We start from the raw sequence: 47,984 nt of genomic DNA on the forward strand, positions 1-47,984 counted from the left end.
CGGCGGAGTCGGGGGCGGGGTGGTCGTCCGGGTCGGCGAGGAGCACGTGGGCGTTGGTCCCGGTGAATCCGAAGCCCGAGACGCCCGCGACCCGCGTCCCGTCCCCGGCGGGCCAGGGTGCCGGGTCCGCCACGACCCGGACGTCCATGTCCGCCCAGGCGACCTGCGGGTTGGGTTCGGTGAAGTGGAGGTTCGCCGGGATCAGCCCGTGGCGCAGGGCGAGGACCGTTTTGATCACCGCCACGATCCCGGCCGCCGACTCGCAGTGCCCGACGTTGCTCTTGACCGACCCCACCAGCAGCGGCGAGCCGTCGCCACGGCCGGGGCCGAGGACCCGCCAGGCCGCGCCGAGCTCGATCGGGTCGCCCAGGGCGGTGCCGGTGCCGTGCGCCTCGAGATAGGAGACCGCCGAGCCGGGGAGCCCGGCCTCGGCCAGCGCGGCGCGGAGCATCTCCTCCTGGGCCCGTCCGCTGGGCGCGGTCAGCCCCGAGGAGGCTCCGTCCTGGTTGACCGCGCTGCCGCGGATGACGGCCAGCACGCGGTCGCCGTCCCGGCGGGCGTCGGCCAGCCGCTTGAGGACGACCACCCCGCAGCCCTCCGCGCGGACGAAGCCGTTGGCGTCGGCCGAGAACGTCCGGCAGCGCCCGTCGGGAGAGAGCATGTGCGCCCGGCTGACCGCCACCGACGAGGTCGGGTCGAGCAGCAGGTTGACTCCCCCGGCCACGGCGGCGGTGCTCTCGCCGGAGCGGAGCGAGCGGACGGCCAGGTGCAGCGCGACCAGGGAGGACGAGCACGCCGTGTCCACCGCGATCGCCGGCCCGTTCAGGCCGAGCGTGAAAGAGATGCGGCCCGCCGCGGCATTGAGGGCGGTGCCGGTGCCGTAGTAGGCGTCGACGTCCTCCAGTCCGCCCCGGGCCAGCACCCGGGCGTAGTCGGAGTAGCTGATCCCGACGAACACGCCGGTGCGCGAGCGCCGCAGGCTCCGGGGGTCGATGCCGGCGTCCTCCAGCGCATGCCACGCGGACTCCAGCAGCAGCCGCTGCTGCGGGTCCAGCGCGTCGGCCTCGCGCGCCGGGAGCCCGAAGAAGGCGGCGTCGAACCGGTCGACGTCCTGGAGGAAGCCGCCCTGGTCGGTGGTGAGGAGGGGCTCTCCCCCGGGCCCCGGCGGGCCGGGCGGCGGCCCGTCCCAGCGTCCGGGCGGCACGGGCCCGACGCCGTCGCGCCCGTCGCGCAGCAGCTCCCACAGCGCCTCCACGGAATCCGCCCCCGGGAAGCGCCCCGCCATCCCGACGATCGCGACGGGTTCGCCCGCCCCGCCGCCGCGCTCGGCGGCGGAGCCGGTCCCCGCCGTGGGGAGCGCCGCCGGACGCGCCGGACGCGCCGCGCGCGCCGGCGCGTCCGGGCGGGTCCGGGTGGGCCGCGCGCCGGAACCCGCGCCCCACCGTTCGAGGACGTGCGCGGCGAGTTCGGCGATCGTCGGGTGGTCGAAGACGTCGGCGGCGGCGAGGTCCGTGCCGAAGTCCTCCCCCAGGCCCGCCACCAGGTCCGCTGCCATGATCGAGTCGAGGCCCAGCTCGAAGAAGCCGGTGCCCTCGTCGACGGCCCGCGGGTCGTCGTGCCCGAGCTGGGCCGCCACCAGCCGCCGCAGGTGGGAGCGGGCGGCCGGTTCGCGGGCCCGTTCCGGGAGCGCGGCCAGTTCCGCGGCCACCGGTGTCGCGCGGCCGTCCCGGCCGGCCCGCCCGTCCGGCGCGGCGCCGTCCCCGAGCAGCGCGCGCGGCCGCAGGCCCGACATGACGCGGTCCAGCCGCGCCAGGTCGAGCGGGCAGCTCACGACATGCCCGGAGGCGCCCGGCGCCCGTTCGGCGAGCGCGGCGCACCCGCGCTCGGCGGTGAGGGCGCCGACGCCCACCCGCGCGTACCTCTCCAGGGCTTCCTCGTCGGCCATCCCGAGGCCGTCGAGCGTCCACGGCCCGTAGGCGATGCTCGTCGCCGGCAGCCCCCGGGACCTGCGGTGCGCGGCGAGCGCGTCCAGCCCGCCGTTCGCGGCCGAGTAGGCGGCGTACCCCTCGGTGCCCCACACCGCCGAGACGGACGAGACCAGGACGAAGAAGTCCAGCGGCCACCGCTCCGCCGCCCGGTGCAGCGACCACGCCGCGGCGTACTTGTTCCGGAGCGCGGCGGCGAACCCTTCGGCGCCGGTGTCCTCCGCCGGTGCTCGCTCCAGGCTCCCGGCCGCGTGGACGACGCCTCGCACGGCCGGCATGCCCGCAAGGGGCGCGCAGGCCGAGGCCAGCGCCGCCGGAGTGTCGCAGCCGCCGCCCCGGTAGGCCACCGAGACGTCCTGGCCGCGCAGCTCCGCGAGGAGTCCCGCCGCCTCGGCGCCGAGGGCGTCCTCGGGGCGGCGGCCGATCAGCAGCAGGTGGCGGGCGCCGCGCCGCACGAGGTCGGTGACCAGTTCCCGGCCCACCGCGCCGAGGGCTCCCGTCACGACGTAGGTTGCGTCGTCCCTGATCGGCAGGTGCGGCGCGTGCCCGGGGACGGCGCTCAGCCGGGCGCCCAGGATCCGTCCTCCGCGCACCGCCGCCAGGTCTTCGGCCGCGGCGCCGGGCCCTCGGGCGGCCTCGCCCGCGACGAAGCGCAGCAGGGCCCCGGCGTCGTCCGGCTCCGGGTCGGCGGGGAGGTCGGTGATCCCGCCCCACACCGTGCTGAACTCAAGGCCCATCACCGGGGCCAGGCCGTGCAGCAGCCCGTGCGACAGCGAGTCGACCTGGTCGTGGTCGTCGATCCGGCGGGCTCCCCGGGTGGTGACGAACGCCCGCGCCGGTCCCGGCCCGCTTGCGGCGCGCAGGCCGTGGACGGCCGCGGTGATGTCGGCGCACAGCCTGGCCGACGCTTCGACGCCGGCGTCCGCCGCGTCGTCGCCGGACAGGGACGGCGCCGCCTCCGGCACGAGGACCAGGGCGGTGCTCTCCGCCGCGCGGTGCCCGGCCCAGAAGCCCGACCAGCCGGCGGAGCCGGCGGGCAGGGGCAGGTGCTCCCAGCCGGCGTCGGCCGCCGCGGGCGCCAGCGCGTCCGGGCCGAGCACGGTGCCCGCCGCGCCGCGGTGCGCCGCGGCGCCGATCAGGAGCTTCATGAGCTCGACGTCGTCTCCGGCGAGGACCCAGGAAACTCCCGTGCCCTCCGCCAGCGGCTCGACGGGCTGCCAGACGAGCTGATGCGTCTCGGGCGGTGCCGTCTCGGGCAGGGCCGTCCCGGGCGGTGCCGTCTCGGGGGCGGCCGGTGCGGCGGGCTGCGCGGTGGCTTGCGGGGTGCCGGCCGATTCGGGTGCGTACCGGGTGCGCTGCCACGGGTAGAACGGCAGGTCGATCACCTGCCGCACGGTGGGCGCGCCCGCGCCGTCGTCCGCGGCACCGGCGGGGGCACCGCGGACGACGGTCACGCCGGCCGGTTCCGCGCCCGCCGCCAGGGCGCGGAGCCGCCGGGCCGCGGTGCCCGGATCGGCGGCCTCGATCCGGGCCCGGACGTCGAGCCTGGTCCGCCCGAAGGTGGCGGTGTGGGCGAACGCGGCGTAGTCGGCGGGGTCGAGCCCGTCCAGCGCGGCGGCGTACCGGTCCGCGAGCGCGCGCAGGGCCGCGCCGGTCTTCGCGGAGATCTCGAAGCCCCCGGCCGGCGCGCCGTCCGGCTCCGGCGCGGGGTCCTCGACGAGACCCGGTTCCCGCGGGTCGGCGAGGATGATGTGGGCGTTGGTCCCGCTCATGCCGAACGAGCTGACCGCCGCGTGGCCGCCGGCCGCCGGGTCCCAGTCGGTGAGGTCCGACGGGACGGTGATGCCGGTGCCCGCCAGGTCGATCCTCGGGTTCAGGGTGCGGAAGTGCACCAGCGGCGGGAAGCGCCGCTCGCGCAGGCTGAGCACGGCCTTCAGCAGCCCGGCCACGCCGGCCGCCGACTCCAGGTGCCCGACGTTGGTCTTGAGCGCGCCGACCGCGAGCGGCCGGCCGCCGTTCCGGCGGCCGAGCGCCGTGGCCAGCGCCTCCATCTCGATGGGGTCGCCGAGCGAGGTCCCGGTGCCGTGCGTCTCGACGTACCCGATGTCGGCCGGCTGGAGGCCCGCCTCGGCCAGCGCCGTCTCGATCAGGGAGACCTGCGACAGGACGTTCGGCGCGGTGAAGCCGCCGGCGCGTCCGTCCTGGTTGACGGCGGAGCCGCGGATCACGGCGTGCACCCGGTCGCCGTCCCGCAGCGCGCGGTCCAGCCGTTTCAGGACGACGACACCGCACCCCTCGCCGCGGGTGAACCCGTTGGCGCGGGCGTCGAAGGTCTTGCAGCGGCCGTCGGGCGCCAGCGAGCGGGTCTCCGCCACCAGGCGCATGGAACGCGGCGAGAGGATCAGGTTGGTCCCGCCGGCGAGCGCCACCTCGCACTCGCCGCGCCGCAGCGCCTGCACGGCGAGGTGGACGGCCACCAGGGACGACGAGCAGGCCGTGTCGACCGCGAGCGTGGGGCCGGTGAGCCCCAGCGCGTGGGCGATGCGCCCGGCCGCGAAGTTGTGGCCGTTCCCCGTCGTCCAGTACGCGTCCGGTTCCCCGGCGAGCCAGTCGCGGTAGTCCTGCCACATGATGCCGAGGTAGAACCCGGTCCGCGTCCCGGCGGCCGCGTCGACGGGCAGCGCGGCGTCCTCCAGGGCCTCCCACGCGACCTCCAGGAGGAGGCGGTGCTGGGGGTCCAGGTGCCGCGCCTCGCGGGGGCTGATGCCGAAGAAGCCCGCGTCGAAGTCCAGCACGTCGTCGAGGAAGCCGCCGCGTTGCGGGAGACCTCGCCAGTCCTCCGCGAACGGTTCCCTGCGCTCCGCCGGCATCGGGCCCACCAGGTCGCGGCCCCCGGCCAGCATCCGCCAGTAGCCGTCGAGGTCGCCGGTGCCGCCGGGCAGCCGCAGGCCGGCCCCGACGATGGCGACGGGACCGCCGCCCTCCCGCTCCTCCAGGCGCCGGCGCAACTCTCGGATCGTCGCGAGCGCCCGGGTGAGCGGAGTCCGCTTTCCGGCCGCGGTGCCGTTGTCTTCCATGGCCTCCGTTCCTTGCGGTCAGGTCCGCGCGTGCTGCGCGGAGGCGGTGGCGGCCGGGTCTGCGGGGCCGGCAAGCCGCTCGCAGAGCGCGCCGGCCAGGGCGGCGGGGTTGCCGTAGGTCCACAGCAGCGTCGGTGAGAGCTGCAGACCGAAGGCCGCTTCGAGGCGGTTGCGCAGTTCGAGGCTCATCAGCGAGTCGAGCCCCAGCGACTTGAACGGGGTCTCCGCGCCGATCCGCTCGGGGGCCGCGCCGAGGACGCGTCCGGACAGCTCGCGCACCTTCTCCTCCACCAGCCCGGCGCGGCTCTCCGGCGGCGCCTCCAGCAGGCTGGCGAGGAAGGCTCCGCCGGCGGGTCCGGACGCCCCGCCCCGCGCCGCGGCCGAGTAGAGCCGCTCCCAGCTCTTCAGCGAGGCGATCTCCGGATAGGAGTCGAACCATCGGCGCAGGTCGACGGGGACGTAGCCGATCACCGGCTCGTCGCCGTCGAGGAGCCGCGGCAGGGCCTGCCAGGCTTCGTGCGGGGCGATACCGCTCATCCCGCGCTCCTCCAGGCGGTCGCCCCGCCGCTGGTCCCGCGCGGCGAGCCCGGCCTCGGTGAACGGGCCCCACTGCACGCTCAGCGCGGGGAGCCCCCGGCGACGCCTGCGCACCGCGAAGGCGTCGAGGTAGGCGTTGGCCGCGGCATAGGCGGCCTGGCCGGGGTTGCCGATCAGGCCGGCCGCGGAGGAGAACAGCACGAAGAAGTCGAGCGGCTCGTCGGCGGTGACCGCCTCCACGTTCCGGGCGCCGTCGGCCTTGGGCACGAGGGTGCGGCGCAGGAGGTCCGGTGTGAGGTTGGCGATCGTGGCGTCCGCCAGCACTCCGGCCGCGTGCACGACTCCGCGCAGCCGCGGGAGCCCGTCCCGCACCGAGTCCAGGCCCCGGCGGAGGGCGCCTGCGTCGCCGACATCGCACTGCAGGGTCTCCACCCGCGTTCCGCCGGCCCGGAGGGCGGCGAGCCGCGCCTCGGCCTCGGCGCCGGGCGCCGACCGCCCGATCAGGAGGAGCGCGCCGGCCCGGTGGGAGGCCAGGTGCTCGGCGAGCGACAGGCCGAGCCCGCCGAGGCCGCCGGTGATCAGATAGGTGCCGTCCGGGCGGAACGCTCCGCCCGGCATCGGCACCGCGTCCACCCGTTCGACGGTCCCGGGGCCGGACACCACGGTCTGGGCGGCCCACCGGGCCGCCGCGCCGCCGTCCCCCGTGAACTCGGCGAAGGTGCGCCGGCGGGTGGCCGGAGGCTTGAGGGTCCCCTTCTCGACCAGCTCCCAGACCTCCCCCAGCAGCTTGGCGACGCGCGCCGGGCGGCGCCGGGCCAGGCCCGCGATGTCGGCGACCGCGAAGACCGCCCCGGTGCTCAGGGACTCCAGCGCGATGGAGCCGGGGTCGCCCTGCGGCCGGACGAAGTCCACGAAGCGGCCGCCGTCCGCGAGCACCTCCAGCCCGAGGCGCAGGACCGGACCGCCCACGTGGTTGACCAGGACGTCCACGCCGCCACCGCCGGTGAGGGCCCGCGCGCGGTCCGCCCAGGAACGGTCGGCGCGGTCCAGGACGTCGGCGACGCCGAGCCGCACGACCTGGTCGCGCTGGTCCAGGCTCTCGACCGTCGCGAGGACCCGGCCGCCGAGGGCGAGGGCCACCTGGACGAGGGCGAGCCCGGCGCCGCCGTCCTGGACGTGGACCAGCACGGTCTCGCCCGGGTCGAGCCTGGCGAGGTCGGCCAGCGCGTGCCACGCGGCGGTCATCGCGGCGGGAAGCGCCGCGGCCTCCTCGTCCGCCAGGTCGTCGGGGACGCCCCGGAGGTGCTCGGCCCGCACGGTGACGTGGGTGGCGGGCGGTCCCGCCGCGCACGCCGCGACCCGGTCGCCGGGTTCGAGGCCGGCGACGTCCGGGCCGACCGCGGCGATCCGGCCCGCGAACCCGGTGAGGCCCGCCGGCGCGGCGGCCCCGGACGCGGCGGGCGCGCAGGCGGCGATCTCGATCTCCACCTCGCCCGGCCCCGGCGGGACCCGTTCGAGCGGGACGCACCGGGGCTTGGCGGGCGCGCGGGAGAGCTCGACGCGGAACGGCTGCGGGCGGGTGCCCGGGACGGGCCAACGCTCCGCCCCCTCATCGGCCGGGCCCCGTGCCAGCCGGGCCACCGCGCGGCGCGCGGCGCGCAGGACGACCTGGTCGTCGCCGTCGTGGCGGGCCAGCTCGGCCGCGCAGGCCGCCGCCCAGCCCGGATCGTCCGGGTCGACGTCGATCACCCGGGCCGCCAGCTCGCCGTGCTCGCGCCGCAGCACGCGCGTGTAGCCCCAGTAGAGCGCCGAGCCCGGGTCGGTCTCGCCCGCGGACCCGCCCTCCTGCGCGAGCGCGGTGACGACGGCGAGGGCGGGGGTGAGGTCGTGGCCCGCGCATGCCCGGACGACCGAGGTGAGGCGGTCGAGTCCGGACTGCTGCGTCTCGATTCCGGCCGCTCGCGGCGGAGCCATGAAGACCACCGCGTCCACCGGCCCCGGGCCGTCGGCCGCCGCCGCGGGAGCCAGGACCGCGTCGATGTCGTCCGCCGTTGCGTGGACGACCTCGACGCCCAGCGCCGCCACGGCCCCGGACAGCTCGACGGCTGCGCCGGCCGGCTCGCCGAGGATCACCCAGCGCCGCCCGGCCGGGTCGCCGGCGGGCGGTACGTCCTCGTCCGATGCGGTCTCAACCCACTGCACCCGGTGCAGCCGGTCGTCGTCATGGCCGTCTCCAACGGCCGGCAGCGGCTGCAGGGCCAGTCCTTGGACGGTCATCAGCGGCTCGCGGTCTTCGCCGAAGACGCCGATGTCCATGCGGCCGTCCGCGCGGCGCTTGGCGTGGGACCACGCGGTGGTCACCTTGGCGCCGTCGCCTCCGCCCGCCCCGTCGAAGAGGACGATCCGTTCCACGGACGTCGGCAGCACGGCCGCGTCCTCCTCGGAGAGAGTCAGCGAGACCTGGAGCGCACCGTCCCACAGCGCCGGGTGCAGGACATGGGTCCTGGCGGACGCGTGCAGGCCGTCCGGCAACACCAGTTCGGCCAACGCCTCCCGCGCCTCCGCGTGCACATGCAGCTTCCGGAGGGTCTGGAAGGACGGGCCGTAACCGAGCTGACGGCGCTCGCACCGCTCGTAGAAGTCGCCGGTGGGAGTGGGTTCGACGTCCTCGTGCCACTCCGGGAAGCGGGGGGCGGCATGGTCGTCCGCCCGGCCACCGGTCCGTCCCGTGGCGTTCACCGCCCATGACGCCGCACCGTCCGGAAGCGACAGGAGCCTGCAGCGCCCGGCCTCGCCGAGATCGTCGCGCCATTCCACGGTGAGCGGGAGCGGATCCCCGGCCAGTGCCACCTCCTCCTGGAAGACGACATCCTCCAGGACGCCCGGCGGCGAACCCCGCCGGGCGCGGGCGGCGTTCACCATGAGGCTCAGCATCGCCGCCCCCGGGAGCACGGCCGTCCCGTACACCCGGTGATCGCCGAGCCACGGGAGATCCGCCAGCGACAGCTCCATGGCGGCGTGCCACGCGCCGGGGTCGCCGGGAGCCGGCACCAGCGGCGCCTCGAACCCGCGGTTCGCTCCGGAGCCGCGGGGCCGCTCGTCGGTCCAGTGGCGGTCGCCGCGCAGCGGGTAGCCGGGCACGGCCGGCAGGCCCGGTCCGGGGGCGCCGGACCCGCCGAAGGGTTCGAGCCCGGCCGCGTAGGACCCGGCCAGCGCCATGCCGAAGTCCGCGGCCGTGCCGCGGTCGCGGCGGAGCGTGGGCAGCACCGCGACCCGGCCGGGGCGGCCCTCGGCCAGCTGCTCGACGGCCGGCACCAGCACGGGATGGGGACTGATCTCCACCACGTGGGTGACGCCCTCGTCCAGGAGGACGCCCATGGCGTCGGCGAACAGCACCGGCCGGCGCAGGTTCTCCGCCCAGTACTCCGCGTCCATCTCCGGCCCGTCCAGGCGCCGGCACGAGACCGTGGACATCAGCTCGATGGAGCCGCGGCGCGGCACCGCGGGCGCGAGCTCGGAGAGCAGCTCCGCGCGCAGCGGGTCCATCTGCGGGCTGTGCGAGGCGTAGTCGACGTTCACCAGCCGGCAGTAGACGCCGTCCGCTTCGAGCACTTCCTTGAGGACCAGCACGGCCTCCTCGTCCCCCGACAGCACGCACGAGCTCGGGCCGTTGTGGACGGCGAGGGACACGCTGTCCTCGAACCCCTCCAGCGCGGCCTGCGCCGCCGTCCGGTCGAGGTCGACGGCGAGCATCCGGCCCCGGCCGGACGTCCGGCGCGCGATCGCGCTCCGGCGCGCCATCACCAGCGCGGCGTCCTCGTACGACAGGACGCCCGCCAGCGTCGCGGCGGTGATCTCGCCCTGGCTGTGGCCCAGCACGACGTCGGGTTCCACGCCGGCGCCCCGCCACAGCTCGGCGAGGCCGAGCGCCATCGTCCACAGCGTCGGCTGGAGCATGTCGATCCTGGTCATCCACTCCTCGCCCGACTCGCCGGTGAACACGGCGAGCGGGTCCCAGGCGACGTGCGGCCGGAGCGCCTCGGCGCATCTCTCGACGGTCGCGGCGAACAGCGGGCTCTCGGCGCAGAGGGCCCGGCCCATCCCGCTCCATTGCGAGCCCTGGCCGGGGAAGACGAACGCCGTCCGGCCGCGGGGGACCGCCCGGCCCGTCGCCACGGCCGGGTGCTCGCCGGCCGCGTCCGGCCCGGCGGCCAGCGCGGCCAGCGCGCTCTCAAGGCCGTCGCCGCCGGCGGCGACGATCCCCGCGCGCTCCGGGAAGTGATCCCGGCGCGGGCCGAGGACCGCCTGCAACTCGTCCGTCCCGACCGGGGCGGCGGCGACGAAGTCGCCGAGTTCGCGGGCCCGTTCGGCGAGCACCGGGCGATCCTTGGCCGACAGCGGGACGATCGCCGGGAGGCCCGTCGGCGTCCGGGCGGAGTCGGCCGCCGGGGTCTCGCATGCCTGCGGAGCGCTGCGCACGACCACATGGGCGTTGGTGCCGCCCCAGCCGAACGAGTTGACCCCCATGTAGAGGGGACCGCCGTCCGGCAGTTCGAGCGGCTCCCGGACCACCCGCACGTTGATGTCCTCGAACGGGATCCGGGGGTTCAGCTCGGCCGAATGCAGGCTCGGCGGCACCACCCGGTGCCGGAGCGCCAGCAGGACCTTGAACAGGCCCGCCAGCCCCGCGCACGCCTCCAGATGCCCGATATTGGTCTTGATCGAGCCGATCGGCAGCGGCCCGCCGTCCCGCCCGGTCCCGAGCACCCGCCCGATGGCGCCGGCCTCGATCGGGTCGCCGCGGCCCGTGCCGGTGCCGTGCGCCTCGAGGTATGCCAGCGCCTGGTAGGGCACGCCGCCGGCGAGATAGGCGCGGGTCAGCAGGTCCTCCTGGCCCTCCCGGCTCGGCGTCACCAGGCTGTCGCCGCCGCCGTCGTTGTTGACCACGGTGCGGACGATGACGCCGTGGATCCGGTCGCCGTCGTCGAGCGCGCGCTTCAGCGTCTTCACGTACAGCGCCGCGACGCCCTCACCGCGGACGAAGCCGTTGGCGGACGCGGAGAAGGCGGCGCATCGCCCGTCCGGTGACAGGCCCCCGAAATGGGTCAGCCCCACGGTCACATGGGGATCGAGCATGAGGTTGGCGCCGCCGACCACCGCGGCCTCGATCTCCCCCTCGCGCAGCGCCTGGCCGGCGAGGTGCAGCGCGACGAGCGAGGAGGAGCAGCCCGTCTCGACCGTCAGGCTCGGGCCGCGCAGCCCGAAGAAGTAGGAGAGGCGGGCCGCGATCACGTCGAGCGCGTTGCCCACCAGGCTGTGCGGCGTGGGCCGCACCCCCCGGGCGATGCGCATCAGCTCGTAGTCGTGCCAGGAGCAGCCGATGTAGACGCCCGTCCTGGTCCCGCCGAGCGCGGCGGCGGGCCGGCCCGCGTCCTCCAGCGCCCGCCAGGTCAGCTCCATCAGCAGGCGCTGCTGCGGATCGAGGACCTGGGCCTCGCGCGGCGAGACGCCGAAGAACCCGGCATCGAAGCGGTCGACGCCGTCGATGAATCCGCCGACCGCCTGGATCTCCCGCTCGGGGTCCAGCGGCGCGGTGGCGTCCCACCGCTCGGGCGGGACCGGGCCGATCGCGTCGCGCCCGTCCATCAGCAGGCTCCAGAGCCCGTCGACGTCCGCGGCACCGGGGAACCTGCCCGCCATGCCGACGACGGCGATCAGCTTCTCCGGATCGTGTGCTGCGTTGTGGTCCATGCGCTGCCTTCTCGTGCGGTTGCGGGGGCCGGGGGCGTGCGGTGCTACTCGCGGAAGCGCATGCGGACGAGGCCCTTGCTGGCGCGGATCATCCGCGGGCCGATCTCGGGAGGGGCCTCCCTGCGGCACCAGATGGCGTTCTTCGCCATCTTCAGCGGTGTCATGTTGAAGCAGCGGGTGTCGCGCTCACCCAGCCGGAACGCCGGCGCGATGTAGTCGGCGTCCTTGATGCGCCCGAGGATCCGCGCGGCGGCGGCGTCCGCGGTCACCGTGCCCTCCCGCACCGATTCGCACAGTTCGCGGGTGGCGATCCCCAGCTCGTTGAACCCCTCGCTGACCGGCAGCGGCGAGCCGGGGTGCTTGCTGTTCTCCAGATCCAGGAAGACCTTCTCGTCACCCGTCTTGGCGAACCGGTAGTAGGCGTCCTCCAGCATGACGTTGCCGAGCATCGTGCCGAGCATCCAGGTGCGGCACGTCGCGTTCCACAGCTCGTAGTCGCCGAAGCCGACGAAGGAGCTGAAGACGAGGTCGTCGTGGAAGTCGAAGAGTCCCTGCTGCAGCGCCTCCAGGTACCCGAACCGCTCCAGCGACCAGTTCCCGTCCCTGGAGGCCGCGATCAGCCGCCAGCCGAGGGCGTTGACGAGTTCGAGGGTGTTGGTGAGGCCGCGGGAGTACAGGGCGTCGATGAACCCCGCCGCGTGGGAGGTGAGGCAGTACCGCTCCCCCACCACCTGCTTGGCCGAGTACTGCAGCCGCCCCGTGGAGACCCAGGGCCGGACGGCCTTGGCCTCCTTGAACTGGTGCGCGATCTGCGGGAACCGTTCCAGGAAGGCGTTGAACTCCTGTTCCGGGGAGACGCCGTCCTCCTTGGGATGGACCCTCGGGTCGAAGGTCAGCCCGACGCTGCAGAGCTTGTTGATCGCCCCCGGATGATTGTCGAACGGGATGACCCAGAGCCATCCGCCGTCGAAGACATGGTGCAGGGTGCCGTTGTGCCACGGGTTCGGCTGGTCATGGCGCTTGGCGGCGGGCGCGTCGTCGAACGGCGTCACCCCGATCATGTGCGTGAAGATCGTGCGGGTGTGGGTGCGCGCCCTGGTGGGGGTCTCCCGCAGTTCGAACTTCTCCGCCAGCGGCGACCGGAAGCCGCTGCCGTCGACCACGTACGAGGCGCGGAACTCCTCGCCGCGGGCACCGCGGAGCACCGCCCCGGAGTCCGGGTCGATCTCGATGTCCTCGATCCTGGTGTTCAGCCGCGGGGTCGCGCCGTACTTGACCGCCACGTGGAACAGGTAGGCGTCGATGTCCTGCCTGAACAGGTGGGTCTCGGTCCGCAGCGCCGCCGGGACGACCAGCTGGTTGACCTCTTCGCGGTTCTGCGGCCGCCCTTCGCGGTGGTAGACGAACCCGAAGTTCTGCTTCCGGCCGCAGTTGGCCGAGACGTGCCGCCTGATGCCCTTGAAGCTCGACAGCGGCATGATCTCCGGCACCCGGTAGCGGTCGGCGATGAGCCGGGTCATTCCGGAGGTGTACGGGATGGTCGACTCGCCCACGGCGAACCGCGGGTGCACGCCCGCGTCCAGCAGCAGCACGCTCACGCCGTTGCGGGCGAGGATGGCGCCGAGCATGCCGCCCGCCATGCCGCTGCCCAGGATCGCCACGTCGAAATGTTCGGCGCGCCGGGGCGCGCTGGTGTTCGACTGCACTTGTCTCACCCTTCGCTTCGCGGGCCGCGACGGCCCTTCCGTTCTCTGTGGCGGCGGCGCGCCCGCTTCAGGGCGGCACCGCGGTCCGTCCCGTCGGCTCGCGGGCGCCCCCGGCGGCCGCCGGCTCGTCCGCGTGCCCGCGGAGGGTCAGCGACAGCAGGGGCCCGGTCATCAGCGTCGTCAGCAGCGTCATGACGACCATCAGCGAGTAGAGCGGGTCGTCGAGCAGGCCGAACTGCAGGCCGACGCCGAGGACGACGGGGCCGGTCAGCCCCCGCGTGTTCATCAGCGCGGCGATCGCGGCCGAGGGCCGCGCCGGCATCCCCTGGGTGCGCAGCCCCAGGTAGGTTCCGCCGACCTTGCCCGCCACGGCCACGGCCATGATCAGGCACAGCAGCCACAGGTCGGAGACGTCCAGCGAGGCCAGGTCGATGCGCAGGCCGGCCACCACGAAGTAGACCGGCAGCAGCACGGCGGTGAGCTGGCCGAGGCGGTCCTCCAGCTCGGCCCGCAGGGCCGGGCCGCCGCCGCCCCGCGGCATGATCAGCCCGAACAGGAACGCGCCCATGATCAGGTGCATGCCCATCGCCTGGGTCGCCACGGCCGACAGGAGCGTCCCGCTGAGGAGCACCGCGAAGGTCCACGGCGTCAGCGGCCCGCCGGCCCCGCCGGCCGACAGGAACCCGCGCAGCAGCGGCCTGACGACGAGGAACAGGAGGGCCGCGTAGCAGACGAACAGGCCCGCCCGCCACAGCGCCGCCTCGCCGCCCACCATGGCCTGGACGGCCGCGAGCGCGACCCACGCCGCGACGTCGACGATCGCGGCCACCGCCAGCGCCAGACCTCCCAGCGGCGTGGCGAACAGCCCCCGGTCCTCCAGGATCCTGGCGAGCACCGGGAAGGCCGTCACCGAGACGGCCAGCCCGATGAACACCACGAACGCGGCCGCCGGGCTCCCCTCCACCGGGTGCGCGCGCAGCAGGTGGAACCCCAGGCCGAGCCCGAGGCCGAAGGGGACAAGGGTGGCCCCGACGATCGCGCCGACGGCCGGCCGCCCCCTGCCCCGCAGCGCGCCGGTGTCGACCTCCAGCCCGACGGCGAACATGAACACCGCCAGGCCGAGGTCCGCGATCCCGGCGAGGACCGACTGGACCTCCGCGGGGAACAGCGCTTCGGAGATCCCGTCGCTCAGCAGCGTGGGGCCGAGCAGGATGCCCGCGACGATCTCACCGACCACCGCGGGCTGCCCCACGCGCGTCGCCAGCGCCCCGAGCCCGCGCGCGAGCACGAGGATCAACGCGAGATCCGCGAACAACAACTGCACCTGATGGCTGGTCACTGGCGGGCGGCTCCACTCACTTCTGATCGAACGGGCAGGCGCTCACGGCGGACCGGCTGGGCGGCCGATCAGGTCGTGGCCTCCACCGCACCTTCGGCGAGCAGATCGTCCAGCTGGATATGGAACAGCTCGTGCTTTCCGCTCAGGCCGGAGATCAGCTGCACGAAGTCCTTGGACGGCTCGTTCTTCTTCTCCGGATCGACGAGTTCCTGCGCCAGGCTGTAATAGAACTCCTCGTACTTGGTGCGGTCGTAGAACCGCTCGACGAAGGTCCTGATCTCGTCGAAGAAGGCGCGGTAGGCGCCGGCGTACCGGTCCAGCGCGGCCTTCTCGATCTCGGGATGGTCCAGGACCGTCCCGAGGATCTTCGCCAGGGTGCTGGCGGCCAGCGTCGCCAGCGCGACGCCGGTCGAGAACAGCGGGTCGACGAACGCCGCCGAGTCGCCCACCAGGACCCAGCCGTCGCCGTGGAAGGTGTGGGAGGTGTACGACCAGTCGCGGGCGCTGCGGAAGCCGCCGGACTGGCGGGCGTCACGCAGCAGGTACTTGAGCTTGGTGGTGCGCTCCCGCTGCTCGGCGAACAGCTCCTGCAGCGACTGGTCGGTCTTGCCGGCGTTCTCGGCGCGGGTCACGTAGCCGACGCTCTGCCGGTCCTTGTCGATGGGGATGGCCCAGAACCAGCCCTCGTCCAGGCCCTCGATGAGGATGTTCGTCCACTCGTCGCCGGGCAGCCGGTCGCAGCCGTCGAAGTACGTCCAGACGGCGACGTTGCGGAGCTCGTCGTGCCAGGTGATCTCGGAGAAGCGCCGGCTGAGGACGCGGGCCTGCCCCGAGGCGTCCACGACCATGGTGGCGCGCGCCTCGTGGACCTGCTTCTCGCCCTGGACCGAGTAGCGCACGCCGGTGACCCGGCCCGAGTCGTCCAGGATCGGCTCCTTGACCGTCGCCTCCTCCAGGACGTGGGCGCCCAGTTCGCGGGCCCGGTCGAGGATCAGCGTGTCGAAGTCCGCGCGGCGGGTGTGGTACGCGTACGCGTAGGGGCCGCCCTTGATGAACGAGAAGTTCCACGGGACCTGGTCGTTGCCCCACACGAGCGTCCCGCCGTACTTGCGTTCGAAGCCGCGGGCGTCCATGCGCTCGGTGAGCCCGAGCTCCTCCATGGGCCGCATGACCGCGGGGATGAGGGACTCCCCGATGTGATAGCGCGGGAAGCGCTCCCGGTCGAGGACGAGGACCCGGCGCCCGTTCTTGGCGAGCAGGCCGGCGGTGGTGGCGCCGGCGGGGCCGCCACCGATCACCACGACGTCGAATTGGTCAGGAATCCCGAAGAGATTGGGCGACATGCCGACCTTCCACTAATCCGGATACGGCTTGACCGAACCATCCGCGAACCCGATTCCGAGAACCGGACCGATCGATACCCCGCCATTCTGCCCAGCCGGTGCTAGAGAAAGTCTGCACGCCTGCTGGACGATGTCGAAACACAAATAGCCGCAATTTGGGAGATGACATGAAGGCGGCGGGGCAGAACAGTGGAAAGCGTCACGGAATCCGGACACGCCGCGCCCGCCATGCGCCGAAACCCGGCGATGGCGGCGAATGGGAACGGCCGGCGGACCGCTAGAGGCGGGCCGCCGGATGATCGATATGCGGAATGTTCTCCGTGCCGCTGAAGAAGCCGTTCCTGGCCCGCTGGTACCGCAGCACCCTGCGCAGCGCCTCGTGGCGGCGGCGCTCCGGTTCCTGCCGCGAGCACTCGGCGGCGTACGTGCCGATCAGCGTGTGGAACCGGTAGTTGTCGCGGCCTTCGGCGTCCAGCAGGTGGTTGTCGGCGAGGTTCTCCAGCAGCCCCCGGGCCGAACCCCACGGCAGCCCGGCCAGCGCGGCGGCCTCGGAGACGCAGAACACGGGCGAGCCGTACGCGCCCAGCAGCCGGAACATGCGGGCGGGCTCGGGGTCCAGCGCCCGGTACGAGGCCCCGAACACCGACCGCAGCGTCGCCTCGGGGTCGTTCTCCACCGCGAGCCGGTCGAGCCGGCTGTTCTTCGGGGTGTAGCGCTCGACCAGCTCGGCGAACCGCATCCGGGGATGGGCGGTGAGCTGCTCGGCGGCGAGCCGCAGGGCGAGCGGGAGGTGGCCGCACATCTCGGCGATGCGGACCGTGTCCTCGCGCTGCCCGTCCACCCGTTCCGCACCGATCAGGTAGGTGAGCAGGCTGATCGACTCGTCGAGCTCCAGCGGGGCCACCTCGACGCGGTGCGCCCCGTCCCGCGCCACGAAGCCGCTCTGCCGCCGCCTGCTGGTGATCAGGACGCAGGCGGGGCCGCCGGGGACCAGGGGCCGCAGCTGCTCGGGGTCGAGCGCGTCGTCGAGGACGATCAGCACCCGCCGGTCGTGCAGGAGGCTCCGGTACAGGGCCGTCCGCCCCTCCGGTTCGGCGGGCACGTGGCTGCGGCTCACCCCGAGGCTGAGCAGCAGCGAGGTGAGCGCCTCCGCGGCGTCCAGCGGCCGGCGCCCGGGGCTGAAGCCGCCGAGGTCGATGAACAGCTGGCCGTCGGGGAACCGGTCGATGAACTCGTGCCCGACCGTGAGGGCCAGCGCGGTCTTCCCGCTGCCCGCGACCCCGTCGATCACGACCAGCGGGGGCTTGCTCCCGGGCTGGGCCAGCCCCTCGTCGATGATCGCCCGCAGCGCGCCGAGCTCCGCCGACCGGCCGACGAACCCGCGCGCCTTCGGGGGGAGCTGCGCCGGGCGCAGCGCCACGAACTCCCCGGGGCCCCGCTCCCGTGGCCCCGGGCGGCCGAGCGGGGGCGGCCCGTCCGGTACCGGCGCCAGCAGCTCCGGGCTCCCCGCGAGGATCTGCGCATGCAGCTTGCGCAGGTCGGGGCCTGGCTCGATGCCCAGCTCCTGGATCAGCAGCTCCCGCGTCTCGCGGTACACCTCCAGCGCCCGCGCCTGCCTGCCGCACCGGTACAGCGCCAGCATGAGCAGCCAGCGCAGGCGCTCGCGGAGCGGATGCCGGGCGACGGAGGCGGTCAGGACCGCGGCGAGCTCGGAGTGCCGCCCCACCTCCAGCATCAGGGCGGCCCATTCCTCGGTCGCCGTCATCCGCAGCTCGAACAGGTGGGCGCGTTCGGTCTCGGCGAAGGGGCCCGGCACGCTCGCGTAGGCCTCCCCCCGCCACAGGCCGAGCGCCGCGTCGAACTCGCGGAGCGCCGCCGGTGCGAGGCCCTCCGCCAGCGACCGGCGGGCGCGCGCCAGCAGCTCCATGAACCGCTCGGCGTCGATGTTCTCCGGCGGGACGCACAGGCTGTAGCCGCCGCCCGTCGAGACCAGCACCTCGCCGGTGTCCCGCCGCCCGCGCCGGGGCTCCAGCACCTTGCGCAGGCCGGCGACGTAGGTGTGGACGCTGTTGCTGGCGGTGGCCGGGACCGTGTCGCCCCAGACGGCATCGATGATCTCGTCGATCTCCACGACCTCGTTCACCCGGCTGGCCAGCAGGCCCAGGACGGCGCGCTGCTTGGGCGGGCCTGGCGTCACCTCGGTCTCGTCCCGCCAGACCCGCATCCGACCGAGCAGCTCCAGCCGCACTGACCGTTCCGCCTCTGGCATGGTCCGATCACCTCCGAAGTCGGGATTGAGCACGGGATGAGCACGCCGGCGCCGCCGGGAACGCGCGCATGGACCCACCGCTGCGGACCCAGCCAGCCTCCGCGCCCGCACGCCCGCTGTCACCGCCCAGATTGCGCTGGGTCAAGGCCCGTGCCAAGAACGGCAGGTCGGGCGGCATGGACGGGGCCTTCCGGCCCGCATCCACGGGGGACGTCCGCCACCGCGCGGAGCAATCTAAGCGGTGACACGGTGCCCGCGGGATCCGAGCATGGGGCTTGGCGGCGCCGCCCGAGAGGCGACGACCGGAGAGACGAGACGCCGCCGAGCCGTGCCGGCTCGCAGGCACGATCGGGAGACCAGGAAGAGGTTCGGCCGTGGCCCTTGCCGTGAGAGCCTCGGGTACCGGCCAGGCGGCCTGGAGCGTCTGCCGCCGCTGCCGGACCCTCAGCCATGCCAGGCAGGTCGCGCGCCGCCTCGGCGTGTGCCCCGAGTGCGGATGGCACGCCCCGCTGAGCGCCGCGGACCGCGTCGAGCAGCTGCTCGACCCGGGAAGCGCCGTGCCTTTCGGGCCCCCGGTCGGCACCGCCGATCCCCTGGTCTTCCACGACACCAGGCCCTATCCGGACCGGCTCCGCGAGGCCCGCGCGGCCACCGGGCTGGACGAGGCCGCCATCTGCGTCCGCGGGACGATCGAGGGGCACCCGGTGGTCACCGCCGTCATGGACTTCCGGTTCATGGGCGGGAGCCTCGGCGCGGGGGTGGGAGACCGGATCTGCCTCGCCGCCGAGACGGCGTGCGCCGACGCGGTGCCGCTGCTCCTCGTCACCGCCTCCGGTGGGGCGCGCATGCAGGAGGGGGCGATCTCCCTCATGCAGCTTGCCCGGACCAGCGCGTCGCTGGCCATGCTCGACGAGGCGGGCATCCTCACCGTCTCGCTGATCACCGACCCGACGTACGGCGGCGTGGCAGCGTCCTACGCCACGCTCACCGACGTCATCATCGCCGAGCCCGGCGCCCGGCTGGGCTTCGCCGGTCCCCGGGTCATCGCGCAGACGATCAGGCAGACCCTGCCGCCGGGTTTCCAGACCGCCGAGCACCTGCTCGACCACGGCGGCATCGACATCGTCGCGCCGCGGGCCGAGTTGCGCGGGACGCTGTCGCGGGTGCTGGCCGCCGGACGGCCCGGCCACCTCCGGACGGGCGGTTCCGGCGCCCCGGCCGAGCGCCCGGCGCCCACCGCGCCGCCCGGGGAGCCCGCCCTCCTCGGCGACTGCGACCAGGTCCCCGAGCGCGACCCCTGGGAGACCGTCCGCCGCGCCCGCTCGCTGAAGCGCCCCACGCTGCGCGACCTGCTGCCGTACCTGGTGGCCGACTTCGAGGAGCTGCACGGGGACCGGCTCTCCGACGACTGCTCCGCGATCGTCGGCGGCGTGGGGGTGTTCGAGGGCCGGGCGGTGCTGGTCATCGGCAACCAGAAGGGGCACACGCCTCAGGAGCTCGCCCGGAACGACTACGGCATGTCCTCGCCCGCGGGCTACCGCAAGGCGGCACGGTTGATGCGGCTCGCCGGCAAGCTCGGGCTCCCGGTGCTCACGTTCGTCGACACCCCCGGCGCCCATCCGGGCGTCGAGGCCGAGGAGCGGCACCAGGCGGCGGCGATAGCGGCGAACCTGCGGCTGATGGCCCGGCTCCCGGTGCCGATCGTCACCGTGGTCACCGGCGAGGGCGGCAGCGGCGGCGCCCTCGCGCTCGCCGTGGCCGACCGGGTGCTCATGCTGGCCGACGCCGTCTACTCCGTCATCAGCCCGGAGGGCTGCGCCGCGATCCTCTGGCAGGACCCCGCCGCCGCGCCCGCGGCGGCGGAGGCGCTGCGGCTCGACGCCCGCGAACTCCTGCGGCTCGGCGTGGTGGACGCGGTCGTCCCCGAGCCCGCGGGCGGTGTCGAGGGCGCGCCCCGGGCCACCGCCGCACGCATCGCGGCCGCACTGCGCGTGACGCTGCCCGAGCTGGCGGACCGGCCGGCGGACCACCTGCTCGCCGACCGGCTCGCGCGCTACCGGCGGTTCGCGATGCCGCCGCCCGCCGCTCCCGCCGCCGGCCGCGACGAGCCCGCCGCGCCGGCCCGTCCCGAAGAGAGGCACTGATGACGCTGACCGCGGATGCCGTCGCCCAGCACGAACGAGACCGCAGCGCGCAGAACGTGACCGACCTGATCGAGTTGATCGAGGCCGTCCGGGACAACGCCGCGCGGCTGCTGTCGGGAGTCCCCCATCCGCCCGCGTCGCTGCGCCTGCGCGCCGGCGCGGTGGCGGTGGAGCTGGAGTGGCCGCCGGCCGGAGCGGACCGTCCCGCCCCGCCGTCGGCGCTCAACGGTGCGGCCGAGAACGCGGCCGGCGAGCGAGCGTCTTCCCCGCCGCCGGTACGGGAGGAGGACGGGCTGTTCCCGGTCCCCTCCCCCTCGGTCGGCGTGTTCTACCGGGCTCCCGAGCCGGACGCCGCGCCCTTCGTGAGCGTGGGCGACACCGTCGCTCGCGGGCAGCAGGTCGGGATCGTCGAGGTGATGAAGCTGATGCTCCCCGTGGAGGCGGACCGCGCGGGCCGGGTGGCCGAGATCGTGGCCCGCGACGGCGCCGAGGTCGAGTACGGCGAGCCGCTCCTGCTCCTCGCCGACCCGGCCGGGCGCTAGCCTCCATGTTCTCCACCGTGCTCATCGCGAACCGGGGCGAGATCGCGCTGCGGGTGGCGCGGACCTGCCGCGAGCTCGGCCTGCGGGTGGTCGCCGTGCACTCCACCGAGGACCGCGACTCGGCCGTCGTCCGGCTGGCCGACGAGAGCGTGCAGATCGGCCCGGCCCCCGCCCGGCGCAGCTACCTGAACATCCCCGCGATCATCGAGGCGGCGCGGCGCACCGGTGCCGACGCGCTCCACCCCGGCTACGGGTTCCTCTCCGAGGACGCCGACCTGGCCGCGGTGTGCGCGGAGAACGGCATCGCCTTCATCGGCTCGCCCGCGCCGGTGCTGGAGGTCTTCGGGGACAAGATCGCCGCACGCGCCCTCATGGCCGAGGCGGGCCTGCCGCTGCTGCCCGGCTCGATGGCGCCGCCGGGCAGCGCGCGGGAGGCGCGGGAGGCGGCGGACGAGATCGGCTACCCGGTGATCGTCAAGGCCGCGGCCGGCGGCGGCGGGAACGCGATGGCGGTCGTGCACGAGGCGGCGGACCTGGCGTCCGCCTGGCGGCGGGTGCGGACCGACGCGCAGGCCCTGTTCGGCGACGACCGCGTCTACGTCGAGCGCCACCTCGGCTCGGCCCGCCACGTCGAGGTCCAGCTGCTCTGCGACGCCCACGGCAACGTCCTGCCCCTCGGGACCCGCGACTGCTCGGTCCAGCGCCGCCGGCAGAAGCTCATCGAGGAGGCGCCCGCACCGCGGCTGCCCGGCGACCTGGCCGAGCGCATGTCCGAGGCGGCGGTGGCCGGTGCGCGGGCGGCGGGCTGCGTCGGCGCGGCGACGTTCGAGTTCCTGGTCTCGCCCGGCGGCTCGTTCGCCTACCTGGAGACCAACTGCCGGATCCAGGTCGAGCATCCGGTGACCGAGATGGTGACCGGTGTGGACCTCGTCGCGGAGCAGATCCGGATCGCCGCCGGCCGGGAGCTCGCGCTCCGCCGGGAGGACGTGCGGCCCCGCGGCACCGCCATCGAATGCCGGATCAACGCCGAGGACCCGGACCAGGGCTTCGTCCCCGCGCCGGGCCTGCTCACCGAGTTCCGGCTCCCCGGCGGCCCCTTCGTCCGCGTCGACACGCACGGCTTCCCCGGGTACCGGGTCCCGGCCGCCTACGACTCGCTGCTGGCCAAGCTCGTCGTCTGGGCGCCCGACCGCGACCGCGCGCTGCGCCGGATGGCCGCGGTGCTCGGCGAATGCCGGATCTCCGGTCCCGGGGTGCGCACCACCGCCGGCTTCCTGGAGCGGCTGATCGCCGATCCGCGCTTCCAGGACGCCGAACACGACACCGCCCTCGCGCTCCCCTCTCCCCCGGATCCGCGCCCGGTTCACTAGAGTGGTCGACCGGACACATGGCGTGATCGGTTGAGAGGGCGGTGCCGGTTGTTCTTTCTCGAGGTGTTCGTTCCCCGGGGGTCCGTCACCGCGGAGCGGCGCGAGCGGCTGGCCCGGCGCCTCACCTCGCTGGACGGCCTCACCGGGGGCGAGGCGATGCATCCCGGTACGGCCGCCGCCGTCCGCGAGGTGATGCACGTGGTCTTCCACGAGCCGGAGACATGGTGGACCGCGGACGGGCCCGTCGACGCCCGGAACCCGCGCTACCTCGTCCGCGTGCACGTGCCCAACGCCTGGCGCAAGGACCTGAGCGAGCCGTTCGTCCGGTTCGTCACCGATGCCCTGGCGGAGACCGACGAGGAGCGGCGGCGCGTCCGGGAGGAGCCGGTGGCCGAGGTCCACGTCATCGGCGTTCCCGAGCGGGGCTACGGGCTCCGCGGCCGGGTGCTGGGGGCCTCCGACCTGGTCACGATGCTCGGCGACCCGTTCCGCCGGTCCCAGGAGAGCGGGGAGGACGGACCGCTCCTCCCGGAGGGCTCGGTGTACGACCCCATGTGCGGGGCGATCGTCAAGCTCGGCCCGGACGCGGTCACCCTGGAGCGGGACGGGCGGACCTACGGCTTCTGCTGCGAGCACTGCCGCCGGCTCTTCGTCGCCGAGCGGCGCGAAGGCCGGCCCTGCTGACCCGGCGGAGTCCCTCGGCCGTTCCGGGCGCGGGCCCGGCGGGCGATGGCCGTCCGCCCGCCGGGCCCCGGCCGGGTCAGCCGGCGGCGTGCATGGCCTGCAGGCAGCACAGCAGGTTCCGTGACTGCTGGTTGAGGTAGTGGCTGTGCCGGTTCAGCTCGGCGAGCTGGGCGATCGTCACCCACCGGAAGTCGCCGTAGCCGTCGCCCGAGCCCTCCAGCTCCAGATCGGTCTCCAGGATGACGTAGCGGCTGCTGGCGGCCTGGAAGATGTCCGCCTGGTCGGTCAGCTTCGTCTCGAAGTGGATCTGCGCCGGGTCCGCCTCCTTCAGCTCCTTGAGGAAGCGCGGATAGGCGTCGGGCGGCAGCTCGTCGTAGAACGACGGGATGCACTGCAGGCTCGGGCCGAGCTCGGCGACGTCCACGTAGCCGCCCTCGAAGACCGAGTTGACCAGGACGTGCAGGACGCCGCCGATGTTCCGCACCAGGAAGACCACCAGGCCGTCCGCCGCGGTGCGGATCATCGGCTGGGTCCAGTGGTCGCCGCCGAGATCGATGTCCGCGCCGACGATGTCGAAGAACTGGAACTGCCGGTGGGTCAGGCGGCCCTCCGACAGATGCCACATGCCGGCGTCCTTGAGGTGGATGCGCTCCACGTTCATGTCGCCGTAGGTGCGCGCCCGGCTGAGCCAGCTGAGGATCTCGGTCGTGCCGTGCCGTGCCGGGGCGCCCGGCTCGCAGGAGCGGAGCAGCGCCGGCCGGAGGCCCGCGCCGCCGTCACCGGCCCCCTCCTCCGGCGCGCCCAGCAGGGAGAACGGCAGGCACGACAGCACCGAGCACGCGCTGGTGTTGACGGTGTCGCTCTCGGCGAGCAGGGCGTAGACCTGCCCGAGCGGCAGCCAGCGGTAGCCGTCGAGGACCTCGACGTCCTCCTCGACCTGGACGATCACGTTCCGGTTGCGCTTGCGGAAGAACCACGACCCCTGCTCGGACTGCCGCACGTCCGCGATGATCCGGCGGTCGCCGGGGTCGGTGAAGTACGACAGGTACGGGACCTCCCGGTCCCGGTTGCTCCACGTCGCCTGGACCGTCGGGCCGAGCTGCGCCCCGCCCTCGTTGCCCGGTTCGACCTTCGCCTGCATCAGCAGGTGCGGGACCCCGGCGAAGTCCTTCAGCAGGATGCCCAGGGTGCCCATGTCGGGCTGGATGATGATCGGGTAGTTGGTGTGCGAGATGGAGCCGTGCACGGTGGCGTGCTTCTCCATGGCCTCGATGGTGAAGAACCCGCCGTCGCGATGGGAGATGGCTCCCGTCGCGGGATCGGCCTGCCAGCCGTCGAGCGCGTCGAGGGGGACCTCCTTCACCTGCGCCGGGGTCCGCTCGGCGGCCGCCACCAGCCACGCGCGCACTTCCTCGTCGGTCACCTGGGCTCCGGGCGCTGGCGCTGTGCTTCCCACTGCGAATTCCTTTCCAGGACTCTTTCCGACGGCTCGGCCGGTCGTCGTCGCCCGGCGTGTCTTCAGCCTAGAAAGGCCCCTTCTCCGGGGCATCTCCCAAATTGCCGCGCGGTGATTTCCCGGAATGGCGCGGGCCGCCCGTCCCGGCGCGCCGCCGTACCGGGACGGGGGTCGCTCACTCGACCGGGACTTCCGCGCCGCGCGGCGGGGCGGACTTCAGCGCCGGCGAGCGCCGGGCCGCCCGCAGCGACCGGACCACCGTCGTCGGACGCATGACCGCGCTGGGCCTGGCCAGCAGGTGCTGCATCTCCAGCATCACCCGGTGCGCGGGCACGGACACGTGGCTGGCCAGCATGACGCGACGCACGTAGCGGTTGACCAGCGCGGTCCCGAACGGCCGGGGACCGGCCGTCTCCGGAAACATGAAATCGCTCGACGTCGACATCTGCCACGGCGTGTCGATCGTTTTTCCGCAGGCCCGGTAATAGCGCCGCGCCATCTCCGCGGTCGGCGCGCCGAACCGGTCCAGGCACCGCCCCAATATCTGCGCCTCCAGGGTCGCCACGGTCATTCCCTGGCCGTACAGCGGATTGAAACTGCAGATCGCGTCGCCGAGCGCGACGTAGCCGGCGGGCAGCCGCCGCAGCCGCTCGAAGTAGCGCCGGCGCGCGGCGGGGTAGGTGAACCGGTGCGCGTCCCCGTCGTCGACCGGTTCGCATCTGGCCAGCAGGTCGGTCATGTGCGGGTCGGGCAGGCCCGCCGCGAACGCGGCGAACCCCTCCGGGTCGACGGGCGCGTGCGCGCGGTGCCAGCCGCCGAGGGTGACCATCCACCGGTCGCCCTCGATGGCGAACGCCGCGGCGGCGCGCTTGTCGTCCGGCGGGACGCACGACATCAGGTACAGGAGACCGCCGTCCTCGCCGAGGGTGTCCTCCGGGGCGCGCCGCAGCAGGCGCGTGGTGTACCCCACGTCGATCTTGATCGTCGTGACCTCGGGAGCGGGGCAGTCCAGGTCCGCGAGCCACCGCTCGCTCCGCGTCGCGCTCCGCCCGGTCGCGTCGACGACGAGGTCCGCCGGGATCCTGTCCCCGTCGTCGAGGGCGACGCCCAGCACCCGGCCCGCGACGCCGAACAGCCCGCCGACCGCGGTGCGGTCCCGGATCTCGACGTTGGGCAGGGCCGCCACCCGTCGGCGCACGGCCAGTTCCAGGTAGGCCCGGCTGAGGCTGATCCCGAGCATCCCGCTGCGGAACCGCGTCCGGAGCGCGCCCATCTGGTAAAAGATCAGGTCGTGGCCCGGGTCGAACGGGACGGCGCCGCCCTCGATCAGCTCCTCGGTCAGGCCGGGGAACAGCTCCTCCAGCTGCATCCGCCCGCTGATGAGCAGCGCGTGCGCGTGCCCGCCCTGGGGTACCCCGCGCCGCGTCCGGGGCGCGGCCGGCAGCGTGTCGCGGTCGATGACCGTGACCCGCTCGAACCTGCCGGACAGGACGCGGGCCGCCACCAGGCCGCCGATCGAGCCGCCGACGACTACCGCGTGTTCACCGACTGGCCGCACGGCTCCTCCTTGCCCTGGTCCAGCTCATGTGCTGGTCCGGCTCGTCGTCGTCCAGGGCGCCGCGGGGGTCCCCGGACGTCCTGGTGATGCGGTCCGCCGCACCCATGAGGATTCTTGAGCGCGAAGGAGCGGGTGTCTTCTCCCCGGTTGCGCGACTGCGGAGCCGCTCCCGCCGCCCCGTCACGAGGGCTGCCCGGCCGCGGCGGCCTTCGCGGCGGGGCCGCGGCAGGCGTGCCCGTGCACTTCCATCGAGCGGGAGAAGTCGCTCCTGGCCCGCGGTCCCTTCCGGACGCGGTCGGGCAGGGGCCCCGCGCAGTGGGGGATGGTCCCCTCCAGCAGCCTCTCGAGGTCGAGCTCGACCGGCACGGCGGCGCCGGGGACGACGTAGACCGGGCCGAGGATGGCCGCCAGCACCGGCGTGCCGCCGCTCTCGTCGTGCGTCCTGACCGTGATCATCCACCGGCCCGGGGTGACGTGGGCGATGTGCGACGAGCCGTCCGGGTCCTCGACCACGCACGGCTCCACCGGCCCGCCGAGGACGAGCGAGGTCGGCACGGCCCGCACGACGAAGTCCCGGGCCGGGGAGAGCGCCGCGGAGCGGAGCGACACCAGGATCGACCCCTGGGTGCAGGGCAGGTCGTCGTGGTCGCCGGCGAAGCCGTCGGCGCCGTTGCCGAGCCGGGCGGCGCGCCGGTACCGTCCCGGCGAGATCCCCACCGTCCGGGTGAAACGCGATGTGAATGTGCCGAGACTCGCACATCCGACCTGCATCGCGATATCGGCGACGCTCTCCTCCGTGCAGAGCAGTTTCTGCCGCGCGACTTCCAGTCTCACCCCGCCGAGGAAACGCGTGGGCGGGTAACCGGTCTCCCGGCAGAACAGTCGCGATAGATATCCCGGGGTGAGATTGACCGCGGCGGCCAGCTCCTCCAGCGTAAGGTCTTCGTGATATCGGCCCCGCATCAGCTCGACGACATCGTCGATCTCCTGCCGCACCATGCCCCCTTGGTGTCACAACCTGAAGATCCCCAGTGAAAGCCCGGCTTGTGGAACGGTCAAGTGCCGCCGCCCCGGCATCGAGACGCCCTGTAGACACGCGGAAGAGCGGGCCCACCCGGCCGGCCGACCCAGCGTGACCGAAAAGACCGTGAATCAATGATCCCAGTTTCGGATGGCCCTATCCCGAGATTCGTTCTTCACCGAAACGAGATAGGGAAATCTGCCTTCTGGTGATCATCGACAACACTCGGCGCGCCGCAGAAGCAGCCGCCGCGGCGTATCGCATTCCGGCCGGTCCGGAGCGCTCGGGGCGCGCCCGCAGAACGGCAGCAATTTTGGAGATGTCCGGCGGACCGATTGGCCACACAATGGTTCGCAGAGGGTCCACCAGTGGGCCGTTGAGATGGTCCACGAGCACCGTCACAACGTCGCACTGACGCAGATCCAACGGGAAATACGCAGGCACGAGCAGACCCGATTGGAGCGGAACTCCGATGGACGGTACGGATCGGCTCACCTCCCCTGGCGAGACCGTCGAGGCAGTGCTCATCGGCGGGCCGGCCGATATCCCCCAGGTCGCGCGGACCGTGCGGACCCCGGTGGCGGAGACGAAGATCAAGATTCTGCACCACAACGGCTACGAGCACTTCGAGATCGTGCGCGAGCCGAGGATCGATCCCTCCCGTCCGGTGGCCTTCCACTGGACCATGCGAACAAAGATCGCCGAGTGACGGCGACGCACCGGCCGGCGCCGCTCCCGCCCGCGGCGGCGCGCTGCATGCGCAGCCCGACCCCGGCCGCCGGGAGCCCGCGATGAAGGGCATCATCCTCGCCGGCGGCACCGGCTCGCGGCTGCACCCCGCCAGCCTCGCGGTCTCCAAGCAGCTCTTTCCCGTCTGCGGCAAGCCGATGATCTACTACCCGCTGTCGGTGCTCATGCTCGCCGGGGTGCGGGACATCCTCATCATCTCCACGCCCCTCGACCTGCCGCTGTTCCGGCGCCTGCTCGGTGACGGCTCGCGGCTCGGGCTCCGCATCCGCTACGCCGCGCAGGACGAACCGCGGGGGCTCGCGGACGCCTTCATCATCGGCGCCGACCACATCGGCGACGGGCCCGTGGCGCTCGTCCTCGGAGACAACATCTTCCACGGCAACTCGTTCGTGGAGCTGCTGACCGGCAGCATCCAGAACGTCGACGGCTGCGTGCTGTTCGGCCATCCGGTGCACGACCCCGAGCGCTACGGCGTCGTGGAGACCGACGAGCGCGGCCGGCTGGTCTCGATCGAGGAGAAGCCGGAGCACCCCCGGTCCAACCGGGTCGTCACCGGCCTGTACTGCTACGACGGCGGAGTCGTCGACATCGCCCGCGAGCTGAAGCCGTCTCCGCGCGGCGAGCTCGAGATCACCGACGTCAACCGGGTCTACCTGGAGCGCGGGCAGGCGCGGCTCGTCAACCTCGGCCGCGGTTTCGTCTGGTTCGACACCGGGACGCCGGAGGCGCTCTTCCAGGCCAGCCAGTACCTGTGGGCGATCGAGGAGCGGCAGGGCGTCAAGGTCGCCTGCATCGAGGAGATCGCGCTGAGGAAGGGCTTCATCAGCGCCGACGAGTGCCACCAGCTCGGCGCCGAGATCTCCGGTTCGAGTTACGGCCGGTACGTCATGGCCATGGCCAAGGAGGGCGTGCGGGTCTGCCCCTGACGAGCCGCGGGCCAGTCGGCGGCTAGCGGCCGCGCCGGGATCCGTTGGCCAGCGCCGGGGAGCGGCCGAAGTCGGGCAGCGCGAAGTCCTCGGTCCAGAGACCGGAGGAGGCCCCGGGCGCGGGCGCGAGCATCTCCTGGTGGATGCGCTGCAGCTCGGGGGACGGGTCGAGCCCCAGCTCCCTGTCCAGCAGCGCTCGCAGCTCAGCGTAGGCCGCCAGCGCCTCGGCCCTGCGCCCGGCGCGGGCGAGCGCACCGATGAGCTGGCCGTGGAACCACTCGTGCAGCGGATACCGGGCCACCAGCGAGCGCAGCTCGCCGATCAGGTCGCGGTCCCGGCCGAGGTGGACGTCGGTCTGGATCCTCAACTCCAGTGCCCGCATCCGCAGCTCCCGCAGATGAAGGGCGTGGGTGCTCAGCAGGTTCCCCTGGACGACGTCCGCCAGCGGGGGACCCGTCCAGAGGTCCAGTGCCTGCCGCAGCCGCTGGGAGGCGCGCTCGGGCTGCCCGGCGTCCAGCATCCGGCGCCCCTCGGCCACCTCCGCCTCGAACACGCAGATGTCGAGCTGTTCCGGTTCGATCTGGAGCTGGTAGCCGAACGGCTGGGTGAACAGCAGTTCGCGGCCCGCCGGCGCGAGCCCCTCCTGGTCGATGATCTTCCGGAGCTGGTACACGTAGGTCTGCACGGTGTTCGCGGCGCGGCGGGGCGAAGCCTCCGCCCAGAGTTCCTCGATCACCGAGTCCACCTGGACGAGCTTGCCGGTCCGCACCAGCAGCAGTGCGAGAACCTGGCGCACCTTCGGCGGAGTGATCGCGCACGTGCGTCCGCTGTTGCTTATCTCCAGACTGCCGAGAAGCTTGAAGCGCACCATCTGCGTCCCCTTCATGGGCGGCGCGGCTGTGACATCTTGGAACACGATCACCCCGCTGCGCCAAGCGTGCCCCGCAGTTCAGCGCGCTGTCACCGCTCAGATTGCGCTGCCTTCGCGCGGGCCGAAGCCCCACGTCGAGGCACCGTCGGAGCGGGTGCGGTGCCCGCCGGCGCGTCCTCCGCCGCGCCCCGGCGGCGCGCCCGGCGCGTGCGCAACCCAGGAGTTGAGGGCCCCGATCAGCGGGTGTCACCCTGGTCGTGGCCGCCTGCCGCGTCCCTCCGCGGAGCGAAGTCGGCCACCGCCGCCGTTCCGGCCGCACACCTCCTGGTTCTGCGCGTTCGCGCCCGACTGCCGCATGCCGGCTGATCTGAGGGACTCCAGATGACGCAGACCTCCGCGGACGGACACCGGTGGCCCCCTCCGGCTCACGTCGTGCCCGAACAGCCGATCGGGCTGCCGGGGGCGGCGCCCACCAGGAAAGGCGGTCAGAGATGAGTGAGGCGACGCCGGCGGTCCGGCGGACGAGGGTCCCGGAGCCGAGCGAGGTCGGTCGCTTCTACGACCGCTTCGCGCGGCTCGCGGTGATGGTCGGCCCCGAGGCCAACGCCACCATGCACTTCGGGTACTGGGACTCGCCGGAGGACGGCGCCACCCTGCGCGAGGCGGCCGCGCGGATGACCGAGGTCATGATCGGCAAGGTGCGGGTCGGCGCGGGCGAGCACCTGCTGGACGTCGGGTGCGGGCTCGGCGGTCCCGGCGTGCGCCTCGCCCAGGCCACCGGCGCCCGCGTCACCGGCGTGACGATCAGCCGGGAGCAGGCCAAGCTGGCCAACCGGCTGGCCGCGGAAGAGGGGCTCGCCGAGCGGGTGCGGTTCGAACACGCGGACGCCGTGCGCCTGCCCTACGCGGCGGACTCCTTCGACGCCGCGTGGGCGCTGGAGTCCATCATCCACGTGCCGGACCGCGGCCGGGTCCTGAGCGAGATGGCGCGCGTGGTCCGGCCGGGCGGCCGGGTGCTGGTGACCGACATCTTCGAGCGGGTTCCGATTCCAGCGCACAAGCGGGCGCCCGTGGACGCCTACTACCGCGAGACGCTGCTCGGTCCCGCCGTCACGATCGACGACTACCCCGGGCTGATCCGGAACGCGGGCCTGCTGGTCGACGAGATCGTCGACATCAGCGGGAACGTGATGAGGAAGACGATGACGGAGGCGGCACGGCTCAAGGGGCAGGCCCCGGCGGAGATCGAGGAGCTGCACGCGGACGATCCGGCGTTCCAGCTGGACATGGGCGCCCTCGCCGAGGTCTGGGAGCTCGGCTACCTGCTGGTGGTGGCGCACCGCCCCGAGGGGTGAGGAACCCGGCCGGGCGGGCCGTGGGGTGGTGGGGGTGCCCGTCAGTGGTTACTGACGAGTAGCATCGATGGTTACCAGCGAGTAGCATCGCTGTCGCGGGCACTCGTGCCGCGTCCGGCAGGGGCCGGCACGAGGCTCGACGACCGCCCTTCACACCGCCCACCGCAGGGAGGACGACACCGTGCCTCGCACCGCACGCGACGTCGTGTTCGTCGACGGCGTACGCACGCCGTTCGGCAAGGCCGGCCCCAAGGGCCTGTACGCGGAGACCCGCGCCGACGACCTGGTCGTCCGCGCCATCCGCGAGCTGCTGCGCCGCAACCCGTCCCTCCCGCCCGAGCGGGTCGACGAGGTCGCCATCGCCGCCACCACCCAGACCGGCGACCAGGGCCTGACCATCGGGCGGTCCGCCGCCGTGCTGGCCGGGCTGCCGAAGAGCGTCCCCGGCTACGCCATCGACCGCATGTGCGCGGGCGCGATGACCGCCGTGACCACGTCCGGTGCCGGGATCTCGTTCGGCTCCTACGACGTCGTCATCGCGGGCGGCGTCGAGCACATGGGACGGCACCCGATGGGCGAGGGCGTCGACCCGAACCCGCGGTTCCTCGCCGACCGGCTCGTCGACCCGTCCGCCCTGGTCATGGGATCGACCGCCGAGAACCTGCACGACCGGTTCCCGGGCATCACCAAGCACCGCGCGGACGCCTACGCCGTCCGCAGCCAGCGGAAGGTCGCCGCCGCCTACGCCGCCGGGAAGATCCAGCCGGACCTCGCGGCGACCGCGATCCGCTCGGCCGGCAAGGGATGGGGGCTCGCGACCGAGGACGAGCCGCCGCGCCCGGGTACGACGCTGGAGAGCCTGGCCGCGCTGAAGACCCCGTTCCGCGTCCACGGCAACGTGACCGCGGGCAACGCCGCCGGCCTCAACGACGGCGCGACCGCCTGCCTGCTGGCCGCCGAGGACGTGGCCCGCGAGATCGGCCTCACCCCGAGGATGCGGCTCGTCGACTTCGCGTTCGCCGGGGTCGAGCCGGAGGTCATGGGCGTCGGGCCCGTCCCCGCCACCGAGAAGCTCCTCGCCCGCAACGCGCTGACCATGGACGACATCGGCCTCATCGAGATCAACGAGGCGTTCGCCGTGCAGGTGCTGGCGTTCCTGGAGCACTTCAAGATCGACGATGACGACGCGCGGGTGAACCCGTGGGGCGGCGCCATCGCCCTCGGCCACCCGCTCGCCTCGTCCGGCGTCCGGCTGATGAACCAGCTTTCGCGCCTGTTCGAGGAGCGTACGGACGTCCGGTACGGACTGACCACGATGTGCGTGGGCATGGGCATGGGCGGAACCGTCCTCTGGGAGAACGCCAACTGGGAGGGCCGGAAGTAATGAGCAACCTCGCGGAACTCTTCGGCGACGAGGTCGTCACGCGCGCCTACGTCCGGGACGTGACCCTCCCGGACGGCGCGGGCACCCTCGCCCTGATCACGCTCGACAACGGCCACGACCACACCAAGCCCAACACGTTCGGCCCCAACGGGCTCGCGGACCTGAACGCGGCCATCGACTCGATCGCCACCCGCGACGACATCGCGGCCGTCGGCGTCACCGGCAAGCCGTTCATCTTCGCCGTCGGCGCCGACCTCAACGGCGTCCCGCTCATCCGGACGCGGGAGGACGCGCACGCGATCGCCAGGCTGGGCCACGACGTGTTCCGGCGGCTCGGCGAGCTGGACGTCCCGTCGTTCGCCTACTACAACGGCGCGGCGATGGGCGGCGGCGTCGAGATCGGCCTGCACTGCACCTACCGGACGGTCTCGTCCGGCGTCCCCGCGTTCGCGCTGCCCGAGACCTTCCTCGGGCTCGTGCCCGGCTGGGGCGGAACGTACCTGCTGCCGAACCTGATCGGCGCGGAGAAGGCGATCCGGGTCGTCATCGACAACCCGCTCGCGCAGAACCGCACGCTGAAGGGCGCGCAGGCGTACGAGCTGGGCATCGCCGACGCGGTCTTCGACTCGGCCGACTTCCTGGAGGAGTCGCTGGCGTGGACGGCCCGCGTCCTGAACGGCGACATCGTCATCCGGCGGCCCGAGGTCGACAAGGGCAAGGCGTGGGACGACGCGGTCGCGGCGGCCCGCTGGAACGTGGACGGCAAGCTCCACGGCGCGGCCCCGTCCTACACCCGCGCGCTGGACCTGATCGCCGCGGCGAAGGACCGCGACCGCGACGAGGGCTTCGCCGCGGAGGACGAGGCGCTGGCCGACCTCATCATGGGCGACGAGCTGCGCGCCGGCCTGTACGCGTTCGACCTCACCCAGAAGCGCGCCAAGAAGCCCGCCGGGGCGCCGGACAAGGCCCTGGCCCGCCCGGTCACCAAGGTCGGCGTCGTCGGCGCCGGCCTGATGGCCTCGCAGCTCGCCCTGCTGTTCGCACGGCGCCTGGAGGTTCCGGTCGTGCTGACCGACCTCGACCAGGAGCGCCTCGACAAGGGCGTCGGCCACGCGCACGGCGAGATCGACAAGCTGCTCGGCAAGGGGCGCGTCTCCCCCGACAAGGCCAACCGGCTCAAGTCGCTCATCACCGGCTCGCTCGGCAAGGAGGCGTTCGCCGACGCCGACTTCGTCATCGAGGCCGTCTTCGAGGAGATGTCGGTCAAGAAGAAGGTGTTCGCCGAGGTCGAGGAGCACGTCTCCGCCGAGTGCGTCCTCGCGACCAACACCTCGTCGCTGTCGGTGAGCGAGATGGCGTCCGGGCTGCGGCACCCGGAGCGCGTGGTCGGCTTCCACTTCTTCAACCCGGTCGCGGTGCTGCCGCTGCTGGAGATCGTCCGGGGTGAGCGGACCGACGACGCGACGCTGGCGACCGCGTTCGCGACCGGCGCGAAGCTCAAGAAGTCGTGCGTGCTGGTCAAGGACGCGCCGGCGTTCGTCGTCAACCGCGTGCTGCTGCGGCTGCTCGCCGAGATCGTCCGGACGGTGGACGAGGGCACCCCGATCGAGGTGGCCGAGCGCTCCGCCGCGCCGCTGGGCCTGCCGATGCCGCCGTTCGTGCTGATGGGCCTCGTCGGCCCCGCGATCGCGCTGCACGTGAACGAGACCCTGCACGAGGCGTTCCCGGACCGGTTCCCGCTGTCGGACAACCTGGCGAAGCTGGTCGCGTCCGGCAAGACCGGCGTGTACCTGCCCGACTTCTCCCTCGACCCCGAGGTCGCGGAGCTCTTCGGCGGCGGCACGAGCCCGTCCACCGAGGAGCAGGTCCTCGGCCGGGCGCTCGACGCGCTCGCCGACGAGATCCGCGTCATGCTGGACGAGGGCGTCGTCGCCGCCCCGCAGGACATCGACCTGTGCATGATCCTCGGCGCCGGCTGGCCGTTCCACCTCGGCGGCATCACGCCCTACCTCGACAGGTCGGGCGTCGCCGAGCGGGTCACCGGCCGCCGGTTCCTTGAGCCGGGTGTGGCGTCCCTGCCCGCCTGACCCGGCCGCCCGCCTGACCGCGGGCCCGCCCGGCCCGCCGCTTTCGCGAAAGGGCGCCCCGAACACCATTCGGGGCGCCCTTTTCCGGCATTCCCGAACTTCACGGGCACGCCAATGTTTCGTCTGCATGAGTCGCGCACATATGGGCATACGCGAAACGGTCGTGACGATCACCTGGGAGGCGCCGAGGATGCACCTGCTGCGCACGAAGTCGGTCGAGCAGTCGATCCGCGATACCGAGGAACCCGCGCACCGGCTGCGGCGCGCGCTGAGCGCCCTGGACCTGACGGTGTTCGGGATCGGCGTGATCGTCGGGACGGGCATCTTCGTGCTGACCGGGCAGGTCGCCCGCGACAACGCGGGCCCCGCGGTCGCGCTGTCCTTCATCCTCGCCGCCGTGGTGTGCGGGCTGGCGGCGCTGTGCTACGCCGAGTTCGCCTCCACCGTCCCGGTCGCCGGATCGGCCTACACCTTCTCCTACGCCACCCTCGGCGAGTTCCCCGCGTGGATCATCGGCTGGGACCTCATCCTGGAGATGGCGCTCGGCGCGGCGGTCGTCGCGGTCGGCTGGTCCGGGTACTTCGCCTCGCTGCTGGACGACATCGGCATCACACTGCCGGCCGCCATCGCGTCCCCGCCGGGCGAGGGCGGGACGGTCAACGTCCCGGCGATCGGGCTCGTGCTGCTGGTGACCGCGCTGCTCGTGCTCGGCATCAAGATCTCCTCGCGGGTCAACGCCGTGGTCGTGACGATCAAGGTCGGGGTGGTCCTGCTGGTGATCGTCGCGGGGCTGTTCTTCATCAAGGGCGCCAACTACGACCCGTTCATCCCGCCCTCGGAGTCGACACCGGAGGTCGGCGGGCTGGACGCGCCGCTGATGCAGGTGCTGTTCGGCATCACGCCGGTCGCCTACGGCTGGCTCGGCATCTTCTCCGCCCTCGCGATCGTGTTCTTCGCCTACATCGGCTTCGACATCGTCGCCACCGCCGCCGAGGAGGCCCGGCGTCCGCAGCGGGACCTGCCGATCGGCCTCATCGGCTCCCTGGTCATCACGGCCATCCTGTACGCGGCCGTGTCGACCGTCGTCGTCGGCATGCAGAAGTACACGGAGCTGAGCACCGCCGCGCCCCTCGCGGACGCGTTCAAGGCCGTCGGGCATCCCGTGTTCGCCACCATCATCGACGTCGGCGCCGTCGTCGGCCTCATCACCGTCGTGATGATCCTGCTGCTCGGGATGAGCCGGATCTTCTTCGCACTGAGCCGGGACGGCCTGATGCCCCCGTGGCTCTCGGTCGTCCACCCCCGTTTCGGCACCCCCTACCGCTCGACCGTCATCATGGGCCTGATCGTCGCGGTGCTCGCCGGCTTCATCCCGCTGGCCGAGCTCGCCACCCTGGTCAACATCGGCACGCTGTTCGCGTTCGTCGTCGTCTCGGTCGCCGTGGTGATCCTGCGCCGCACCCGCCCGGACCTGCCGCGCGCGTTCCGCACGCCGCTCATGCCGGTCGTCCCCGCCCTGTCCGTGCTGGCCTGCCTGTTCGTGATGATCAACCTTCCGGTGGAGACCTGGCTGCGGTTCCTGGTCTGGATGGTGATCGGGGTCGTCGTCTACGCCGGGTACGGCTACCGGAAGAGCCGGCTCCGGGGCACCGGGGAACTTCCCGCGAAGTCCTGACCAGGGACCGGCCGTACGGGGGGCCCTGTGTCATTCCGCGCGGCGGGTGGGCAGAATGGCCCGCATGGCTTCTCCAGTTCGCGTCGCGGTGATCGGCTCGGGGCCGGCGGGCATCTACGCCGCCGAGGCCCTCGTCAAGCAGACGGACGGCGACGTCCGCGTCGACGTGTTCGACCGGCTGCCGACCCCCTACGGGCTGGTCCGCTACGGCGTCGCCCCCGACCACAAGTCCATCAAGTCGATCGCCCGGTACCTGCAGAAGGTGCTGGAGAACCCCGCCGTGCGGTTCTTCGGCTGCGTCGAGCTCGGCCGCGACATCAGCCGCGCCGACCTGCTGGAGTGCTACGACGCCGTCGTCTACTCCACCGGCGCGATGGTCGACCGGCACATGCGCGTCCCCGGTGAGGACCTGCCCGGCAGCATCGCCGCGACCGACTTCGTCAACTGGTACTGCGGGCATCCCGACGCCGCCGACCACGCCTTCGACCTCTCGGTCGAGGAGGTCGCGGTGATCGGCGTCGGGAACGTCGCCGTGGACGTCGTCCGGATCCTCGCCAAGACGGCCGGGGAGCTGCGCGAGACCGACGTCCCCGAGCAGGTCATCGAGGCGCTGTCGCGGAGCCGGGTGAAGCGCGTCCACATGATCGGGCGGCGCGGCCCGGCGCAGGCGAAGTTCACCACCAAGGAGGCCCGCGAGCTGGGCGAGCTGCCCAACGCGAGCATCCACGTCAGCGCCGAGGACATGGAGCTCGACCCCGCGAGCGCCGAGCTGGCGGAGAAGGACCGCAAGGTCGGCGGCAACATCAAGGTCCTCAGGTCCTGGACGGAGGACCCGGGCGCCGGGCGCCCCCGGCACATCGACGTGCGGTTCTGGCGCGCCCCCGCCGAGATCCTCGGCACCGACCGCGTCGAGGGGCTCCGGCTGGAGAAGACCCGCCTGGACGAGACGGGCCGCGTCACCGGCACCGGCGAGTTCGAGACGCTCCCCGTCGGCATGGTGCTGCGCTCGGTCGGCTACCAGAGCGTCCCGCTGGAGGGAGTCCCGTTCGACGAGCGCTCCTACACCGTGCCGAACGAGGGCGGCCGCATCATCGGCCCGGACGGCTCCCCCGTCCCCCGCGAGTACGTCGCCGGCTGGATCAAGCGCGGCCCGTCCGGCGTCGTCGGCACCAACAAGTCCGACGCGGCGGAGACCGTCCGCAACCTCCTGGAGGACCTCGGCGGGGCGGAGACCGGGCCGAAGCGCAACATCGAGGAGCTGCTGGAGGCGCGCGGGCTGCCCGTCGTCACCTACGACGACTGGCTGAAGCTCGACGCCGCCGAGATCGCCCTCGCGCAGTCCCTGGACCGCGGGGAGCGCGTCAAGCTCGCCCGCTGGGAGGCGATGACGTCCGCGTGCCGCGGCGGAGAGTGACCCGCCGTGTGAAGATCTCCCTTCCGGGGTAGTGACGGAGGTATGGCCAGGACGCTACGGTGCGGCCTGTGACCGGCGGTCCAGAACTGTACGGGTTCCCCCCACCCGAGACCGTCCCCGACCTCAGGTGGCTGGGTCCCGATTACGTGTCCGTACTCGTGTACGACCTGACGCAGGGGCTTCTGCGCCAGGACCCGCGCACGTCCGTCATGGGCGTGCGTTGCGAGGGCGAGCCCAGCCTCGCCCCCACGGTCGACCCCGCCGGCGTCATCCGCGCCCACGACGCCTGCTTCCCGCTCCAGGTCTACGTCCAGGACGGTTCCGGACGCCCCTGGCGCCTGCGCGGGCGATGGACGTACTCGGGCCGCGACCTCGGCACGGCCGCCGCGTCCATCACGCACTTCTGGCAGCTCCTGTCGGCCGAGGGCGTCTGACCGGACAGGACGGGCGCGGGGCCGGGCCGGGGCTAGCGATCGGTGGCGTTGTCCGCCGAAGGAAGGCGCTCTGCGCCTGACGCCAAGGACAACGCGGTAGCGAACGCCGTGATGTCCCGGGCGAGGGCCTGGGGCGTGAGGCCGATGTCGGTGAGGATCTCGGCGCGTGCGGCGTGGTCGAGGAACTCCTGCGGGATGCCGAACGTGCGGACCGGCACGTCGACCTCGGCGTCGCGCAGGAGGCGGGCGACGGCGTCGCCGACGGCTCCGGTGCGGCCGTTGTCCTCGGCGACGGCGACGAGGGCGTGCTCCCGGGCGAGGTCGAGCAGCGCCGGGTCGAGCGGCTTCACCCACCGGGGGTCGACGACCGTGACGCCGATGCCCTGCGCGGCGACCAGTTCGGCGGCCTCCACCGCGGGCGACGCCATCGACCCCGCCGCGACCAGCAGGACGCGGGTGCCGTTGGAGCCGTCGTGGCGGGCCAGGACGTCCATCTCCCCCGCCTTGCCGACGGCCTCGATGTCGGCGGCGGCCGGCCCCTTCGGGTAGCGGATCGCGGTCGGGCCGTCGGAGACGGCGACGCACTCGCGCAGCAGCTCGCGCAGCCGGGCGCCGTCGCGCGGCACGGCGACGCGCATCCCGGGGACGAGCTGGAGGATCGACATGTCCCACATGCCGTTGTGGCTGGCGCCGTCGTCCCCGGTCACGCCGGAGCGGTCCAGCGCGAAGGTGACGGGCTGCCGGTGCAGGGCCGTGTCCATCAGGACCTGGTCGAACGCGCGGTTGAGGAACGTCGCGTACACGGCCACGACGGGGTGCAGGCCGCCCATCGCGAGCCCGGTCGCGGACGTGACCGCGTGCTGCTCGGCGATGCCCACGTCGAAGATGCGGTCGGGGAACGCCTCGGCGAAGGGGGCCAGCCCGGTCGGGTACAGCATCGCGGCGGTGATGGCGACCACGTCGCGGCGCTCGCGCCCGATCGCGACCATCTCCTCGCCGAAGACCTTCGTCCAGGCGGGGCCGCCCTTCTTGCGGACGAAGGCGCCGGTGGCGGGGTCGAACGCGCCGCCGCCGTGCATGCAGTCCTCGGTGTCGTTCTCGGCCGGCGCGTAGCCGCGTCCCTTGGTCGTGATGCAGTGCACGATGACGGGGTGGCCGAACCCGCGGGCCCGGCGCAGCGCGCGCTCGACGGCGTCCTCGTCGTGCCCGTCGATGGGGCCGACGTACTTCATGCCGAGGTCCTCGAACATGGCCTGCGGCTGCAGGACGTCCTTGAGGCCCTTCTTGATGCCGTGCAGGGCCTCGTAGGTGATGTTCCCCACCACCGGGGTCCGCGGGAGGGTCTTCTTGATGAGGTCGAGCGCGTGCTCGTACCCCTGGGTGACGCGCAGGTCGGCGAGGTGGGAGGCCAGGCCGCCGATCGTCGGGGAGTAGGAGCGGCCGTTGTCGTTGACCACGATGATCACGGGGCGGTCGACGCCGCCCGCGATGTTGTTGAGCGCCTCCCAGCACATCCCGCCGGTCAGCGCGCCGTCGCCGACGACGGCCACCACGGCGCGGTCGGTCTCACCGCGGAGCTGGAACGCCTTGGCGAACCCGTCGGCGTACGACAGGGCGGTGCTGGCGTGCGAGTTCTCGATGATGTCGTGCTCGGACTCGGCGCGGCTCGGGTAGCCGGACAGGCCGCCGCGCTTGCGCAGCAGCTCGAAGTCGTGCCGCCCGGTCAGCATCTTGTGGACGTACGCCTGGTGCCCCGTGTCGAACAGGATCTTGTCGTGCGGCGAGTCGAAGACCCGGTGCAGCGCGATCGTCAGCTCGACCGCGCCGAGGTTGGGCCCCAGGTGCCCGCCGGTCTTGGAGACCGCCTGGACGAGGAACTCGCGGATCTCCTCCGCGAGGCGAGGTAGCTGAGCGGCGTCCAGTCGCTTGAGGTCGTCGGGACCTGAGATCGACTCCAGCAAGCTCACTCGTTTCAACTCCTCCGTCGGGGATCGGATCTCCCCTGGCTCGGGCGCCGTTCCGAGTTTAATCCCGGTTCGCCCCCGGCGCGCCGAAGGCGACCTGCCCGGCGGGTGTGAAAAGACTGACCCCGTGTGGGGGAACTGACCCACGGGGCGGGGATGCGGTAGGAACTGAGCATGGGCGTCGAAGAGATTGTGCTGCTCAACGCGGACGACGAGGCGGTCGGGACCGCGCCGAAGGGTGCGAGCCACCACCGGGACACGCCGTATCACCTGGCCTTTTCGTGCTATGTCGTGAACATGGAAGGGCGTGTTCTGATCACTCAGCGCGCCCTGGACAAGCGGACGTTCCCGGGCGTGTGGACGGGCAGCTGCTGCGGCCACCCCGGCCCCGGCGAGAATCTGCGGGAGGCCATCCTCCGGCGGCTGCGGGACGAGCTGGGCTTGGGCGAGGCGTCGCTCACGTCCGTGTCGTTCACGTCCGTGCTGCCCGGGTTCCAGTACCGGGCCGTCGCCGAGGACGGAACGGTCGAGAACGAGCGCTGCCCCGTCGTGCGCGCCACCGTCGCGGCGAACGGGCCCGTCCGGCCGAACCCGGAGGAGGTGGAACGCGCGGAGTGGTGGACGTGGGAGCGCTGCCTGGAACTGGTCGACCGGCCCGAGGCGTCGCCGTGGTACCGCCTCCAGCTCGCCGAGCTCGCCCCCCTCGGGGCCCCGCTCGACTGGCCTGACGCGGGCGAGCGGGACCTGCCGCCCGCGCTCGCCTGGTGAGCCCGCGGAGACATCGCCGGGGGCGCGATTCGTCCCTTCCATGACACGTGTCACCGCTTGATCACTTTTCCGTCCCCGGTGTTGACCGGTGCGCCGTTCCAAACGGACGCTTGCTTTTCCCGGGGGGTAACCGAAGGGACGGACGATGCGACCACGCGCTCCCAGGCACCGGCTCAAGGTGTTCGCGGCCGTTGCGATGACCGGCGCCCTCGCTCTGTCGGGCTGCGGCGCGAACGAGGACGACGGCTCGAACGACGACAGCTCCGAGGTCGAGGTCTTCTCCTGGTGGACCGGTCCAGGTGAGGCCGACGGGCTCAAGGCGATGCAGGCCGACTTCGAGAAGAAGAATCCCGGCACCAAGTTCACCAACGCGGCCATCGCCGGCGGGTCGGGCACGCAGGCGAAGGCCGTCCTCGCGAGCCGCCTGCAGAACAACAAGCCGCCGGACTCGTTCCAGGGCCACGCGGGCGCCGAACTGCTCGACTACATCAAGGCCGGGCAGATCGAGCCGCTGGACGAGTTCTTCGCACGGAACAACCTCTACTCGGTCTACCCGAAACAGCTCCTCGACCAGATCACCTACAAGGAGCACATCTACTCGGTCCCGGTGAACATCCACCGGTCGAACGTGCTGTGGTACAACCCCGGCATCCTCAAGGACGCCGGAATCGACGGCCCGCCCGGGTCGATCGCCGACTTCATCACCGCGCTGAAGGCCGTCGACGACGAGACCGACAAGGTCCCGCTGTCGCTCGGCGCGCAGTGGACCGCCGACCACCTGCTGGAGAGCGTGCTGCTCGGCAGCCTCGGCACCGACGCCTACAACGCGCTGTGGGAGCCGGGCGCCGACTGGAGCACCCCGGCCGTCACCAAGGCGCTGAACGAGTTCGGCGAGATCATGAAGTACACGACGCTGGAGGCCGCGTCCACCGACTGGCAGGGCGCCGCGAAGGCCGTCGTGGACGGCAAGGCCGCGTTCAACATCATGGGCGACTGGGCGTACGGCTACTTCGTCGGCGAGGCCCCCAACGGCCTCGGGAAGAAGCTCGACACCGACTTCGGCTACGCGCCGTCCCCGGGCACCGCGGGCACCTACATGTGGCTGTCGGACAGCTTCACCCTGCCCAAGAACGCACCGCACCGCGGCGGGGCGATCGCGTGGCTGGAGGAGGTGTCCAGCAAGGAGGGCCAGGACCTCTTCAACCCGAAGAAGGGCTCCATTCCCGCCCGCACGGACGGCGACAAGAGCCTCTACACCGGCTACCTGAAGACCGCGCTGGAGGAGTGGACCAACCCCGCCACCAAGCTCGCGGGCTCGTTCTGGCACGGCGTCACCGCCAATAACAAGTGGCACACCGACATCGACACCGCGGTGGGCCTGTTCCTGCAGAACAAGGACGTCAACAAGCTTCAGCAGGGGCTGGTGAACGCGGCCGAGAACAGCGGACAGTGAAGACGGCGGACGACAGGCGTCCGGTGAGGTTTCGCCGCAGCCGGAAATGGCTGCCGGGGCTGCTGCTGGTCTCGCCTTCCATCGTCGCGGTCGGGCTGTTCGTCTACGGGCTCATCTTCTGGAACACGCGGGTCGCGCTGAGCGGCAAGCACGACGAGGTCTCCGAGTACGGGTTCGACGGGGGCCGGAACTTCGTCGACCTGTGGGACCAGCCGAGCTGGCCGGGCGCCGTGCAAAACGCGCTCGTCTTCACGGCCGTGTTCGTCGCCGGCGCCCTGCTGCTCGGCGCGTTCCTCGCGTTCCTGATGGACAAGGGCGTCCGCGGCGAGGCGTCCTTCCGCATCATCTACCTGTTCCCGATGGCGGTGTCGTTCATCGCGACGGGCGTCGTGTGGCGCTGGCTGATGAACCCGGCGCCGCCGGAGCGGGCGGTCGGCCTCAACCAGCTGTTCGACAAGCTCCGTCTGGGGGCGCTCGCGAACGACTGGTGGCAGAACCCGGACTGGGGCATGGCGGCGATGGCGCTCCCCGCCATCTGGCAGATGTCCGGATATGTCATGGCGCTGTATCTGGCCGGGTTCCGCAGCGTCCCCGAGGACCTGCGCGAGGCCGCGCGGGTGGACGGCGCGTCCGAGTGGCAGGTGTACCGGCACGTGGTGTTCCCGCAGCTCCGCCCGGTCACCCTCTCCGCGCTGATCATCCTCGGGCACATCTCGCTCAAGGTGTTCGACCTGATCATGGCGATCTCGGGCAAGCAGATCATCACCTACGTCCCGGCCGTCGCCGCATACGTCGAGATCTTCGACCGGCACGACCCCGCCAACGGCGCCACCATCGCCACGTACCTGCTGGTCGCGGTGGCCGTCCTGGTGATCCCGTACCTGGTCTGGTCGGTCCGCTCGGAGCGCGTGCGATGACGGCCACGAGGGCCCCGAGCGGGATGTCGCGGGCCGGGCGGGCGGTGCGGCCGACGATCCTGCTGGCGTTCGTCGTGCTGTTCCTCATCCCCGTGTACGTGCTGGTCGTGACGAGCTTCAAGCCGCTGGACGAGGCGGACCCGAGCAGCGCGTGGAGCCTGCCCGAACAGTGGAGCACCTCCGGCTGGAGCTCGGCCTGGGCGGAGCTGAAGGGCGGCCTGGCCAACAGCGTCAAGATCGCCGTCAGCGGGTCGATCATCTCGGCGGTGCTCGGCTCCCTGAACGGCTACGTCCTGTCCAAGTGGCGGTTCCCCGGCGCGGACGTCGTGTTCACGCTGTTCCTGTTCGGCATGTTCATCCCGTACCAGGCGGTGATGATCCCGCTGGCGGGGCTGCTGACGGACATCGAGCTGGCCGGGACGATCCGCGGCCTCGTCCTCGTGCACGTCGTGTACGGCATCCCGATCTGCACGCTGATCTTCCGGAACTACTACGTCACGATCCCGGACGAGCTGATCGAGGCGTCCCGCGTCGACGGCGCCGGGATGCTGCGCACCTACTGGTCGGTCGTCCTGCCCGTCTCGGGACCGGCGTTCGCGGTGACGCTCATCTGGCAGTTCACCTCGATGTGGAACGACTTCCTGTTCGCGGTGTTCCTCGGCGCCCCGGACAGCTGGCCCGTGACGGTGATGCTGAACAACACCGCCGGGTCGGGCGCGGTCGCCGTCCAGTACAACGTGCAGATGGCCTCGGCGCTCCTGGCGTCCCTGCCGACGCTGCTGGTCTACCTGCTCCTCGGACGCTTCTTCATGCGGGGCCTGATGGCGGGGGCGCTGAAGGGCTGAACCACACTCGCACGTCAACCCGCACGCGTCCTCACGCGTCACAACGATGATCGAAGGAGATCCATAATGGGAATCGCCCGGGCCGTGACGGACGGCGGCCCGCTCACCCCGCCCGTTGGCATATCCGCTGATATGCGCCTAGCCTCTCGGGCATCGTCGCGCGACACACCGGCGGCCCGCCAGGGCCCCGCCGATCCCGCGGCGAGGGGCAAGGGGCGAGCCACGGAGGTGACCGCGTGCAGGCGGCGATGAGTGTTCAACAGCCCTGGGCGTTCGCGATAGCCCGCGGCGGCAAGACCGTCTCGAACCAGGGGCTGCCCACCGCCTACCGCGGCCCGCTGCTCATCCACGCCTCCATGCGCGTCGACCTGAAGGCGTGCGACTCCCCGCTCGTCCAGGCCGCCGGCTGGGACCCGCGCGACCCGCTCGCCACCATCGGGGCCGTCATCGCCGTCGCCGACCTGGAGGACGTCTGCTCCGCCACCGTCCACGGCGGCTCCTGCGACTGCGGCCCCTGGGCCGACCCCGGCGCCCACCACTGGCACCTCGGCGGCGTCCGCGCCCTCCCCCGCCCCATCGTGGCCCTCGGCCACCCCGGCCTCTGGCAGCCGAAGCCGTCCCTCGTCAACGAGGTGAACACGATGTTCGCCACGACCGCCGCTCTCAACAACACCACCTGAGAGTAAAGATCCCACTACGCTAGGTGGCAGAAGTCGGGCGGGGTAACCTAGTCCCTGCATGGATCTGTCATGCCACCAATTGGAGCGGGACGTGAGCATCGCGCATGATCATGGCGGGCATGGCCCGTACACGGTGGAGGACCTGCACGCCCGAGAGGACGAAGGCCGCGGCCTGGAACTCGAAGATGGGTGGCTGGTCAAGCTGTCTCCGAACATGCGGCACAACATCGCCTATGAGCGGCTTCGCGACATCATTCGGGCGGCTGCGCGGGAGGCAGGCGCATCCGTCCATGCGTCCTGCGGAGGCGACTGGGAAATCGAAACTACCGCGGGCATCCGCAAGCCCGATGTGCTCGTGGTTCCACGGAATCTCGCCGACTCGTGGTTCGACGGCGACTGCCCGGCCACCATCGCGGGCCAGGATCTGCTCCTCGCCGTGGAGGTAGTCTCGCCGCGCAGCGGAAGCGAAGGCAGGGACCGATTCCGCAAGCCCCAGGAGTACGCGGCGATGGGAATCCCCCAGTTCTGGCTGGTCGACTACAAGCCTGAACCCATCATCCAGGTTTTCGTGTTGGACGAGCACGAAGCCGCCACCGGCAAGAGTGTCAGCGCTTATCGGCTCGACCAGTCGGCGAAGGCCGGAGACTTGCTAGAAGTGGACGTACCTGCCGACAAGCCGTTCACCGTCCGGTTCGACCCGCAGATCCTCGCGAAACGGCCCAGCGACCTTACGGATCTGTGAGGGCTTCGGCGGCTTCGCGAAGGCGGGTGAATTCGGCGGTCATGCGGTCGAGGGGCCAGCTTGCGTTGAGGCCGCTCGGGTTGGGGAGGACCCATACGCGTGCCGGGCCGAAGGTGTCGTCCTGGGGGCCTATCTGGGCGCGGGGGCGGCCGTAGGCGGTGCGGTAGGCGGTAACGCCGGCGACCGCGAGGTAGGCCGGGCGGTGCTTCTCGACGAGGGCGGCGAGGCGTCGGCCGCCCTCGCGGAGTTCCTCGCCGGTCAGTTCGTCGGCGCGGGCCGTGGTGCGGTGGGCCAGGTTGGTGATGCCGAGGCCGTAGGTGGGCAGGAGGTCCTGCTCGGACGGGTGCAGCAGGCGGTCGGTAAAGCCGGAGCGGTGCAGGGCGGGCCAGAAGCGGTTGCCGGGGCGGGCGAAATGGTGGCCCGTCGCCCCTGAGTACAGGCCCGGGTTGATGCCGCTGAACAGAACACGGAGCGTCCCCCCTTCCGGGGGCAGGACGTCGGGGATGACGCGGTCGCGGGCGGCCTCCAACTCGGCCTTGGTGGGACGCATCAGATCAGGTTACGGACGATCAGCGTCACCGCGGACGTCCCGACGACGATGAGCAGGGCCAGGCGGAGGCGTCCGGCGTCGAGGTAGCGGCGCAGCGGGGCCGAGACGAGGAAGCCGGTGAGGACGAAGGGCAGCAGCGCCAGGCCCGCGGTGACCTGCCGGGCGGGCAGTTGCCCGGCGGCGGCGAGGGTCGCGAGGGAGAGCAGCGCGCCGGCGATGAAGAAGACGGCCAGGGTGGCGCGGACGCGGGGGCCGGCCTCGCGCTGGTAGAGCAGCGCGATCGGCGGGCCGCCGATGCCGGACGCGGTGCCGGTGGTGCCGGAGATGATCCCGGCGGCGGCGAGCGTCCGCCGGTTGCGGGGCACCTCGCGCGACCAGGTCGTCGCGGCGAGGGCGGCGAGGACGACGACGCCGATCAGGATGCTGAGCGCGCGGTCCGGGGCCGCGGCCACCAGCCAGACGCCGAGCGGCGTCCCGGCGAGGCGGCCGCCGAACGCCCAGCCGATGCCCCGCAGCTCGGCGTGCCGGAACTCCTGCGCCAGGGTCGCCACCGGGAGGACCAGCGCCATGACCAGGATCGATCCCGGCATCAGGGACGGGAACAGCATCGTCACGATGGGGGTCGCGACGAGCCCGACGCCGAGGCCGACGCTGCTCTGCACGATCGCGCCGAGGAGCGCGGCCAGCCCGCCGAAGATCAGAAAGTCGAGGTACGGCACACCGGGACGCTATATGCCGATTATTCCGACCTGCGTGGTCACCATCACGCGGAGGCCGCGGTGAGGCGCTTGAGCTGGTCTTCGGTCAGGGTCGTGCGGGCGGCCTCGATGAGCGGCGGGAGCTGGTCCATGGTGCGGGCGCTGGCGATGGGCGCGGCGACGGTCGGCTGTGCGGCGAGCCAGGCCAGCGCCACGGTCGCGACGGCGGTGCCCTGTTCCTCGGCGACGATGTCGAGCGCGGCCAGGACCCGGCGTCCGCGCTCGGTCTCCAGGTACCGCGCGGCCTTCTCGGCGCGGACGCTGTCCACGTTCGCCCCGGGACGGTACTTGCCCGTCAGGAAGCCCGAGGCGAGGCCGTAGTAGGGGACGGCGGCGAGCCCGTAGCGTTCGGCGAGGTCGCGGCGGGGGCCCTCGTAGGTGTCGCGGGAGACCAGGTTGTAGTGCGGCTGGACGGCCGTGTACTGGGTCGTCCCCTCGCGTTCGGCGAACTCCAGGGACGCCTGGAGCCGCTCGACCTCGATGTTGGAGACCGCGACCTGCCGGACCTTGCCCTCGGCGACGAGCCCGTCCAGCGTCGTCATGATCTCCTCTACGGGGACGGACGGGTCGTCGAAATGCGTGAAGTAGAGGTCGATGCGGTCGGTGCGGAGCCGCCGGAGGGAGTCGTCCGCGGCGGCCCGGATGTTCGCCGGGGCCAGCCCCTTGCGCTCGGGGTGCCGCCCGACCTTCGTCGCGATGACGATGTCGTCCCGGTTTCCGCGCGTCTCCAGCCACTCCCCGATGATCGTCTCGGACTCGCCGCCCGAGTTGCCGGGCGCGGAGGCCATGTAGGAGTCGGAGGTGTCGACGAAGTTCCCGCCCGCCGCCGCGTAGGCGTCGAGGATCTCGAACGAGCGCTCCTTCCCCGCGGTCCAGCCGAAGACGTTGCCGCCCAGGCAGAGCGGGAAGACGTCCAGGTCACCGATCTTGTTCATGTGAACCTTCTTGTCGAATGCGCGGTTACCACGGGACCATTACCCCGTGCTGACCGCCTGTCTCACCTTCGCCGCCATGGCCGCGCGCCGCGCCTTGGCGCGTCCCGCCGTCAAACGCCGCATCCAGCAGCTCACCGGCGTCGCCTTCATCGGTTTCGGCCTCCGCCTGGCCACCGGGCATTGACCCTCACGGGGCCGCCGAAGGCCGCTCCTTGAGCAGACGGACGGCCCGCCGTGCGGCGTCGGGATCGGCGACGGTGAGCATCTCCAGCAGGCCGTCGAGGTCACTGGACGAGATCAGGGTGCGGCCGGCGGCCCGCCACGTCCCCTCACGGCCCCGCGTGATCGCCCAGTCAGGGAAGAGATGCCGGAGCAGCAGCAGCGCAACGGGCTCATTCATCACCGCCGCGGCGGCCCATCCTGGCGGAGGGCGGCCCACGTGACCTTGCCTCCTTCGTTGAGCGGGCGGACGCCCCAGGCGTGCACCAGCTCGGCCACGAGCAGCAGCCCGCGCCCGGAGACGGCGGCGTGGTCCTCCGCCTGGACGACCGGGCGCCCCTCACCGGCGGTAGGGTCGGCCGCGCGGCGAGGTGCCCATGAGGGCCCTTTTCCGCGCGGCCTCCCTCCGAACCGGACGTGCGAGTTTCCCCGCATCCGGCTCTCCAGTGGTTCTTTTGTGAGTTTGACGGTCTGC

At 72.8% G+C, this 47,984-nt stretch carries 34 protein-coding genes and 1 pseudogene; 19 read left to right on the forward strand and 16 right to left on the reverse strand.

What is annotated here, in order from left to right:
• The 6 genes from E1289_RS14890 to E1289_RS14915 all read right to left on the reverse strand — a co-directional run.
• Window positions 1-5,062, reverse strand: a 5,062-nt coding sequence (locus E1289_RS14890; RefSeq protein WP_131980402.1) for a beta-ketoacyl synthase N-terminal-like domain-containing protein, incomplete at its 3' end; no start/stop codon positions are given.
• An 18-nt stretch (window positions 5,063-5,080) separates the two neighbouring features.
• Entirely contained in the window at window positions 5,081-11,350 is a 6,270-nt protein-coding gene (locus E1289_RS14895; RefSeq protein WP_207928974.1) for a type I polyketide synthase, read from the reverse strand.
• A gap of 44 nt (window positions 11,351-11,394) precedes the next feature.
• A complete protein-coding gene (locus E1289_RS14900; protein ID WP_207928975.1) occupies window positions 11,395-13,056 on the reverse strand; it encodes a tryptophan 7-halogenase in 1,662 nt (553 codons plus the stop codon).
• A 67-nt stretch (window positions 13,057-13,123) separates the two neighbouring features.
• Window positions 13,124-14,395, reverse strand: a complete 1,272-nt coding sequence (locus E1289_RS14905; protein WP_131980404.1) for a cation:proton antiporter — start codon at window positions 14,393-14,395, stop codon at window positions 13,124-13,126.
• Window positions 14,396-14,463: 68 nt separating this feature from the next.
• Entirely contained in the window at window positions 14,464-15,738 is a 1,275-nt protein-coding gene (locus E1289_RS14910) for an NAD(P)/FAD-dependent oxidoreductase (RefSeq protein WP_131980406.1), read from the reverse strand.
• 277 nt (window positions 15,739-16,015) lie between these two features.
• Window positions 16,016-18,007: a BTAD domain-containing putative transcriptional regulator gene (locus E1289_RS14915; RefSeq protein ID WP_131980408.1), complete on the reverse strand. Its 1,992-nt coding sequence runs from the start codon at window positions 18,005-18,007 to the stop codon at window positions 16,016-16,018.
• Between the two features lie 374 nt (window positions 18,008-18,381).
• Between E1289_RS14915 and accD the strand changes: the two genes are divergently transcribed.
• From accD to E1289_RS14935, 4 genes are all read left to right on the forward strand, one after another.
• Window positions 18,382-20,151, forward strand: coding sequence for an acetyl-CoA carboxylase, carboxyltransferase subunit beta (gene accD, locus E1289_RS14920; protein WP_243712834.1), 1,770 nt, complete (start codon window positions 18,382-18,384; stop codon window positions 20,149-20,151).
• Window positions 20,151-20,693 carry a biotin/lipoyl-containing protein gene (locus E1289_RS14925; protein ID WP_131980410.1) on the forward strand — a complete coding sequence of 181 codons (543 nt, stop codon included), beginning with the start codon at window positions 20,151-20,153 and terminating at the stop codon, window positions 20,691-20,693. The genes accD and E1289_RS14925 overlap by 1 nt, the downstream gene beginning before the upstream one ends.
• A 17-nt stretch (window positions 20,694-20,710) precedes the next feature.
• Window positions 20,711-22,063, forward strand: a complete 1,353-nt coding sequence (locus tag E1289_RS14930) for a biotin carboxylase N-terminal domain-containing protein (protein ID WP_279487345.1) — start codon at window positions 20,711-20,713, stop codon at window positions 22,061-22,063.
• Between the two features lie 63 nt (window positions 22,064-22,126).
• Window positions 22,127-22,747, forward strand: coding sequence for a YHS domain protein (locus E1289_RS14935; protein WP_131980414.1), 621 nt, complete (start codon window positions 22,127-22,129; stop codon window positions 22,745-22,747).
• Between the two features lie 76 nt (window positions 22,748-22,823).
• Here the strand turns inward: E1289_RS14935 and E1289_RS14940 are convergent, their stop codons facing one another.
• The 3 genes from E1289_RS14940 to E1289_RS14950 all read right to left on the reverse strand — a co-directional run bounded on the left by E1289_RS14940 (window position 22,824) and on the right by E1289_RS14950 (window position 26,760).
• Window positions 22,824-24,170: an NDP-hexose 2,3-dehydratase family protein gene (locus tag E1289_RS14940; RefSeq protein ID WP_165970476.1), complete on the reverse strand. Its 1,347-nt coding sequence runs from the start codon at window positions 24,168-24,170 to the stop codon at window positions 22,824-22,826.
• A 208-nt stretch (window positions 24,171-24,378) separates the two neighbouring features.
• Entirely contained in the window at window positions 24,379-25,761 is a 1,383-nt protein-coding gene (locus tag E1289_RS14945; protein ID WP_131980418.1) for an FAD-dependent monooxygenase, read from the reverse strand.
• Between the two features lie 180 nt (window positions 25,762-25,941).
• Window positions 25,942-26,760, reverse strand: a complete 819-nt coding sequence (locus E1289_RS14950) for an AraC family transcriptional regulator (RefSeq protein ID WP_131980420.1) — start codon at window positions 26,758-26,760, stop codon at window positions 25,942-25,944.
• 494 nt (window positions 26,761-27,254) lie between these two features.
• Here E1289_RS14950 and E1289_RS14955 point away from each other — a divergent pair, with 494 nt between their 5' ends.
• Window positions 27,255-27,491 (forward strand): DUF5988 family protein, encoded by a 237-nt coding sequence (locus tag E1289_RS14955; protein WP_131980422.1) that lies wholly within the window; start codon window positions 27,255-27,257, stop codon window positions 27,489-27,491.
• 82 nt (window positions 27,492-27,573) lie between these two features.
• Complete coding sequence (gene rfbA / locus E1289_RS14960) at window positions 27,574-28,458, forward strand: glucose-1-phosphate thymidylyltransferase RfbA (protein ID WP_131980424.1); 885 nt, start codon at window positions 27,574-27,576, stop codon at window positions 28,456-28,458.
• A gap of 22 nt (window positions 28,459-28,480) precedes the next feature.
• Here the strand turns inward: rfbA and E1289_RS14965 are convergent, their stop codons facing one another.
• Complete coding sequence (locus E1289_RS14965) at window positions 28,481-29,329, reverse strand: AfsR/SARP family transcriptional regulator (RefSeq protein ID WP_131980426.1); 849 nt, start codon at window positions 29,327-29,329, stop codon at window positions 28,481-28,483.
• Window positions 29,330-29,820: 491 nt separating this feature from the next.
• On the opposite strand from E1289_RS14965, the gene E1289_RS14970 reads away from it, so the two are divergent.
• From E1289_RS14970 to E1289_RS14995, 6 genes are all read left to right on the forward strand, one after another.
• Window positions 29,821-30,684 (forward strand): methyltransferase domain-containing protein, encoded by an 864-nt coding sequence (locus tag E1289_RS14970; RefSeq protein WP_131980428.1) that lies wholly within the window; start codon window positions 29,821-29,823, stop codon window positions 30,682-30,684.
• Between the two features lie 181 nt (window positions 30,685-30,865).
• The gene (locus E1289_RS14975; protein ID WP_131980430.1) at window positions 30,866-32,068 is read left to right on the forward strand and encodes a thiolase family protein; all 1,203 of its coding nucleotides are present in this window, start codon (window positions 30,866-30,868) and stop codon (window positions 32,066-32,068) included.
• The gene (locus tag E1289_RS14980; protein ID WP_131980432.1) at window positions 32,068-34,155 is read left to right on the forward strand and encodes a 3-hydroxyacyl-CoA dehydrogenase NAD-binding domain-containing protein; all 2,088 of its coding nucleotides are present in this window, start codon (window positions 32,068-32,070) and stop codon (window positions 34,153-34,155) included. Before E1289_RS14975 ends, E1289_RS14980 begins: the two co-directional genes overlap by 1 nt.
• A 190-nt stretch (window positions 34,156-34,345) precedes the next feature.
• Window positions 34,346-35,830, forward strand: a complete 1,485-nt coding sequence (locus E1289_RS14985; protein ID WP_131980462.1) for an amino acid permease — start codon at window positions 34,346-34,348, stop codon at window positions 35,828-35,830.
• 64 nt (window positions 35,831-35,894) lie between these two features.
• Window positions 35,895-37,244 (forward strand): FAD-dependent oxidoreductase, encoded by a 1,350-nt coding sequence (locus E1289_RS14990; RefSeq protein WP_131980434.1) that lies wholly within the window; start codon window positions 35,895-35,897, stop codon window positions 37,242-37,244.
• Between the two features lie 68 nt (window positions 37,245-37,312).
• Entirely contained in the window at window positions 37,313-37,678 is a 366-nt protein-coding gene (locus E1289_RS14995) for a hypothetical protein (protein ID WP_131980436.1), read from the forward strand.
• Between the two features lie 32 nt (window positions 37,679-37,710).
• Here the strand turns inward: E1289_RS14995 and dxs are convergent, their stop codons facing one another.
• Window positions 37,711-39,645 (reverse strand): 1-deoxy-D-xylulose-5-phosphate synthase, encoded by a 1,935-nt coding sequence (dxs, locus tag E1289_RS15000; RefSeq protein ID WP_131980438.1) that lies wholly within the window; start codon window positions 39,643-39,645, stop codon window positions 37,711-37,713.
• Between the two features lie 171 nt (window positions 39,646-39,816).
• Here dxs and idi point away from each other — a divergent pair, with 171 nt between their 5' ends.
• From idi to E1289_RS15030, 6 genes are all read left to right on the forward strand, one after another.
• Window positions 39,817-40,410 (forward strand): isopentenyl-diphosphate Delta-isomerase, encoded by a 594-nt coding sequence (gene idi / locus E1289_RS15005; RefSeq protein WP_131980440.1) that lies wholly within the window; start codon window positions 39,817-39,819, stop codon window positions 40,408-40,410.
• Window positions 40,411-40,555: 145 nt separating this feature from the next.
• Window positions 40,556-41,863, forward strand: a complete 1,308-nt coding sequence (locus E1289_RS15010; RefSeq protein ID WP_243712835.1) for an ABC transporter substrate-binding protein — start codon at window positions 40,556-40,558, stop codon at window positions 41,861-41,863.
• Window positions 41,860-42,780 carry a sugar ABC transporter permease gene (locus E1289_RS15015; protein ID WP_243712836.1) on the forward strand — a complete coding sequence of 307 codons (921 nt, stop codon included), beginning with the start codon at window positions 41,860-41,862 and terminating at the stop codon, window positions 42,778-42,780. Before E1289_RS15010 ends, E1289_RS15015 begins: the two co-directional genes overlap by 4 nt.
• A complete protein-coding gene (locus E1289_RS15020; protein WP_131980442.1) occupies window positions 42,777-43,625 on the forward strand; it encodes a carbohydrate ABC transporter permease in 849 nt (282 codons plus the stop codon). Before E1289_RS15015 ends, E1289_RS15020 begins: the two co-directional genes overlap by 4 nt.
• A gap of 236 nt (window positions 43,626-43,861) precedes the next feature.
• On the forward strand, window positions 43,862-44,305 hold the full coding sequence (locus E1289_RS15025; protein WP_243712837.1) for a hypothetical protein: 444 nt from the start codon (window positions 43,862-43,864) through the stop codon (window positions 44,303-44,305).
• 91 nt (window positions 44,306-44,396) lie between these two features.
• Complete coding sequence (locus E1289_RS15030; RefSeq protein ID WP_165970477.1) at window positions 44,397-45,047, forward strand: Uma2 family endonuclease; 651 nt, start codon at window positions 44,397-44,399, stop codon at window positions 45,045-45,047.
• Here E1289_RS15030 and mug read toward each other — a convergent pair.
• The 3 genes from mug to E1289_RS15045 are packed head-to-tail and all read right to left on the reverse strand — an operon-like array spanning window position 45,034 to window position 47,290.
• Entirely contained in the window at window positions 45,034-45,597 is a 564-nt protein-coding gene (gene mug, locus E1289_RS15035) for a G/U mismatch-specific DNA glycosylase (protein ID WP_207928976.1), read from the reverse strand. The genes E1289_RS15030 and mug overlap by 14 nt on opposite strands.
• Complete coding sequence (locus E1289_RS15040; protein ID WP_131980448.1) at window positions 45,597-46,316, reverse strand: sulfite exporter TauE/SafE family protein; 720 nt, start codon at window positions 46,314-46,316, stop codon at window positions 45,597-45,599. The genes mug and E1289_RS15040 overlap by 1 nt, the downstream gene beginning before the upstream one ends.
• Before the next feature lie 44 nt (window positions 46,317-46,360).
• Window positions 46,361-47,290 carry an aldo/keto reductase gene (locus E1289_RS15045; RefSeq protein WP_131980450.1) on the reverse strand — a complete coding sequence of 310 codons (930 nt, stop codon included), beginning with the start codon at window positions 47,288-47,290 and terminating at the stop codon, window positions 46,361-46,363.
• A 46-nt stretch (window positions 47,291-47,336) separates the two neighbouring features.
• On the opposite strand from E1289_RS15045, the gene E1289_RS38215 reads away from it, so the two are divergent.
• Window positions 47,337-47,474 carry a hypothetical protein gene (locus tag E1289_RS38215; protein WP_165970478.1) on the forward strand — a complete coding sequence of 46 codons (138 nt, stop codon included), beginning with the start codon at window positions 47,337-47,339 and terminating at the stop codon, window positions 47,472-47,474.
• Between the two features lie 3 nt (window positions 47,475-47,477).
• Here E1289_RS38215 and E1289_RS15050 read toward each other — a convergent pair whose 3' ends face one another.
• The gene (locus E1289_RS15050; RefSeq protein ID WP_131980452.1) at window positions 47,478-47,690 is read right to left on the reverse strand and encodes a hypothetical protein; all 213 of its coding nucleotides are present in this window, start codon (window positions 47,688-47,690) and stop codon (window positions 47,478-47,480) included.
• Window positions 47,690-47,984 (reverse strand): annotated as a pseudogene (locus tag E1289_RS15055) (hypothetical protein); the annotation flags it as partial. The pseudogene E1289_RS15055 and the gene E1289_RS15050, both read right to left, overlap by 1 nt.

The sequence above is a fragment of the Actinomadura sp. 6K520 genome (assembly GCF_004349245.1).
Taxonomy (GTDB): Bacteria; Actinomycetota; Actinomycetes; order Streptosporangiales; family Streptosporangiaceae; genus Spirillospora.

What these genes read in the sequence shown, in the direction of transcription:
- E1289_RS14915 (WP_131980408.1), bottom strand. Translation starts at nt 18,007, where the DNA reads ATGCCAGAGGCGGAACGGTCAGTGCGGCTGGAGCTGCTCGGTCGGATG.
- E1289_RS14980 (WP_131980432.1), top strand. Translation starts at nt 32,068, where the DNA reads ATGAGCAACCTCGCGGAACTCTTCGGCGACGAGGTCGTCACGCGCGCC.
- E1289_RS14925 (WP_131980410.1), top strand. Translation starts at nt 20,151, where the DNA reads ATGACGCTGACCGCGGATGCCGTCGCCCAGCACGAACGAGACCGCAGC.
- E1289_RS14950 (WP_131980420.1), bottom strand. Translation starts at nt 26,760, where the DNA reads ATGGTGCGGCAGGAGATCGACGATGTCGTCGAGCTGATGCGGGGCCGA.
- E1289_RS14990 (WP_131980434.1), top strand. Translation starts at nt 35,895, where the DNA reads ATGGCTTCTCCAGTTCGCGTCGCGGTGATCGGCTCGGGGCCGGCGGGC.
- E1289_RS14955 (WP_131980422.1), top strand. Translation starts at nt 27,255, where the DNA reads ATGGACGGTACGGATCGGCTCACCTCCCCTGGCGAGACCGTCGAGGCA.
- idi (WP_131980440.1), top strand. Translation starts at nt 39,817, where the DNA reads ATGGGCGTCGAAGAGATTGTGCTGCTCAACGCGGACGACGAGGCGGTC.
- E1289_RS14895 (WP_207928974.1), bottom strand. Translation starts at nt 11,350, where the DNA reads ATGGACCACAACGCAGCACACGATCCGGAGAAGCTGATCGCCGTCGTC.
- mug (WP_207928976.1), bottom strand. Translation starts at nt 45,597, where the DNA reads ATGCGTCCCACCAAGGCCGAGTTGGAGGCCGCCCGCGACCGCGTCATC.
- E1289_RS15050 (WP_131980452.1), bottom strand. Translation starts at nt 47,690, where the DNA reads ATGAATGAGCCCGTTGCGCTGCTGCTGCTCCGGCATCTCTTCCCTGAC.
- E1289_RS14985 (WP_131980462.1), top strand. Translation starts at nt 34,346, where the DNA reads ATGCACCTGCTGCGCACGAAGTCGGTCGAGCAGTCGATCCGCGATACC.
- E1289_RS14970 (WP_131980428.1), top strand. Translation starts at nt 29,821, where the DNA reads ATGAGTGAGGCGACGCCGGCGGTCCGGCGGACGAGGGTCCCGGAGCCG.
- E1289_RS15045 (WP_131980450.1), bottom strand. Translation starts at nt 47,290, where the DNA reads ATGAACAAGATCGGTGACCTGGACGTCTTCCCGCTCTGCCTGGGCGGC.
- E1289_RS15010 (WP_243712835.1), top strand. Translation starts at nt 40,556, where the DNA reads ATGCGACCACGCGCTCCCAGGCACCGGCTCAAGGTGTTCGCGGCCGTT.
- E1289_RS14910 (WP_131980406.1), bottom strand. Translation starts at nt 15,738, where the DNA reads ATGTCGCCCAATCTCTTCGGGATTCCTGACCAATTCGACGTCGTGGTG.
- E1289_RS15020 (WP_131980442.1), top strand. Translation starts at nt 42,777, where the DNA reads ATGACGGCCACGAGGGCCCCGAGCGGGATGTCGCGGGCCGGGCGGGCG.
- E1289_RS14965 (WP_131980426.1), bottom strand. Translation starts at nt 29,329, where the DNA reads ATGGTGCGCTTCAAGCTTCTCGGCAGTCTGGAGATAAGCAACAGCGGA.
- rfbA (WP_131980424.1), top strand. Translation starts at nt 27,574, where the DNA reads ATGAAGGGCATCATCCTCGCCGGCGGCACCGGCTCGCGGCTGCACCCC.